General features: G+C 62.9%; 55 protein-coding genes and 1 tRNA gene. 25 read left to right on the forward strand and 31 right to left on the reverse strand.

The features are described 5' to 3' along the window. Positions 1-265 precede the first annotated feature (265 nt). From msrQ to AC2FLM_RS19430, 3 genes are all read right to left on the reverse strand, one after another. Positions 266-862 (reverse strand): protein-methionine-sulfoxide reductase heme-binding subunit MsrQ, encoded by a 597-nt coding sequence (gene msrQ / locus AC2FLM_RS19420; RefSeq protein ID WP_496859557.1) that lies wholly within the window; start codon positions 860-862, stop codon positions 266-268. A gap of 3 nt (positions 863-865) precedes the next feature. Continuing rightward, positions 866-1,765 (reverse strand): protein-methionine-sulfoxide reductase catalytic subunit MsrP, encoded by a 900-nt coding sequence (gene msrP, locus AC2FLM_RS19425; protein ID WP_496859558.1) that lies wholly within the window; start codon positions 1,763-1,765, stop codon positions 866-868. Between the two features lie 106 nt (positions 1,766-1,871). Next, positions 1,872-3,425 (reverse strand): FMN-binding glutamate synthase family protein, encoded by a 1,554-nt coding sequence (locus tag AC2FLM_RS19430; protein ID WP_496859559.1) that lies wholly within the window; start codon positions 3,423-3,425, stop codon positions 1,872-1,874. 110 nt (positions 3,426-3,535) lie between these two features. Here AC2FLM_RS19430 and AC2FLM_RS19435 point away from each other — a divergent pair, with 110 nt between their 5' ends. Together AC2FLM_RS19435 and AC2FLM_RS19440 are read left to right on the forward strand one after the other, a co-directional pair. Further along, on the forward strand, positions 3,536-3,973 hold the full coding sequence (locus AC2FLM_RS19435; RefSeq protein WP_496859560.1) for a DUF302 domain-containing protein: 438 nt from the start codon (positions 3,536-3,538) through the stop codon (positions 3,971-3,973). 98 nt (positions 3,974-4,071) lie between these two features. Beyond that, on the forward strand, positions 4,072-4,467 hold the full coding sequence (locus AC2FLM_RS19440) for a hypothetical protein (RefSeq protein WP_496859561.1): 396 nt from the start codon (positions 4,072-4,074) through the stop codon (positions 4,465-4,467). Between the two features lie 3 nt (positions 4,468-4,470). Here the strand turns inward: AC2FLM_RS19440 and AC2FLM_RS19445 are convergent, their stop codons facing one another. Together AC2FLM_RS19445 and clpB are read right to left on the reverse strand one after the other, a co-directional pair. Next, positions 4,471-5,166, reverse strand: a complete 696-nt coding sequence (locus AC2FLM_RS19445; protein ID WP_496859562.1) for a DUF6629 family protein — start codon at positions 5,164-5,166, stop codon at positions 4,471-4,473. Between the two features lie 180 nt (positions 5,167-5,346). Beyond that, positions 5,347-7,965, reverse strand: coding sequence for an ATP-dependent chaperone ClpB (clpB, locus tag AC2FLM_RS19450; protein WP_496859563.1), 2,619 nt, complete (start codon positions 7,963-7,965; stop codon positions 5,347-5,349). A gap of 216 nt (positions 7,966-8,181) precedes the next feature. On the opposite strand from clpB, the gene AC2FLM_RS19455 reads away from it, so the two are divergent. Both AC2FLM_RS19455 and pyrF read left to right on the forward strand, forming a co-directional pair. Beyond that, on the forward strand, positions 8,182-8,442 hold the full coding sequence (locus tag AC2FLM_RS19455) for a hypothetical protein (RefSeq protein ID WP_234169218.1): 261 nt from the start codon (positions 8,182-8,184) through the stop codon (positions 8,440-8,442). 143 nt (positions 8,443-8,585) lie between these two features. Continuing rightward, the gene (pyrF, locus tag AC2FLM_RS19460; protein WP_496859564.1) at positions 8,586-9,305 is read left to right on the forward strand and encodes an orotidine-5'-phosphate decarboxylase; all 720 of its coding nucleotides are present in this window, start codon (positions 8,586-8,588) and stop codon (positions 9,303-9,305) included. A gap of 260 nt (positions 9,306-9,565) precedes the next feature. Here the strand turns inward: pyrF and AC2FLM_RS19465 are convergent, their stop codons facing one another. Beyond that, positions 9,566-10,039, reverse strand: coding sequence for an NUDIX hydrolase (locus AC2FLM_RS19465; RefSeq protein ID WP_496859565.1), 474 nt, complete (start codon positions 10,037-10,039; stop codon positions 9,566-9,568). Between the two features lie 70 nt (positions 10,040-10,109). Between AC2FLM_RS19465 and AC2FLM_RS19470 the strand changes: the two genes are divergently transcribed. Together AC2FLM_RS19470 and AC2FLM_RS19475 are read left to right on the forward strand one after the other, a co-directional pair. Continuing rightward, positions 10,110-11,372 carry a DNA polymerase IV gene (locus AC2FLM_RS19470; protein ID WP_496859566.1) on the forward strand — a complete coding sequence of 421 codons (1,263 nt, stop codon included), beginning with the start codon at positions 10,110-10,112 and terminating at the stop codon, positions 11,370-11,372. A 51-nt stretch (positions 11,373-11,423) separates the two neighbouring features. Further along, positions 11,424-11,921 carry a DinB family protein gene (locus tag AC2FLM_RS19475; protein ID WP_496859567.1) on the forward strand — a complete coding sequence of 166 codons (498 nt, stop codon included), beginning with the start codon at positions 11,424-11,426 and terminating at the stop codon, positions 11,919-11,921. 7 nt (positions 11,922-11,928) lie between these two features. Here the strand turns inward: AC2FLM_RS19475 and AC2FLM_RS19480 are convergent, their stop codons facing one another. Next, the gene (locus AC2FLM_RS19480) at positions 11,929-12,789 is read right to left on the reverse strand and encodes an N-formylglutamate amidohydrolase (protein ID WP_496859568.1); all 861 of its coding nucleotides are present in this window, start codon (positions 12,787-12,789) and stop codon (positions 11,929-11,931) included. 150 nt (positions 12,790-12,939) lie between these two features. Between AC2FLM_RS19480 and AC2FLM_RS19485 the strand changes: the two genes are divergently transcribed. From AC2FLM_RS19485 to AC2FLM_RS19500, 4 genes are all read left to right on the forward strand, one after another. After that, positions 12,940-13,014, forward strand: a tRNA-Val gene (locus tag AC2FLM_RS19485). A gap of 77 nt (positions 13,015-13,091) precedes the next feature. Then, positions 13,092-13,217 (forward strand): type B 50S ribosomal protein L36, encoded by a 126-nt coding sequence (gene ykgO, locus AC2FLM_RS19490; protein ID WP_011048967.1) that lies wholly within the window; start codon positions 13,092-13,094, stop codon positions 13,215-13,217. A gap of 134 nt (positions 13,218-13,351) precedes the next feature. Continuing rightward, positions 13,352-14,959 (forward strand): arylsulfatase, encoded by a 1,608-nt coding sequence (locus tag AC2FLM_RS19495; RefSeq protein ID WP_496859569.1) that lies wholly within the window; start codon positions 13,352-13,354, stop codon positions 14,957-14,959. A gap of 103 nt (positions 14,960-15,062) precedes the next feature. Beyond that, the gene (locus tag AC2FLM_RS19500; RefSeq protein WP_496859570.1) at positions 15,063-16,070 is read left to right on the forward strand and encodes a Fe(3+) ABC transporter substrate-binding protein; all 1,008 of its coding nucleotides are present in this window, start codon (positions 15,063-15,065) and stop codon (positions 16,068-16,070) included. Positions 16,071-16,143: 73 nt separating this feature from the next. Here the strand turns inward: AC2FLM_RS19500 and AC2FLM_RS19505 are convergent, their stop codons facing one another. The 9 genes from AC2FLM_RS19505 to AC2FLM_RS19545 form a co-directional block, all read right to left on the reverse strand. Then, a complete protein-coding gene (locus tag AC2FLM_RS19505; RefSeq protein ID WP_234144313.1) occupies positions 16,144-17,811 on the reverse strand; it encodes an ABC transporter permease in 1,668 nt (555 codons plus the stop codon). A 174-nt stretch (positions 17,812-17,985) separates the two neighbouring features. Next, a complete protein-coding gene (locus tag AC2FLM_RS19510; RefSeq protein WP_496859572.1) occupies positions 17,986-19,203 on the reverse strand; it encodes a phenylacetate--CoA ligase family protein in 1,218 nt (405 codons plus the stop codon). Between the two features lie 14 nt (positions 19,204-19,217). Beyond that, on the reverse strand, positions 19,218-20,054 hold the full coding sequence (locus AC2FLM_RS19515) for an ABC transporter ATP-binding protein (protein ID WP_234138717.1): 837 nt from the start codon (positions 20,052-20,054) through the stop codon (positions 19,218-19,220). Positions 20,055-20,164: 110 nt separating this feature from the next. Beyond that, the gene (locus tag AC2FLM_RS19520) at positions 20,165-21,448 is read right to left on the reverse strand and encodes an ABC transporter substrate-binding protein (protein WP_496859573.1); all 1,284 of its coding nucleotides are present in this window, start codon (positions 21,446-21,448) and stop codon (positions 20,165-20,167) included. Between the two features lie 82 nt (positions 21,449-21,530). Next, positions 21,531-22,607: a branched-chain amino acid ABC transporter permease gene (locus AC2FLM_RS19525; protein WP_234138715.1), complete on the reverse strand. Its 1,077-nt coding sequence runs from the start codon at positions 22,605-22,607 to the stop codon at positions 21,531-21,533. A 3-nt stretch (positions 22,608-22,610) separates the two neighbouring features. After that, positions 22,611-22,868, reverse strand: a complete 258-nt coding sequence (locus AC2FLM_RS19530; RefSeq protein ID WP_496859575.1) for a hypothetical protein — start codon at positions 22,866-22,868, stop codon at positions 22,611-22,613. A gap of 79 nt (positions 22,869-22,947) precedes the next feature. Beyond that, positions 22,948-23,934: a branched-chain amino acid ABC transporter permease gene (locus AC2FLM_RS19535; RefSeq protein ID WP_496859577.1), complete on the reverse strand. Its 987-nt coding sequence runs from the start codon at positions 23,932-23,934 to the stop codon at positions 22,948-22,950. 41 nt (positions 23,935-23,975) lie between these two features. Further along, positions 23,976-24,794, reverse strand: coding sequence for an ABC transporter ATP-binding protein (locus AC2FLM_RS19540; RefSeq protein WP_234138712.1), 819 nt, complete (start codon positions 24,792-24,794; stop codon positions 23,976-23,978). Positions 24,795-24,887: 93 nt separating this feature from the next. Then, positions 24,888-26,861 (reverse strand): AMP-binding protein, encoded by a 1,974-nt coding sequence (locus AC2FLM_RS19545; protein ID WP_496859578.1) that lies wholly within the window; start codon positions 26,859-26,861, stop codon positions 24,888-24,890. Between the two features lie 316 nt (positions 26,862-27,177). Between AC2FLM_RS19545 and AC2FLM_RS19550 the strand changes: the two genes are divergently transcribed. The 3 genes from AC2FLM_RS19550 (at position 27,178) to AC2FLM_RS19560 (ending at position 30,204) form a co-directional block, all read left to right on the forward strand. Next, complete coding sequence (locus tag AC2FLM_RS19550; protein ID WP_496859579.1) at positions 27,178-29,076, forward strand: PAS-domain containing protein; 1,899 nt, start codon at positions 27,178-27,180, stop codon at positions 29,074-29,076. After that, complete coding sequence (locus tag AC2FLM_RS19555; RefSeq protein ID WP_234138709.1) at positions 29,073-29,780, forward strand: response regulator transcription factor; 708 nt, start codon at positions 29,073-29,075, stop codon at positions 29,778-29,780. Before AC2FLM_RS19550 ends, AC2FLM_RS19555 begins: the two co-directional genes overlap by 4 nt. Positions 29,781-29,907: 127 nt before the next feature. Continuing rightward, positions 29,908-30,204, forward strand: a complete 297-nt coding sequence (locus AC2FLM_RS19560) for a hypothetical protein (protein ID WP_234138708.1) — start codon at positions 29,908-29,910, stop codon at positions 30,202-30,204. Between the two features lie 48 nt (positions 30,205-30,252). On the opposite strand, the gene AC2FLM_RS19565 is transcribed toward AC2FLM_RS19560, so the two are convergent. Then, on the reverse strand, positions 30,253-31,134 hold the full coding sequence (locus tag AC2FLM_RS19565; protein ID WP_496859581.1) for a LysR family transcriptional regulator: 882 nt from the start codon (positions 31,132-31,134) through the stop codon (positions 30,253-30,255). An 89-nt stretch (positions 31,135-31,223) separates the two neighbouring features. Here AC2FLM_RS19565 and AC2FLM_RS19570 point away from each other — a divergent pair, with 89 nt between their 5' ends. Next, on the forward strand, positions 31,224-31,505 hold the full coding sequence (locus tag AC2FLM_RS19570) for a DUF1330 domain-containing protein (protein ID WP_234138706.1): 282 nt from the start codon (positions 31,224-31,226) through the stop codon (positions 31,503-31,505). Here AC2FLM_RS19570 and AC2FLM_RS19575 read toward each other — a convergent pair. After that, positions 31,502-32,197, reverse strand: coding sequence for an SGNH/GDSL hydrolase family protein (locus AC2FLM_RS19575; RefSeq protein WP_234182747.1), 696 nt, complete (start codon positions 32,195-32,197; stop codon positions 31,502-31,504). The genes AC2FLM_RS19570 and AC2FLM_RS19575 overlap by 4 nt on opposite strands. A 99-nt stretch (positions 32,198-32,296) precedes the next feature. Beyond that, entirely contained in the window at positions 32,297-33,481 is a 1,185-nt protein-coding gene (locus AC2FLM_RS19580; protein ID WP_496859584.1) for a Zn-dependent hydrolase, read from the reverse strand. Positions 33,482-33,644: 163 nt separating this feature from the next. On the opposite strand from AC2FLM_RS19580, the gene AC2FLM_RS19585 reads away from it, so the two are divergent. From AC2FLM_RS19585 to AC2FLM_RS19605, 5 genes are read left to right on the forward strand one after another with little or no spacing between them, the layout of a single operon-like run. Further along, complete coding sequence (locus tag AC2FLM_RS19585; protein WP_234220156.1) at positions 33,645-34,295, forward strand: histidine phosphatase family protein; 651 nt, start codon at positions 33,645-33,647, stop codon at positions 34,293-34,295. Between the two features lie 9 nt (positions 34,296-34,304). Next, a complete protein-coding gene (locus tag AC2FLM_RS19590) occupies positions 34,305-34,919 on the forward strand; it encodes a glutathione S-transferase family protein (protein WP_234144324.1) in 615 nt (204 codons plus the stop codon). Between the two features lie 14 nt (positions 34,920-34,933). After that, a complete protein-coding gene (locus AC2FLM_RS19595) occupies positions 34,934-35,986 on the forward strand; it encodes a saccharopine dehydrogenase (protein ID WP_496859585.1) in 1,053 nt (350 codons plus the stop codon). Continuing rightward, entirely contained in the window at positions 35,986-36,234 is a 249-nt protein-coding gene (locus AC2FLM_RS19600; RefSeq protein WP_234144326.1) for a SemiSWEET family sugar transporter, read from the forward strand. The genes AC2FLM_RS19595 and AC2FLM_RS19600 overlap by 1 nt, the downstream gene beginning before the upstream one ends. Before the next feature lie 13 nt (positions 36,235-36,247). Continuing rightward, the gene (locus tag AC2FLM_RS19605) at positions 36,248-37,390 is read left to right on the forward strand and encodes a saccharopine dehydrogenase family protein (protein WP_496859586.1); all 1,143 of its coding nucleotides are present in this window, start codon (positions 36,248-36,250) and stop codon (positions 37,388-37,390) included. A gap of 112 nt (positions 37,391-37,502) precedes the next feature. Here the strand turns inward: AC2FLM_RS19605 and AC2FLM_RS19610 are convergent, their stop codons facing one another. Continuing rightward, complete coding sequence (locus AC2FLM_RS19610) at positions 37,503-37,820, reverse strand: DUF3775 domain-containing protein (RefSeq protein WP_234138692.1); 318 nt, start codon at positions 37,818-37,820, stop codon at positions 37,503-37,505. A gap of 163 nt (positions 37,821-37,983) precedes the next feature. Between AC2FLM_RS19610 and AC2FLM_RS19615 the strand changes: the two genes are divergently transcribed. Both AC2FLM_RS19615 and AC2FLM_RS19620 read left to right on the forward strand, forming a co-directional pair. Continuing rightward, complete coding sequence (locus AC2FLM_RS19615) at positions 37,984-39,057, forward strand: bifunctional transcriptional activator/DNA repair enzyme AdaA (RefSeq protein ID WP_496859588.1); 1,074 nt, start codon at positions 37,984-37,986, stop codon at positions 39,055-39,057. Continuing rightward, on the forward strand, positions 39,054-39,821 hold the full coding sequence (locus AC2FLM_RS19620) for an isocitrate lyase/PEP mutase family protein (protein WP_496859589.1): 768 nt from the start codon (positions 39,054-39,056) through the stop codon (positions 39,819-39,821). Before AC2FLM_RS19615 ends, AC2FLM_RS19620 begins: the two co-directional genes overlap by 4 nt. Positions 39,822-40,099: 278 nt before the next feature. Here AC2FLM_RS19620 and AC2FLM_RS19625 read toward each other — a convergent pair whose 3' ends face one another. Then, on the reverse strand, positions 40,100-40,663 hold the full coding sequence (locus AC2FLM_RS19625; protein ID WP_234138811.1) for a helix-turn-helix domain-containing protein: 564 nt from the start codon (positions 40,661-40,663) through the stop codon (positions 40,100-40,102). Between the two features lie 179 nt (positions 40,664-40,842). On the opposite strand from AC2FLM_RS19625, the gene ilvD reads away from it, so the two are divergent. Beyond that, positions 40,843-42,675 carry a dihydroxy-acid dehydratase gene (gene ilvD / locus AC2FLM_RS19630; protein WP_234216355.1) on the forward strand — a complete coding sequence of 611 codons (1,833 nt, stop codon included), beginning with the start codon at positions 40,843-40,845 and terminating at the stop codon, positions 42,673-42,675. A 149-nt stretch (positions 42,676-42,824) separates the two neighbouring features. On the opposite strand, the gene AC2FLM_RS19635 is transcribed toward ilvD, so the two are convergent. Further along, positions 42,825-43,754, reverse strand: a complete 930-nt coding sequence (locus AC2FLM_RS19635) for a hydrogen peroxide-inducible genes activator (RefSeq protein ID WP_234144332.1) — start codon at positions 43,752-43,754, stop codon at positions 42,825-42,827. A 100-nt stretch (positions 43,755-43,854) separates the two neighbouring features. On the opposite strand from AC2FLM_RS19635, the gene AC2FLM_RS19640 reads away from it, so the two are divergent. Beyond that, the gene (locus tag AC2FLM_RS19640) at positions 43,855-44,823 is read left to right on the forward strand and encodes a sodium-dependent bicarbonate transport family permease (protein WP_496859590.1); all 969 of its coding nucleotides are present in this window, start codon (positions 43,855-43,857) and stop codon (positions 44,821-44,823) included. A gap of 218 nt (positions 44,824-45,041) precedes the next feature. On the opposite strand, the gene AC2FLM_RS19645 is transcribed toward AC2FLM_RS19640, so the two are convergent. Next, on the reverse strand, positions 45,042-45,860 hold the full coding sequence (locus tag AC2FLM_RS19645; protein ID WP_234138681.1) for a sulfotransferase family protein: 819 nt from the start codon (positions 45,858-45,860) through the stop codon (positions 45,042-45,044). Positions 45,861-46,007: 147 nt separating this feature from the next. On the opposite strand from AC2FLM_RS19645, the gene AC2FLM_RS19650 reads away from it, so the two are divergent. Beyond that, positions 46,008-47,585, forward strand: a complete 1,578-nt coding sequence (locus AC2FLM_RS19650) for a DUF5928 domain-containing protein (protein ID WP_496859591.1) — start codon at positions 46,008-46,010, stop codon at positions 47,583-47,585. A 6-nt stretch (positions 47,586-47,591) separates the two neighbouring features. Here AC2FLM_RS19650 and AC2FLM_RS19655 read toward each other — a convergent pair whose 3' ends face one another. The 8 genes from AC2FLM_RS19655 to AC2FLM_RS19690 form a co-directional block, all read right to left on the reverse strand. Next, positions 47,592-47,960 (reverse strand): c-type cytochrome, encoded by a 369-nt coding sequence (locus AC2FLM_RS19655; protein ID WP_234144658.1) that lies wholly within the window; start codon positions 47,958-47,960, stop codon positions 47,592-47,594. Positions 47,961-48,085: 125 nt separating this feature from the next. Then, positions 48,086-48,730 carry a DUF1523 family protein gene (locus tag AC2FLM_RS19660; RefSeq protein ID WP_234138671.1) on the reverse strand — a complete coding sequence of 215 codons (645 nt, stop codon included), beginning with the start codon at positions 48,728-48,730 and terminating at the stop codon, positions 48,086-48,088. A 10-nt stretch (positions 48,731-48,740) separates the two neighbouring features. Beyond that, positions 48,741-49,007: a hypothetical protein gene (locus AC2FLM_RS19665; protein ID WP_234220165.1), complete on the reverse strand. Its 267-nt coding sequence runs from the start codon at positions 49,005-49,007 to the stop codon at positions 48,741-48,743. Between the two features lies 1 nt (position 49,008). After that, positions 49,009-50,358 carry a DUF6638 family protein gene (locus AC2FLM_RS19670; RefSeq protein ID WP_496859592.1) on the reverse strand — a complete coding sequence of 450 codons (1,350 nt, stop codon included), beginning with the start codon at positions 50,356-50,358 and terminating at the stop codon, positions 49,009-49,011. Then, positions 50,355-51,113, reverse strand: a complete 759-nt coding sequence (locus tag AC2FLM_RS19675; protein ID WP_496859593.1) for a hypothetical protein — start codon at positions 51,111-51,113, stop codon at positions 50,355-50,357. Before AC2FLM_RS19675 ends, AC2FLM_RS19670 begins: the two co-directional genes overlap by 4 nt. Next, complete coding sequence (locus AC2FLM_RS19680; protein ID WP_496859594.1) at positions 51,110-53,047, reverse strand: AAA family ATPase; 1,938 nt, start codon at positions 53,045-53,047, stop codon at positions 51,110-51,112. The genes AC2FLM_RS19675 and AC2FLM_RS19680 overlap by 4 nt, the downstream gene beginning before the upstream one ends. Before the next feature lie 67 nt (positions 53,048-53,114). Beyond that, positions 53,115-54,233, reverse strand: a complete 1,119-nt coding sequence (locus AC2FLM_RS19685; protein ID WP_496859595.1) for a hypothetical protein — start codon at positions 54,231-54,233, stop codon at positions 53,115-53,117. A 2-nt stretch (positions 54,234-54,235) separates the two neighbouring features. Beyond that, positions 54,236-55,315, reverse strand: coding sequence for a coiled-coil domain-containing protein (locus tag AC2FLM_RS19690; RefSeq protein ID WP_234138648.1), 1,080 nt, complete (start codon positions 55,313-55,315; stop codon positions 54,236-54,238). Between the two features lie 190 nt (positions 55,316-55,505). On the opposite strand from AC2FLM_RS19690, the gene AC2FLM_RS19695 reads away from it, so the two are divergent. Beyond that, entirely contained in the window at positions 55,506-55,847 is a 342-nt protein-coding gene (locus AC2FLM_RS19695) for a cupin domain-containing protein (protein ID WP_234138645.1), read from the forward strand. Positions 55,848-55,860 lie beyond the last annotated feature (13 nt).

The raw sequence follows: 55,860 nt of genomic DNA on the forward strand, positions 1-55,860 counted from the left end.
GCCGGTGAAGGGGGTTCTAGGCCCAACCAAAAAGAGTCGCAAGCACAAAAATACAAAAATCTCAAAAAATCTCAAAACAAGAGGAAGCTACAATATATTCAAAGCCTTAATGGGCTCTTGTGCGCAAGATGGAGTCAAACCCGACCCTGTCCCCCGGTCGAACGACCGTCAAACGACCGCGATCAGGACAGGAAGCGGGGGCATTGGTGCCGGAACCGATACCCTGGCTTCGGTCATCCCCAGATCCGCGACCAGGTTCTGGGTTTCAATGCGCGATTCTGCGACGTGTCACCGGGAGACGCGCGGCCAACAGGGCAAGGATCAGGCCCAGATAAATCAGCGGCTCGATCTGGAACCCTTTGGTCAGCATCAGGAAATGTATCGCGCCAAGCAGGACCGCCGGGTAAACCAGCCGGTGCAGTCGGCGCCATCCCTGTCCGAAACGCCGCACTGACCAATTGTTCGAGGTCAGAGCCAAGGGTAACAACAGTGCAAAACCCGCCATGCCAATGGTGACGAAGGGACGTTTGACGATATCGGCCCAGATCTGGGCCGGAATCTGGACGTCGAGCACCAACCAGACCAGAAGGTGGCAACTGACATAGTAGAATGACAGCACCCCTATGGCGCGGCGGAACCTCATCAGGTTCAGGCCGGCTATCCGCCGCAAGGGCGTTACGGCCAACCCGAGGATCAGCGCCTGTAACGCGAGTTCTCCAAGCCGGTGCTCAATGACCTTGGTGGGATCGACGCCCAACTGCCCCGTCGCGCCCAACCAGAGCCACACGGGTGCCGGCAACACCCCGATCAGATAGACCAGCCAGATCGGAATCCGGCGCAGCGATGCGTTCACCCGCTCCATGGGTCAGAAGTATTTCGCAAGATCCATGCCCTGGTAAAGGTCCGAGACCTCTTTTTCATAGCCGTTGAACATAAGCGTCGGCTGGCGTTTGGCGAAAAGACCGCCCCCGATGCGTCGCTCGCTGGCCTGGCTCCAGCGCGGGTGGTTCACCTCGGGGTTCACATTGCTGTAGAACCCGTATTCGTTCGGGATCGCCATGTTCCAGCTTGTCGGCGGCTCCTTGTCCGTCAGCGTGATCCGCACGATCGACTTGATCGACTTGAAGCCGTATTTCCATGGCACGACCAAACGCAGCGGTGCGCCGTTCTGATTGGGCAGCGGTTTGCCATAGAGGCCGGTGGCCATGAGTGTCAGCGGGTGCATCGCCTCGTCCAGCCTCAACCCCTCACGATAGGGCCATTCCAGCACCGGATAGCGGGTGCCGGGCATTTCCTCGGGCCGGTAGAGCGTTTCGAAAGCGACATATTTCGCCCCCTCCTGCACACCCGCCATGGCCAGCAGATCGGCCAGTTCGAACCCGTTCCAGGGGATCACCATGGACCAGGCCTCGACACAACGGAACCGATAGATTCGCTCTTCGATTGTCATCTCGGACAGGATGTCCTGATAATCATAGTCGCCGGGCCGGTCGACCATCCCGTCGATCTTGACCGACCACGGCTCGGTCTTGAGCAGATGAGCATAGGCCGCCGGGTCATCCTTGCCGGTGCCAAATTCGTAGAAATTGTTATAACTGGTGATCTCTTCCCAAGTGTTAGGCTCCAGCGTCTCGGCCCGCGCCCCTCCAGCCAGGGCCACCAGCCCCGCGCCAGTCATGCCCGCCATCAGTTGCCTGCGATTCATCCATGCCCCGCGCGGGGTCACGTCGGCGGGGGTCAGGTCGTTACTCCAGCGATGGGCCATCGGGATCTCCGTCTATGCCATTTCCCGGAAATGTATCCCGTCGCAAGGCACCGTCCAACGCAACTCGCATCACAGCTGCGTTGCCGTTCTGAAACAATCGTCTCCGTCAGACCACGCCCAGACGCCGCAAGCCGTCTTCGAACTGCCAGTTGCCACGGGCACGTTCCAGGCCTTCGGCGGCGCTGTTCACAGACGGATAAAGATCGTCCATCTGAACCGAGGTGCCGTCGTCGCAGACAATCCGCACATGCCGCCGCCGCATCAGTCGCGGTTCGGGGACACCAACCGAATGCGCGATGGTCTCCACCTCCTTGATGACCGAACGCGCATAGGCGGCGACGCGCTTTTCCTTTTCATGCACCACCAGCCCCTTTTGCAGCGAGGGGATATGGGTGGTGATGCCGGTGGGACAGGTGTTCTTGTTGCATTTCAGCGCCTGGATGCAGCCCAGAGAAAACATGAAGCCGCGCGCCGAGGTGATGAAATCGGCACCCAGGCAGATTGCCCAGGCCACATCGCCGGGCGCCACCAGCTTGCCACTGGCCACGATCCGGATCCGGTCGTGCAGCCCGGACAGATCGCGCAGGTCGACCATCCGGATCAGCGCCTCGCGCAACGGCAGGCCGACGAGATCAATGAGAGGCATCGGCGCGGCGCCGGTGCCTCCCTCGCCACCATCGACGGTGATGAAGTCGGGCGCGCTGTCATCCGCGCGCTCTCGAATCCGGCGGAAGAAATCGAACCAGGGATCGGCCGAGCCCATGCAGGTCTTGATCCCCACCGGCTTGCCGGTCACCTCGCGCACATGGGCGATGAGATCGAGCAGCCCGTCGAAATCGTCAACCTCGCGGTGACGGTTGGGCGAGATCGCATCCATCCCCATCGGTACACCGCGGATCTGCGAGATCTCGGCGTCGATCTTGGCCGCGGGCAGGATGCCGCCCTTGCCCGGCTTGGCGCCCTGGCTCAGCTTGATCTCGAACATCTTGACCTGTGGATGCGCCGCCACTTCGCGCAGCTTGTCGTCGCTCAGATTGCCCTCGGCATCGCGCACCCCGAACTTGGCGGTGCCGATCTGGAAAACGATGTCGGCGCCCCCCTCCAGATGATAGGGCGACAACCCGCCTTCGCCCGTGTTCATCCAGACGCCCGCCGCCTTGGCCCCCTTGGACAGCGCCAGAACCGCCGGTTTCGAAATCGCACCATAGGACATGCCCGAAATGTTGAAGATCGACGGCGCCGAATAGGGCTGGCGACAGGTCGGGCCAATCACCAGCGGCTCGGTCGCGCCGAACTGGTTGTCCAGCGGCGGAAACGGCGCGTTCATGAAGATGGGCGTGCCCGGAATGTTCAGGTTGCGGGTCGACCCGAAGGCCACCGTGTTCCCCTTGGCCTCGCTGGCATTATAGACCCAGTTCCGCTGCGCCCGGTTGAACGGCATCTCCTCCCGGTCCATGGCAAAGAAATACTGCCGAAAGAACTCTCCCAACTCGGTAAAGATGTTTCGGAACCGTCCGATGACGGGATAGTTCCGCCGGATCGCATCGCCGGTCTGGAACCGGTCGACAAAGAACAGGACAACGGCAGTCAGCATCATCAGGCCGATGACGCTGACAAAGACAAAGGCCATCACCTCGATTGCGTTATAGGCGAAACCCATGCGAAAACTCCTATATCTTGATGTGACGCAAAGCGGCGGAACTCTTTCCGATGCAGATTGGAGGCGAACCGTTCACGGTGCAACCCGCACGGCTACTATGGGAGAGAGCAATGAAACAGATGTTACTGGGCGCGGTGATCGCGCTGACCGCAGGGGCGGCATCCGCTCAGGATGCAGTTACCTATACGACCACTGATACATTCGAGGACGTCACCTTTGGCCTGGAAAGCGCGATTGTCGGGCGCGGACTGGTGATCGACAGCGTCAGCCATGTGGGTGACATGCTGGAACGCACCCGCGCCGATGTCGGCTCGGACGTGGTTCTGTTCGACGATGCAAAGGTGTTCTCGTTCTGCTCGGCCTCGCTGTCGCGCAAGGTGATGGAGGCCGATCCGATGAACATCGTATTCTGCCCCTATGGCATCTTCGTCGCCAAGCAGCCAGGCTCGGACGAGGTCACCATCGGATTCCGACAGTTCCCAGAGGGACCGATGCAGGAGGTTCAGACCCTTCTGGACGAGATCGCGCGCGAGGCGATCGGAGAGTAGACTTCAGCCGGGTTTACCGTCGCCCTCCGAACCAAGCGGTGGTTTCTGATCCAGTCCGGGCGTTCACGCGTATTCTTGTCATCAGACAGGAGTTCGCCATGACCAAACGCCCGGCCTGTATTGTTGCAACCCTCCTCGCCAGTGTGACCGGAGCGGCCGCGCTGGCGGGAAACGAATCCCGTTCAGTCGCCTATCCGCTGCCCGGCGGCTTGATTGAGGTCGTCGCCGATTTCTCGGAGAATTCGATTTATTGGTGCGGGGCCGGGGATCATGCGCTGAACCAGATGAGAAAGCCCGGCAATCAACGGCTCTATGTCTGGAAAGGCCCGTCCCCCAGCACCGCCCAAGCCGGCGCGCTGGCCGTCACATTCGGCTTCACCCCGCCGCCTCAGGGCGCCTCCCCCTCCCTGACCAATGACGTCGGGATCATCGGCAACACATTGTCCGTCAGTCAGGCCAAGAAAACCTGCGACGAACGCACCTCCAGCGGCTGAGCCTCAGGTCAGGTTGCCCCGTGACGGGTCAACCAGCGCATCCTCGCGCCCGATGGCAGTCACCATATAGACGATGTATCCCGAGATGATCGCCGCGAGGAAACACCAGATCGAGGTAAAGGCATAGGCGGCAAAGACAAAGCCCACCACGACCGATGCCAGGATCAGCCCCCCAAAGATGCGTATCTGAGGATGGGATGAACCCATCAACGGCACACAGATGACCAGCGCATAGACCAGCCGTGCCATGATCTTGGCGGTCTCGCCCGGAACCATGCTCGGGTTCTCATACTGGATCGAATGCTGCACAAGATAGATTTCGAGCGTTTCAGGCCGGACCAGCACCGGCAGGAAAAGCGTCGCGCCCAGACAGAAACCAAAGGTCGCCAGTCCCCAGAAGACCCGGCGTCGAAAAGGGTCAGGCTCGACCAAGGCCGAGGACAGCGGCACCCAGAATGGCCAGAACCAGTAGGCAAAGAACAGGAAAACCAGCGCCGCGCCCCCTGAAGGGACCGGGTCAGGGCCACTCATTGTCAGCCACAGCAGGCCTTCGGACAGTTGCTGCACACCAAAAAACAAGGAAAAGACCGCGAAACCCAGAAACCGCGGCCCGAGACTTCCTGTCCTGCGAAGCGCGACCGCGCCACCCGCGATCAGGGCGGCACCGGCAACAAAACTGGCCGTAGCCGAAAAGCACATGGCGACCTCCTTGGCGTAGGGTCCGCACTTGTGACGCAAGCTTAGGAAAGAACCGCGTTCCGGGCAAATGCCCCCGTTCACGAACTTGTCGCTTGCGCCCTGCCGATGCCAAATGGGTTGTTTCAAACAGGAAAAGGCCCGCCATTTCTGGCGGGCCTCTGGTTCAGTTCGCGCGGCGGCTCAATGCACGACGGCATCATCCGGGCGTGGCCGGTTCGAGCTGACCACGCGGTCGCCGATGATCAACCCTTCCTCGCCAGCGGTAATGGGGATGGTTTCGCCATCCTTGACCTCACCAGCCAGCAGCTTTTCGGCCAGCGGGTTCTGCAGATCGCGCTGGATCACCCGTTTCAGCGGGCGGGCACCATAAACCGGGTCATATCCCGCATCTGCCAGCCACTTGCGCGCCGCGTCGTCCAGTTCCAGCACGATCTTGCGCTGCGCCAGACGCTTGGCCAGGCGACCCATCTGGATCGACACGATCCCGTCCATGTCGGCGCGCTTGAGCCGGTCAAAGATGATCGTCTCGTCGAGCCGGTTCAGGAACTCGGGCCGGAAATGCGCCCGCACCGCATCCATCACGTCACGCCGTGCCTGGGCGCTGTCGGCGCCTTCGGGCAGTTGACTCAAGGCCTGGGAGCCGAGGTTCGAGGTCAACACGATCAGCGTCTGCTTGAAGTCGACGGTGCGGCCCTGACCATCGGTCAGCACGCCATCATCCAGTACCTGCAAGAGCACGTTGAACACATCCGGGTGGGCCTTTTCGACCTCGTCGAACAGCACCACCTGATAGGGCCTGCGGCGGACCGCCTCGGTCAGAACCCCGCCCTCGTCATAACCGACATAGCCCGGAGGCGCGCCGATCAGGCGGGCGACCGCGTGTTTCTCCATGAACTCGGACATGTCGATGCGCACCATCGCATTGTCGTCGTCAAACAGATACTCGGCCACCGCCTTGGTCAGCTCGGTCTTGCCCACACCGGTGGGCCCGAGGAACAGGAACGAGCCCAGCGGGCGGTTCTCGTCATTCAGACCCGCGCGCGCCCGGCGCACGGCATTGGCCACCGCCTTGACCGCGGTATCCTGGCCGATGACACGCCGATGCAGCTCGTCTTCCATCCGCAGCAGCTTCTCGCGTTCGCCTTCGAGCATCTTCGAGGTCGGAATGCCGGTCCAGCGTTCGACCACCGCCGCGATCTGTTCGGGGCGCACGGTTTCCTCGGCCATCAGGTCCGATCCTTCGCGGTTCTCGGACTCGGCCAGCTGCTTCTCCAGAGCTGGAATGATGCCATAGCTAAGCTCACCGGCACGGGCCAGGTTTCCTTCGCGCTTGGCGATCTCCAGTTCGGCGCGGGCACGGTCGAGCTGTTCCTTGACGGATTGCGCCGCGTTCATCTTGTCCCGAGATGCCTGCCACTGCGCTGTCATCTCGGCGGATTTCTCCTGCAAATCGGCAAGATCCTTTTGCAACGTGGCAAGCCGATCCTGCGAGGCGTCGTCTTTCTCTTTCTTCAGCGCCTCTTCCTCGATCTGCAATTGCAGGATCTGACGGTCGAGCTGGTCCAGCGCCTCGGGCTTGCTGTCGACCTCCATCCGCAGGCGGCTGGCCGCCTCGTCCATCAGGTCGATCGCCTTGTCGGGCAGGAACCGGTCGGTGATATAGCGATGGCTGAGCGTCGCCGCCGAGACCAGCGCCGAGTCGGAGATGCTCACACCGTGGTGCAGCTCGTATTTCTCCTTGATGCCGCGCAGGATGCTGATCGTGTCCTCGACGGTCGGCTCTTCGACCATCACCGGCTGGAACCGGCGGGCCAGGGCCGCGTCCTTTTCCACATATTTACGGTATTCATCCAGCGTGGTGGCGCCGATGCAGTGCAATTCGCCGCGCGCCAGCGCCGGTTTGATCAGGTTGGCCGCGTCCATGGCACCATCGGATTTACCGGCGCCGACCAGCGTGTGCATCTCGTCGATGAACAGGATGATTTCACCCGCAGCCTCGGTGACCTCGGTCAGAACCGCCTTCAGCCGTTCCTCGAACTCGCCACGGTATTTCGCGCCTGCGATCAGCGCGCCCATGTCGAGCGCCAAGAGCTTCTTGTCGCGCAGGCTCTCGGGCACATCGCCGTTGACGATGCGCAGCGCGAGGCCCTCGGCGATGGCGGTCTTGCCGACGCCCGGCTCGCCGATCAGGACGGGATTATTCTTTGTCCGTCGGCTGAGCACCTGCATCGAGCGGCGGATTTCCTCGTCGCGCCCGATGATCGGGTCGATCTTGCCCTCGGCTGCGGCCTCGGTCAGGTCGCGCGCGTATTTCTTGAGCGCGTCATAGCCCTCTTCCGCGCTGGCCGTGTCGGCAGTACGCCCCTTGCGGATATCGTTGATCGCCTCGTTGAGCTTCTGCGCGGTCACGGAACCGGCATCCAGCGCCTCCTTGGCCTTGGATTTGACCATGCAAAGCGCCATCAGCACCCGCTCGACCGGCACGAAACTGTCGCCTGCCTTCTTGGCGATCTTCTCGGCCTCGTCCAGCACCTTGGCGGTCTGACCGTCGAGATAGACCTGGGCCGCGTCGCCGCTGACCTTGGGGATCTTGGACAGCGCCACATCCAGCGCCTCGACCACGCGCGACGGCGCGCCGCCGGCGCGGGTGATCAGGTTGCTCGCCAGCCCCTGATCGTCATCCATCAATGCCTTGAGAAGGTGTTCGGGCGTCAAACGCTGGTGCCCTTCGCGCAGGGCAATCGTCTGCGCCGCCTGCACGAATCCACGTGCCCGCTCGGTGAACTTCGACAAGTCCATCTTTCTCTCCTTTTTCAAGCGCCCAAGGGTGTCTGCGCCCGCCAGGCGGCGCGCATCGGTCTGGGCCTCGCATTCAATCTGGGGAATGCCACGATATCTTCAAGGGGGTCGCAAAGGGTTTACCGAAATTGATCCAATTGGCTACAATTTCCCCTGTTTCCGCCCTGATTTGGTAATATTTCTGAGGTCTCCTGACAGGGAGCTACGGAGGCCCCAATGCAGATTACCAATGTCGAAATCTCTCAGTATCATGTTTGCCCCGACACTGCTCGCCATTCGGCCAGCGTCTGCATGACGCTCGCGGATCGGGTCGTGACCCTGTTCTGCTCGCTTGAGTTGCCCGAAGGGATCAGCCCTCTTGCCCGCGCGCAGGCCTTTGTCGGCGATGCGATGCGCCAACTGCGCCGGATGCCCGAGTTCCGGTCGGGCAAGCAGCAGCTGCACCTGCAGGACCACGCCCTGCCCGCGGTGGCCTGAGCCGCCAGGCATCCGCGCTATCAGAGCAACGCGGCAGGCGTATGCGGGCCTCGCCTCTGCGGGCGGGCGCGGGTACCTCACCCCGCTTGCCTCGACGGGATCGTCCCAGTATGAACGGGCAACCCGAGCCGGAGGACCCCCACATGACAGACAAGATGCTTGCCGACGATCGCCTGATCGTCGCCCTTGACGTGCCCAACGCCGTGGCTGGACTGGCTCTGGCCGAGCGGTTGGGCGACGCAGTTTCCTTCTACAAGATCGGGCTGGGGATGCTCACCGGCGGCGGCCTGGCGCTGGCCAACGAACTGAAGCAGGAACATGGCAAGCGCATCTTCCTGGACATGAAACTGTTCGATATCGGCAATACGGTCGAGGCGGCGGTGCGGGGGCTCGCACAGTTCGACCTGGATTTCCTGACCGTGCATGGCGACCCGCATGTGGTGCGCGCCGCCAAGGAAGGCGCCGCGGGCAAGGATCTCAAGATCCTGGCCGTTACGGTGCTTACTTCCTTGAACCGCGACGATCTGGATGCGGCGCTGATCAAACCCGGCGAGGTGCAGGATCTGGTTCTGGAACGGGCCTCTCGCGCTTTCGAGGCCGGGGCCGACGGCGTCATCGCCAGCCCGCACGAGGCCGCCGCGCTGCGGGCATTGCCCGAAGCTGCCGGACGGCTGATCGTGACACCAGGCGTCCGTCCGACCGGGGCCGCACTGGGCGATCAGAAACGCGTGGCGACCCCCGCTGACGCGCTTGCCCAAGGGGCCGATCATATCGTCGTCGGGCGCCCTGTGGTGCAAGCGGCGGACCCGCGTGCAAGCGCTCTGGCCATTCTGGACAGCATAAAAAATTTGTCACACGCATGATCGTTGCGGCAATGATGTTGACCTAAGGTCAGCTGTACCCGTCATAACGACCTGAAAACAGGCGCGTTCTGCCCGAAACGCGCCATTTTGCCGCTGTGCCGGAAAAAACACATCGAAAAGGCGAGTTTCCGGGGTCTGGATATCCAGCCTACCGCCGAGGGCTTTTTTGAGCGATTCTAAACCCGAGACACTCCCCAACGAACCATCTCTTCCTGAGGTTCGTTACCTCCCCCCGCCTTTGGCGCGGGGGGTCTTTCTTGTCAGGTCGACTCACACCCCCGGCTTTGTAAGGACGCATCGAGACCAAAGCGTCGATAACTTGAACTTTCGAGATACTGTGCGATCCGATCGGCGAAATGCGGGATCGCTCGGGGATGCCGGATATAATCAGCCGGTGCCATCAAGCGCCAACCCTGCCCCTCGTCCCCAAATTGAATCCTGTCGACATACCCCTCAGCCAAGTGGGCTGTGAAAAACCACATACGGCCTGTCGGGCGCATATAGCTTACACCCCAGCCGACCCGTTCGCCCGGCACAACAAGCCCAACCTCCTCGCGGGTTTCACGCAAGGCACAGTCGAGCGGAGATTCCTCTCCTTCACGCCCTCCTCCTGGCAGATCCCAATGGTCGGGAAAGGGGATGTCGGGGCGGTCGTCGCGACGGATCACCAAAAGCTGTGACCCCAGAAACAGGGCCAGTTTTGCGCCGGCAAACCGTGTCGTTGCCTCAGTCACCTTTTCACTCCGCATCGAGTCGGGCTAAATAGGACCAGCCACGTGCCTGACTTGCAACCGGATACACCCGATGAACACCGCATCCGGTCTTTGCCGCGATTGCCTGACCCGCACCGGAACATCCCGGCGCTGCCCGGCCTGTAACAGCCCGCGCGTGCTGCGCCATCCGGAACTGGATAGCCTGACCATCGCCCATATGGATTGCGACGCCTTTTACGCCAGCGTCGAAAAGCGGGACAATCCGGACCTGGCCGACAAGCCGGTGATCATCGGGGGCGGCAAGCGCGGTGTGGTTTCGACGGCTTGTTACGTCGCCCGCATTCGCGGCGTCCGCTCGGCGATGCCGATGTTTCAGGCGTTAAAGCTGTGCCCCGACGCCGTGGTGATCAAACCGCGCATGTCGGTCTATGCCGAGGTGTCGAAACAGATCCGCGCCCTGATGGACGAGCTGACACCGGTGGTCGAACCGCTCTCATTGGACGAGGCCTTCATGGATCTGACCGGCACCCAGCGTCTGCATGGGCATCCTCCGGCGGTGATGCTGGCGCGGCTGGTCAAGCGGATGAAGGATGAGTTGGGCGTGACCGGCTCGATCGGGCTGAGCCATAACAAGTTTCTGGCCAAGGTGGCCTCGGATCTCGAAAAGCCGCGGGGATTCTCGGTGATCGGACGGGCCGAGACGGCGGATTTCCTGCGTGACAAGCCGGTGCGCCTGATATGGGGGATCGGCCCGGCGGCGCAGGAGCAGCTGGAACGTGCCGGGATCCGCACCTTCACCGACCTGCTTCGATGGGAGCAGGAGGCGCTGATCGCCCGCTTCGGTTCCATGGGACAGCGGTTGTGGCATCTGGCACGCGGCGAGGATCGCCGTCGCGTGTCTGCACATGACCCGATCAAGTCGATCAGCAACGAGACCACATTCTTCGAGGACACCGCCGATCTGGACGTGCTGGACGGCCATATCTGGCGAATGGCAGAGAAGGTAGCCGACCGGGCCAAGGCCCGCGGGCTGGCAGGCCGCGTGGTGACATTGAAGCTGAAGCGTGCCAATCATCGGATCCTGTCAAGGCAGCACTCGCTGCGCGACCCGACCCAGATGGCCGACCGGATCTATCGCACTGCACGCGCGCTTTTCGACCAGTTGGGCGATCAAGGCCCTTACCGGCTCCTTGGCTGCGGGTTGTCGCATCTTTGCCCCGAGACCGAGTCGGATGTCTCGGGCGACCTCCTCGACCCGCAGGCGGCCCAGCGCGCCCGCGCCGAACGCGCGACAGACGCCATCCGCAAACGCTTTGGCGCGGATGCGATCATCAAGGGCCGCGGGATGCGCTGAGCGCGCCCTGTCCCGGCACCCGCCCCCAACAGAAACATCACAGCGAGAGAGATGATTACATCCGATTTCTGCCGTGTCATGGCCAGCTACAACAGCTGGCAGAATCAGTCCCTGATCAGTGCTGCCGACGATCTGTCGCATGCCGCGCGCTGGTTGGATCGGGGGGCCTTTTTCGGGTCGATCGGCGCAACGCTCAATCACCTTTATTGGGCGGACGCACTGATCCTTGCCCGCCTCAATGGCAACGAACGCCCGCAAGACACGATCCGGCATTCACTGACCGATCCCTCTGACTGGTCTGACTACAAGACACGGCGCAAGGCGCGCGACCGGGAGATCGAGGATTGGGCCGAAACGCTGAGCGATGACGATCTTACCGGCACCGTCACCTGGTATCAGGCGGATGGAACAACCCGCATCGTTATGTCCAAATCCCTCTGCGCCGCGCAGCTGTTCAATCACCAGACCCATCATCGCGGGCAGGTCCATGCCATGTTGACAGCAGCCGGGGCCACACCCGAGGCCACGGATCTGACCGCATTTGTCTGACCTGTCGCTACTCCGCCGCCAACGGCAGGCGCTGTTGCCCGATAGACGCGATCTCGGACACCACCTTACGCAGCAGATCCCGCATCGCATCGAAATTCGCATTGGGGCGAATTGTTGCTTCGTGCATGTAGAGCCCGCGGTCGATCTCGATCTGGATCGCATGCTGGCGGCGCGACGGGCGGCCATAGGCCTGGGTCACATAGGCACCCGCAAATGGCGTGTTGCGCACCACATGCAGTCCGGCCCCGGCAAAGGCGGCTTCGACCCTCTCCACGATCTCCGGCGCGGCGGAGGCACCGAACCGGTCGCCCAAAACCACATCAGGCCTGCGCGCGGCGGCACGTGCGCTGCTTTCCACCGCCTCTCGCGGCATCGAGTGGCAATCGATCAGAATCGCCTGACCGAAAGCGGCATGCGCCTCGTTCAATAGATGCTGAAGCCGCGTGTGATAGGGATGCCAGACCGCGTGCAGGCGATGGTCCGCCTCGGCCCGGCTGAGCTTGCCCCGATAGATGGCCCGCCCACCCGCCACCACGCGGGGAATCACCCCCAGCCCCGAGGCGACGCGTGGATTGTGCCCGACCTTGCGCACCCCTTCGATCAGGGCCGGGTCCAGCTCGTCCGCACTGCGGTTGAGGTCGAGATAGGCGCGCGGCGCCGCGGCACAAAGAAGCGGCGCACCGAAACTTGGGGCGCAATCGAACAGCAGATCGACAAAAGCATCCTCGGAGGATCGAATCGCATGGTCATCCAGAGCCGTCTGCGCCAGAAACCGCGCATCGTAGTGCGCACCGCTATGAGGCGAGGCAAAAACCACGCTGGAGGTACGTGCGGCGGGCAGGGTCAGATGATAAGCGGTATTGGTCATGCGGCCTCCGGGATCAACAAAATCATAGACCGGAAAATAGTTCGATCAAAAGCCCTTGATCCCCCCGCCGACTCCTTTTATAGACCCCGCTTACCGGCGCGGGCTACCGCGCCCCATTACGTTCTGGGGCAGGCACGCGACGGCAATCATGGGCGGTTAGCTCAGTGGTAGAGCACTACGTTGACATCGTAGGGGTCACAAGTTCGAACCTTGTACCGCCCACCATGATTTCACGCCTCTGTTCACACAGGGGACCCGCGTAACCCAGGCGCTGGCCCGCGCCGCAGGAATTGGAGACGACCATGAAGGTCAGGAACTCGCTCCGCTCGCTCAAGTCCCGCCACCGGGACTGCCGCGTCGTGCGTCGCAAAGGCCGCGTCTATGTGATCAACAAGACGCAGCGCAAGTTCAAAGCCCGCCAGGGCTGAACTGTCGCAAGACATTCGAGCTTCAATCAAAACCGCGCCCATGGGCGCGGTTTTGTTGTTGCGGGGTGGCGATTTCCAGGTTCCCGCACCGGGCCTGGACGCGTTAGGCTTCTCTTGCGCAGGGAGAGGCCGCCATGTCCGACAAGCCAAACATCATTCTCATTCTCGCCGACGACCTGGGATTTGCCGATCTGGGATGTACCGGGTCCGAGATCCGAACCCCCAATATCGATGGGCTGGCGCGCGGCGGCGCCCTGCTGACGGCGATGTACAATTGCGCGCGGTGCTGTCCGACGCGGGCCTCGCTGTTGACCGGGCTTTACCCGCATAATGCCGGGATCGGCCATATGGGGGCCGATCTGGGCACGCCCGCCTATCGCGGCTTTCTGCGCAACGACTGCGCCACCATTGCCGAGCACCTGCGGGCGGCGGGCTATCGCACCTGCATGTCGGGCAAGTGGCATGTGGGCGGGGATTTCATGGCGCGCGAGGTAGACAGCTGGCGGGTGGGCGATATCGACCACCCCACCCCGCGCCAGCGCGGGTTCGACCGGTTCTATGGCATCGTCGACGGTGTCACGCATTTCTTCTCGCCGCATTATATGCTCGAGGACGATACGCGCGTCGAAACCTATCCGGACGACTTCTATTTCACCGATGCGATCACCGACAAGGCCATCGGCATGGTCGAGGAGGCGGTCGAGATGGAGCAGCCCTTCTTCCTCTACCTCGCCCATACCGCGCCGCATTGGCCGCTGCATGCGCATCCCGAGGATATCGCGCGTTATGACGGGGTCTATGGGCGCGGCTGGGACGCGCTGCGCAACAGCCGCCACGAGACGATGAACGCGATGGGCCTGTTTCAGACCAACTGGCAGATCAGCCCGCGCGACGAGGACGTCTGCCCCTGGGAGACCGCACCACACAAGGATTGGGAAGCGCGCAAGATGGCCACCTATGCCGCCATGGTGGACCGGATGGACCAGTCCATCGGCACGCTGCTGGCGGCATTGAAACGGATGGGCCAGTTCGACAACACCCTGATCCTGTTTCTCAGCGACAATGGCGGCTGTGCCGAATTCATGGCCGAGGATGGCTGGGCCAAGTTCTTTCCCGATACCACTCATGACGGGCGGCATATCGAGATGGGCAACCGACCCGAGATCATGCCCGGCAGCGCGCTGACCTATCAGAGCTATGACAAGCCCTGGGCCAATGTGTCGAACGCGCCGTTCCGCAAGTTCAAGCATTACGTGCACGAGGGCGGCATCTCGACCCCGCTGATCGCCCACTGGCCCGGCAGGATCGCGGCTGCCGCGCCGCTGCATGCGCCCTGTCACGTGGTCGACATCCTGCCGACGATCCTGGAGGTCGCGGGCGCACAGCCGATTGCGGAACTGGGCGGGCATGGAATGCAGCCCCTGCAAGGCGAGAGCCTGCTGGGCCTGCTGCGCGGCAAGGAATGGGAACGCGAACAGCCGATCTTTTTCGAGCACGAGGGCAACAGCGCCATTCGTCTGGGTCAGTTCAAGCTGGTGCGGCTGCACGGGCAGGACTGGGAGTTTTACGACATCGAGGCCGACAGGACCGAGCTGCATGACCTGATCCGGGGCGAGCCCGGCCGGGCAAAGGCGATGGTGGCCGAGTACCAGGACTGGGCCGACAAGACCGGCGTGCTGGACTGGGCCATCGCCCTGCCCCGGCTGCTGGCGGCCTGGCAGATGGACAATGCCGAGGGGTGACTGCGACGGAATTACCCGACTGAAATAATCGGTTTTACTTGCATCCGACCCGAAATCGGGTAATTGACTATTTCAGTCAGATTAACTGAATCGCGAGAGACCCATGTTCAAGACCACCACCGCCATCGCGCTTGCCCTGTTCGCCACTTCGGCCATCGCCGAGGGCGAACTGAACCTTTATTCGTCGCGCCACTATGACACAGACGAGCGGCTCTATTCCGATTTCGAAGACGCCACCGGCATCCGCATCAACCGGATCGAGGGCAAGGCCGATGAGCTGATCGCCCGCATGCAGGCCGAGGGCGCAAATTCGCCCGCCGATATTCTGCTGACCGTCGACACCTCGCGCCTGGCGCGTGCCAAGGAGGCCGGTCTGCTGCAAGCCATCGACAGCGCGGTGCTCGAAGACCGCATTCCCGCCAACCTGCAGGACAACGACAACCAGTGGTTCGGTTTCTCGCAGCGCGCGCGGCTCTACTTCTACGACAAGGCCAGCGTGAGCACCCCGCCTGCCACCTATCTCGATCTGGCCGATCCCGCCTACAAGGGGCAGGTCTGCATCCGCTCTTCCACCAACACCTATAACCAGACCCTGCTGGCCTCGATCATCACCCATCACGGCGAAGATATCGCGCGCGACTGGGCCGAGGGCGTGGTCGCCAACATGGCACGCGAACCGCAGGGCGGCGATACCGACCAGTTGCGTGGCATTGTATCGGGCGAATGCGGCATCGCGGTTTCCAACTCCTACTACTTCGCCCGCGCCCTGCGCAGCGACGTCAAGGGGCTGAGCGCCGAGATCGACAAGATCGGCATCGCCTTCCCCTCGCAGGACGCCGAAGGCGCGCATATGAACCTGTCGGGCGGCGGCGTGGCCGCCCACGCACCAAACCGCGACAATGCAGTCAAGTTCCTAGAATACCTCGCGAGCGATCAGGCACAGGTCTATTTCTCGAACGGCAACGATGAATACCCCGCCGTCGCCGGAGTGGACCTGGCCGAGAACGTGGCCGCACTGGGCGAGTTCAAGGCCGACGCGGTGAACCTGTCCGAGGTGGCCGCCAACATTCCGATGGCGCAGAAGATCTTCAACGAGGTCGGCTGGAAATAAGCCAACCCGCCCGGAAGACAAAGGCGCGGGACCCTCGCCCGCGCCATTTTTCATGCCTGTTGGTCAGGACCACTTACTTGCCGCGCCCGACCTGACGGCAGATCAGGATCACCGGCAACAGCCCCATCGCCAGGATCACCAGCGACGGCACCGCCGCCCCCTCCAGCCGTTCGTCGCTGGCCAGGCGATAGGCCTGCACCGCCAAAGTGTCAAAGTTGAAGGGGCGCATGATCAATGTCGCGGGCAGCTCCTTCATCACATCGACGAAAACGATCAGCAGCGCCGTCAACAACGAGGGGGTCAGGATCGGCAGGTGGATACGGCGGAGCGTGCCCAGCGGCCCCTGCCCCAGCGACCGGGCGGCGGCATCCATATTGGCATGCACCATGCTCTGCCCGCCCTCATAGGCGCCAAGCGCCGCTGCCAAGAACCGCACCATATAGGCCGCGATCAACAGCCAGATAGATCCGGTGATCAACAGCCCGGTGGACAGGCCGAACTGGGCTCGCATCCATGCATCCAGCGCGTTGTCAAAGGCGGCAAAGGGCACGATCAGCCCGACCGCGATTACCCCCCCCGGCACCGCATATCCCAGCCGCGCCAGATAGGCGGCCCCGTCCGAGCGCCGCCCCGGCCTGAGCCGCTGGAAGAAGCCGACGCAGATCGCTGCTGTCACCGTCACCACAGCCGCCGTACCCGCCAGCGTCAGCGAGTTGCGAATAAACCCGACATAGCGGCGCGACAGCAGGTCCTGTTCGGATTCCAGCCCCATTTGCACCAGGATCACCACCGGCAGGACAAAGCCCAGAACCACCGGGACCGCGCATAAGGTAAAGGCACCCAGCGCGCGCCATCCCGTCAGCTCGCCCGCCGGCAGCCCCGCATGCCGGCGCCCGGACTGGTAATAGCGCGCCTTGCCACGCTGGGTGCGCTCGGCCACTGCCAGCAGCAGGGCAAATCCCAGCAGACACAGCGCCAGCTGCGCCGCCGCCGCCCGGTCGGCCATCGAGAACCAGCTGGTATAGATGCCGGTGGCAAAGGTCTGTACCCCGAAATAGGCCACCGTGCCGAAATCGGCGATGGTCTCCATCACCGCCAGCAGCACCCCGCCCGCGATCGCGGGCCGCGCCATCGGCAGCGACACCCGCCAGAAGGCCGCCCATGGCCCGGTTCCCAGCGCCCGCGCCGCCAGAAAGGCACTTGCGCTTTGTTGCAGGAAGGCCGCCCGCGCCAGCAGGTAGACATAAGGGTAAAGCACCAGGATCAGCATCACCGCCGCGCCTTCGGTCGAGCGGATCTCGGGGAACCAGTAGTCGCGCGGTCCCCAGCCCGTCACCTGACGCAGGGTCGTCTGCACCACGCCCGGATGGTCCAGCACAAAGGTATACGCATAGGCCAGCACATAGGCGGGAAAGGCCAGCGGCAGCACCAGCGCGATTTCCAGCAAACGCACGCCGGGAAACCGTGTCATCGTCACCAGCCAGGCCGCCCCCACGCCCACGGCAAAGGTCCCGGCGGCCACCAGCGCGACCAGCAGCAAGGTTGTCGCCGCATAACCCGGCAACACGGTCTCGAGCAGATGGCTCAGCGTTTCGGTGCCGCCGGTCAACGCCGCCAGCGCCACCGCCACCATGGGCAACAGGCAAGCCGTGGCAATGGCATAGGCCAGTCCGCCCAGCAGGCGGGTGCCCGAAGACAGACGGCGGCGGGAGCCATGGGCGGCATATCGGGTTTCGGCCATCGCGGGTCCTGGCGGGTATTGCGGTTCTACCGCTCCTTAATCGACCAGATTAGTCGGAAATACCAGTGCCTGAGGGGATATTCCCTCTCTCCTCGCCCCTGCGGGCAGGGCGCAAAACGACGCGGCCCCGCGCGGATTCCTCTGCGCGGGGCCATCTGTATCTGTCAGGCGGGATCAGTCGTAGCGACGCTGATCCTCGATCACCAGACCGTCCTTGGGCAGGCTGCCCGGAGCCACGACCTCGATCACGCCCTTGAGCTTGAGCACTTCGGCAACCGATCGGGCATAGGCCGCATCATCGCCGCCGCTGCTTTCGATCTGCACCGTCATGGCATCCATCTCGCCCACGCGGGTGGCGATCACCCGCGCCTTGACGATCTCGGCGTGTTTGTCGACCAGAGCCGCCACCTGTTCAGGACGCACGAACATGCCCTTGATCTTGGTGGTCTGGTCGGCACGTCCCATCCAGCCCTTGATCCGCATATTGGTGCGTCCGCAGGGCGAATGACCCGACAGGACGGCGGACATGTCACCGGTGGCAAAGCGGATGAGCGGATAGTCGGGGTTGAGGGAGGTCACCACGACCTCGCCCACCTCGCCCGGCGCCACCGGCGTTCCTGTGCCGGGGGTGACGATTTCGACGATCACGTGTTCGTCGACGATCATCCCCTCCATCGCCGCGCTTTCATAGGCGATATTACCCAGGTCGGCGGTGGCATAACATTGCAGGCACGAAATGCCACGATCGGCATATTCCTTGCGCAGCGAAGGGAACAGCGCCCCGCCCCCTACTGCCGCCCTGGTAAAGCTGAGCGTAACGCCCATCTCCTCGGCCTTGTCGAGAATGACCTTGAGGTAATCGGGCGTACCGGCATAGGCGGTGCAGCCGATATCGCGCGCGGCGGTCACCTGCAATTCGGTCTGGCCGGTACCGGCGGGAAGCACGGCCGCACCGACCGCCCGAGCGCCGTTTTCAAAGATCATGCCAGCGGGTGTCAGGTGATAGCCAAAGCAGTTCTGCACGATATCGCCCTGCCCGATACCCGCGGCATGCAGGAAACGGCCCATCCGCCACCAGTCATGATCGGTGCCGCCCGGTTCATAGATCGGTCCGGGTGACTGGAACACATGGGCAAACCCGTGCGCCGGCTTGACGGTGAAACCGCCAAATGGGGGGTGCTCGCTCTGCGCCCGGCTCAACTCCGACTTGCGCAGCACCGGCAACGCCGCCAGAGCCTGCAAATCCGTGATTGCGGCCGGGTCGACATCGGCCAGCAGCCGCGCAAATCCATGAGCGGATTTGGCGCGTGCGATCTGCTCGGGCAGGTCGCGCGCCAGATCAGCGGTGCGTTGGTCGTCCGAGCGTGTTTCAAGCGTGTCAAAATGGGTCATGGCATGATCCTTCATCAGCTCAGCCACCGCTTGCGACGACGGTACGAGCGCACGTCGCGGAAGCTCTTGCGGCCCTCATCGGACATGCCGAGATAGAATTCCTTGACGTCCGGGTTCTCGCGCAGATCCTTGGCAGGGCCATCCATCACCACACGGCCCGATTCCAGGATATAGCCGTAATGGGCATAGCGCAGCGCCACGTTGGTGTTTTGCTCGGCCAACAGGAAAGACACGCCTTCCTTTTCGTTCAGGTCGCGCACGATCTCAAAGATCTCTTCGACCAACTGCGGCGCCAGACCCATCGAGGGTTCGTCCAGCAGAATGGTCTCGGGCCGCGACATCAGCGCCCGCCCCATCGCCACCATCTGCTGCTCACCGCCCGAGGTATAGCCTGCCTGACTGCGGCGGCGCTCCTTGAGGCGGGGGAAATAGTTGTAGACCAGTTCGAGATCACGCTGAATGTTGGCGCCGCCATCCTTGCGGGTATAGGCGCCGGTCAGGAGGTTTTCCTCGACGGTCAGGTGTTCGAAACAATGACGGCCTTCCATCACCTGGATCACGCCCTTGGTTACCAGGGCGGCCGGGTCCTGTTCGTGAATGGTCTCGCCGCGGTACTTGATCGACCCTTTGGTCACCTCACCGCGTTCGGAATGCAGCAGGTTCGACACTGCCTTGAGCGTTGTCGTCTTGCCGGCGCCGTTACCACCCAGCAGCGCGGTTATCCCGCCCTTGGGCACGGTGAGGCTGACACCCTTGAGCACGAGGATCACGTGATTGTAGATCACCTCGATATTGTTGACCTCCAGCAGGGTTTCCACCTGCGTATCCGTGGTTGTTGCCGCATCCAGCATCCGCGCTTGTCCTCATTGGCCCCGGTTCGCCGGGGATGATCGGGGTGGGACGGCGGCGGACCGCCGTCCCGGGTTCGATGCGAGCCCGATTGCCGGGCCCGGTCACACGCTTAGTTGCAGCGCGGCGAGATGTTGTTCTCGGTCGCGTAGGCGTTCGAGTCTTCCTCGATCAGCGCACCGATGACTTCGCTGTCGGTCGGTTTGAAGTTCGAGATCAGCGACCAGGTCTTGGATGCCGCATCCCACTGGGTCACGCCGACCAGGGCGTCACCGCCGTGGTTGCTGCACGACACCGAGAAGGCCGGGCCAAAGTTCGGCAGGCCCAGTTCGGCCATCTTCGCTTCGGTCATTTCCAGTGCTTCCATACCGTCGCGCATGTCGGCGGCGGTGATGTCGGCCTTGCCCGAAATCTCCTGTGCCTTCTTGGCGGCTTCGGCGGCCAGCATGGCGGCATAGAGACCACGGTTGTAGAGAACGGTACCAACCTGGTCACCGGCGCCGGCGGCCTTACCTGCGTCGATCACGTATTTCTGCAGATCGTCGAACAGCGGGAAATCGGTGCCGACGTTGTGGAAGGTCAGCGCCTTGTAGCCATTGGCGGCGTCACCGGCGGGCAGCACGTCGTTTTCCGAACCCGACCACCAGATGCCGATGAAGTTTTCCATCGGGAAGCGGATGTTGGCGGCTTCCTGCACCGCGACCTGGTTCATCACGCCCCAGCCCCACATCAGCACAAAGTCAGGCTTGTCGCGACGGATTTGCAGCCACTGCGATTTCTGCTCCTGACCCGGATGGTCGACCGGCAGGGTGCTCAGCTCGAAACCGTGCTTCTTGCTCAGCTCTTCCAGGGTACGGATCGGTTCCTTGCCATAGGCAGAGTTGTGATAGACCAGGGCGATCTTCTTGCCCTTGATGTCGCCACCGTTGCTCTCCAACAGATAGTTCACCGCACCCGAGGCACCATCCCAGTAGTTGGCGGGATAGTTGAAGACATGGCTGAACACGTTGCCGTTCTTGGCCGAGGTACGGCCATAACCCATCGAGTGGATCGCGATGCCGTCAGCGGTGGCTTTGGGGATCAGCTGATAGGTAATGCCGGTCGACAGCGGCTGATACACCAGGGCGCCCTGGCCCTTGGTGGATTCATAGCATTCGACACCCTTTTCGGTATTATAGCCGGTTTCGCATTCCAGCACGTTGGCCTTGACGCCGCCGATGCCGCCATCACGCTCGTTGAGCAGGGTGAAATAGTCGGCATAGCCGTCGGCAAACGGGATACCGCCCGCGGCATAGGGGCCAGTGCGATAGCTGAGCGACGGGAAAGTCAGGTCAGCCAGAGCCGGACCTGCGGCCATCAAGGCGCCCAGCGCCACGGTTGCCAGTTTCATTTTCATCGGGTTTTTCCTCCCTTGGTTTTGACCGATGGTGGTGTACGGGGCGATCCTACCGCCCCGTATCGGGATGCGCCTGCCCGCCTCAGTGCGGGAAGGGCCAGAGCCGCAGTTTCTCCTTGGCGACGCGCCACAGCTGCGCGAGGCCATGCGGCTCCATGATCAGGAATGCGACGATCAGCGCGCCGACGATCACCAGCTGAAGATGCGCCACGATATCGGTGGGCCAGCCCAGCATGTCTGCGCCGACGACCTTCAGGACCACCGGCAGCAGCACCAGGAAGGCTGCCCCCGCGAACGAACCAAAGATCGAACCGAGACCGCCGATGATCACCATGAACAGTACCAGGAACGATTTCTGGATGCCAAAGGCCTCGCCCACCTCGACCGCGCCCAGATAGAGCGCAAAGAACAGCGCCCCCGAGATGCCGATGAAGAAGGAACTGACGGCAAAGGCGGTCATCTTCGCCTTGAGCGGGTTCACCCCGATGATCTCGGCGGCGATGTCCATGTCACGGATCGCCATCCAGGTCCGGCCCATTGTGCCACGGGTCAGGTTGCGGGCGATCAGCGCGCAGGCGGTCAGAAAGATCAGGCAGAACAGATAGGTGGCCCAGGCCGGTGCGTTGGGACCGGTGATGATGATACCGAACGTATCCCGCTCGGGCGCGTTGATCTGGCCCGAGGCCGAGTAGTTGTAGAACCACGGCACCCGGTTGAACAGCCACACCAGAAAGAACTGCGCCGCCAGTGTTGCCACCGCCAGATAGAACCCCTTGATCCGAAGACTGGGCAGCCCGAACAGCACCCCTACTGCCGCGGTGATGCCGCCCGCCAGGATCACATGAATGAACATGCTCACTTCGGGAAATGCGGTCATCAGCTTGTAGCAGGCATAGGCGCCCACCGCCATGAATCCGCCGGTGCCCAGGCTGACCTGGCCGCAGTAGCCGACCAGGATGTTCAGCCCGATCGCGGCGATTGCATAGATCAGAAACGGCAGCAACAGCGCGTTTGCCCAGTAGTCGTTGATCACGAACGGGATGATCCCGAAGGCGATCGCCAGCACGACATAATACCGATAGCGGTCGAACTTGATCGGAAAGGTCTGGCTGTCGGCCTGGTAGGAGGTTTTGAAATCTCCGGCTTCACGGTAGAACATCGCTTACATGCCCCCTTCGGACTGCGCGCGGTTGCGGGCCGCGGCATCGAGTTGATTTGTCTTTTTTGCATAGCCGCTCGCTTCGGCGGCCCGGACCAGCCGCAGATACGCGACGATCCCCATGATGAACCCGGCAAAGGCCAGGAGGCTGGCGATGATCAGCTGGCGGTCGTTCAGGTCTTGCGCGGTCAGGGCAATATACCCAAAGGCCCAGAAGCCCGACCAGGCGACGACATTCACGATGGCGATCAGCTTGTTCATCTTTCCTCCCCTTTGCGAAGGTTCCGGGCGGGCGGGTCTCGTTGCGGCCCTGGCCGCAACGGGGTCGCCCACCGGAGCCTCAGACCCTTTCGATGATCTTCTCGCCGAACAGGCCCTGCGGCCGGAACACGAGGAAGATCAGTGCCAGAACATAGGCGAACCAGTTCTCGGTCGCACCGCCCACCATCGGGCCGATCGCGAATTCGAACAGCTTCTCGCCCACCCCGATGATCAGCCCGCCGACAATGGCGCCGGGGATCGAGGTGAATCCGCCCAGCATCAGCACCGGCAGCGCCTTGAGCGCGATCAGCGACAGCGAGAACTGCACACCCGATTTGGTGCCCCACATGATGCCCGCGACCAGCGCCACGAAACCGGCAACCGACCAGACCAGCACCCAGATGAAGTTCAGCGAGATGCCGACGCTCAGCGCCGCCTGGTGGTCGTCGGCCACCGCGCGCATCGCCCGGCCCTGCTTGGTATACTGGCTGAAGGCCACCAGCGCCGCCACCAGCAGTGCTGCGATCACCGTTGCCACGATGTCGAGATTGTCGATGAAGAAACCGTAGCCGAAGATGCCATAGGTGGTGTCGTCGATCCACACGTTCAGGCCCTGCGGCAGACCCACATCCAGCGTCTTGATCTCGGAGCCCCACATCAGGTCGGCCACGCCTTCGAGGAAATAGGCAAGCCCGATGGTGGCCATGAACAGGATAATCGGCTCTTGACCGACCAGGTGGCGCATCACGAACTGCTGCACCGCCCAGGCCAGCAGGACCATCACGCCCATCGTCAGGATGATCGCCAGCAACGCTGGAATATTCCATCCGAAATGGGTGATATGCCCGCCAAATATGGCGTTGATCAGATGCGAGAACGGTACCTGCCCGTTCATGATCCCCACCAGGGTCATGGCCGCGAACAGCGCCATCACACCCTGGGCATAATTGAAGATGCCCGAGGCCTTGTAGATCAGCACGAAACCCAGCGCGACCAGCGCATAGAGCACGCCCGCCATCAGGCCGTTCAGGATCACCTCGATCGCGAAAATCAGTTGGTCAGACATGTCCCGTGCCCCCGGTTTCCATCGTGTCGTTCAAGCGAAGATCAGTCATGGGCCACCCCCAGATAGGCGTCGATGACCTCCTGGTTGTTGCGCACCTCGTCGGGCGTGCCGTCGCCGATCTTCTTGCCGTAATCCATCACCACCACCCGGTCGCTCAGGTCCATGACCACGCCCATGTCGTGTTCGATCAGGGCGATGGTGGTGCCGAACTCGTCATTCACGTCGAGGATGAAGCGGCTCATATCCTCCTTCTCTTCGACGTTCATGCCTGCCATCGGTTCATCCAGCAGCAACAGCTTGGGCTCGGCGGCCAGGGCACGGGCCAGTTCGACCCGCTTTTTCAGGCCGTAGGGCAGGCGTGCCACCGGTGTCTTGCGGATATGCTGAATCTCGAGGAAGTCGATGATCTTTTCCACCGCCTCGCGGTTCTCGGTCTCCTCGCGCTCGGCCTTGCCGCGCCAGAGCGCCTGGCTCAGCAGACCCGCTTTCATATAGTTCAGCCGCCCGGTCATGACGTTATCCAGAACGCTCATGCCCTCGAAGAGTGCGATGTTCTGAAAGGTGCGCGCGATGCCCTGGCGGGCGACCTCATAGGGGCGCATCGCCGGACGGCGCGATCCGTGAAACCAGACCTCGCCCTCCTGCGGCACATAAAAGCCTGATATCACGTTCAGCATCGAGGACTTTCCGGCGCCGTTCGGGCCGATGATCGCACGGATCTCGCCCTCGCGGATGTCGAAACTGATATCCTTGATCGCCACCACACCGCCGAACCGCAGGGTGATGTTCTTCATCTCCATCACCACGCCGCCAATCTTGCGGCCGTCCGCGGTGGTGTATCCTTCAGATGCGTCAAGCATCGGTGTCTCCCTTGTCTTTCGGCAGTGCCCCGGCTGACGGGACGGTGGGCGGGGCGATGCGCCCAACGGGCGCGAGCGGCGTCCCGCCGGACCTCATTCCGCTGCCACCTGCTGCGCGGTGGTCGCCACGACCTTGGCATCGCAAACCGTCAGCGTCGCCTTGATCGCGCCCTTTCGGCCGTCCTCATAGGTCACCTCGGTCACGGTCGAGACCTTTTCGGACCCGTCATAGAGCGCGGCGATGATGTCGGCGAACTTCTCTTCGACGATGCGGCGGCGCACCTTGCGGGTGCGGGTCATCTCGCCGTCATCGGCATCCAGTTCCTTGTGCAGCACGACAAAGCGATGCACCTGGCAGCCCGACAGCATCGGGTCCTCGGCCACCGAGGCGTTCACCGTCTCCACATGCGAGCGGATGGTTTCCAGCACCTTGGGGTGACCCGCCAGTTCCTGATAGCTGGCATAGGCGATGTTGTTGCGTTCCGCCCAGTTGCCCACCGCCGTCAGGTCGATGTTGATGAAGGCGACGCAGCGGTCCTTGCCATTGCCGAACAGCACCGCCTCGAGAATGTCGGGATAGAACTTCAGCTTGTTCTCGACATATTTGGGCGCGAACATGCTGCCATCGGCCATCTTGCCCACATCCTTGGCGCGGTCGATGATGCGCAGGTGGCCCGATCCTTCCTCGAAGAACCCGGCATCACCAGTGGCGACCCAGCCCTCGGCATCCTTGGTCGAGGCCGTGCTTTCGGGGTTCTTGTAATACTCCACAAAGGTGCCCGGCGAACGATAGAAGATCTCGCCATTCTCGGCGATCTTGATCTCCACATCGGGGGCGGGCACGCCTACGGTATCGGCGCGCACCTGGCCATCGGGCTGCACGGTGATGAACACGGTCGCCTCGGTCTGGCCATAGAGCTGTTTCAGATTGATGCCCAGCGAACGGTAGAAGTCAAAGATTTCAGGGCCGATCGCCTCACCCGCGGTATAGCCTACGCGCACATTGCCTAAACCGAGCGTATCCTTGAGCGGGCCATAGACCAGCGCATTACCGATCGCGTATTTCAGGCGGTCACCGGCGCTGACCGGTTCACCATCCAGGATCTTGCCGCCCACCTTCTTGGCATGCGCCATATAGCGATGGAACATGTTCCGCTTGAGCGGGCTTGCATCCTCCATCCGGATCATCACGTTGGTCAGCTGGGTTTCGAACACGCGCGGCGGGGCAAAGAAATACGTCGGCCCGATCTCGCGCAGGTCGGTCATCATGGTGTCGGCGCTTTCGGGGCAGTTCACGCAGAAGCCACACCAATAGGCCTGGCCGATCGAGAAGATGAAATCGCCCACCCAGGCCATCGGCAGATAGGAGAGGATGTTCTCGTCCTTGGTCAGATTATCGAACTTGGCCGAGTTCTTGGCGCTTTCGATCACGTTGCGGTTCGACAGAACCACGCCCTTGGGCTTGCCCGTGGTGCCCGAGGTATAGAGCATCACGCAGGTGTCGTCATAGGTGATCTCGGCAATCCGCCGGTCAAGCTCGGCATCGAACCGGTAGTGCCCGGCACGCCCCTCGGCCATCAGGTCTTCGAGCGCGTTCATCTGGCTGTGGTCGTATTTCCGCATCCCGCGCTTGTCGGTGTAGAGGATGTGCTGGACCTGGTGCACGGTCTCCTGGATCTCGATGACCTTGTCGACCTGCTCCTGGTCTCCGCAGACGACGTATTTCGCACCACAATGCTCCATCACATAGGCCATCTCTTCGGCCACTGCGTCCTGATAGAGCGGCACCGGAACGGCGCCCACCATCTGGGCGGCTACCATCGACCAGTAATGCGCGGGACGGTTGCGACCGATCACGGCGACATGATCGCCCTTTGCCACACCCAGCTCCAGAAATCCCAGCGCCAGCGCGCGGATCTCTGCGGCGGTTTCGGCCCAGGTCCAGCATTGCCAGATGCCGAATTCCTTTTCCCGATAGGCGGGCCGGTCCCCGTATTGGGTTGCGTTGCGGTTAAGCAGCGCCGGAAGGGACTGAAGCCCCTCTGCGCCAGACTGCGTCTGAGCCAATCTCTTTCTCCCTCCCGTTGCCGGCCCGCTCCTTCGGGCCGGACATCATCGCCTGCGGATACCGACCAGACGATTCTGCCCCATCAGGGACAGGCGTATTGATCGGGGCCAATATTTTCGTGATGTTTTCGCAATTCTTACGAATTGTAACAGGCCTCTCCCTGCGTCATTTCACCCGACCCCGCACAGGCACGAAACCCTCAACCCTCTTGCGCCGGAACGTCAGGCTGGCGTTTTGCCGCTGCCACGAGACGGACAAGAACCTTTTCCCCCTGTCACGCCGGTGCTAGCCATGGCGCCAAGGGGGATATCAGCCATGGACAGGAACGATCAGTGGATCAAGGCCATGACCAGTGCCGGTCTGAACCTGATCGCTCAGGGCCTGTCGATCTATGACAACAACCTGCGCCTTGCCGTCAGCAATCGGCGCTTTCAGGAAATGTTTCACCTGCCCGACCAGCTGATCCGACCCGGCGCCAGGTTCGACGACACCATCCGCTATATCGCCGAGCGGGGCGATTACGGTCCGGTCGACGATATCGACGCACTGGTCCGCAGCCGGGTCGAACAGGCGCTGGCCTTTGTCCCGCACTATTTTGAACGGGTCCGTGCGAATGGTCAGGTTATCTCGATCGAGGGGGCACCGCTGCCGCAGGGGGGGTGGGTCACCGTCTATACCGACATCACCCGTACCAAGCGGATCGAGGAATTGCTGCGCGCCCGCTCCGAGGAACTCTCGGGCCAGCTGCTGGCCCATGCCGAGGAGCTGGGCGCCACCAACCGCAAGCTCGCCGCCACCATCAGCGCGCTGGAAGAGGCGCAGCGCCAGCTGACCGAGATCGAGGCGCGCACCCGCCTGACCACCGAGATGATGCCGGCCCATATCGCCCATGTGGACCGCGACGGCCATTACACCTATTCCAATCGTCGACTGAGCGCGGTGATGCCCGGGCGGCCCTCGGACATTCTGGGCCTGCATATCTCGGATGCGCTGGGCCCGGATGCCTTTGGCAAGATCGGTCCGCATCTGGAGGCCGCTTATGGCGGCGACAGCCCGGTCTTCGAATTCAACGAGGCGCATGATTCCCGCCGCATCCGGGTTGCCTTTACCCCCGACGGGGCGGGCGGGGTCTATATCCTGTCGATGGACGTGACCTCGGAAACCCAGGCGCGTGTCGCCCTGCAGCAGTCGCGCCGCCGCGCCATGGCGGCGCAGATGACCAGCGGGCTGGCGCATGATTTCTCGAACCTTCTGACCATCATCCTGGGCATGATGTCGAAGATGGAGAAGATGGACCTGCCCGAAGAGGCGGCCGAACTGGTCTCGGCCACACAGGCCACGGCACAGCGAGGCGGGCGCCTGCTCAATCGGATCGCCGACATGACCGGCAACCGCACCCTGCGCCCGCGCGCCACCGACATGCACGGGCTGCTCGAGGATCTCAAGCTGCTGGCCACCCCCAGCCTGCCGCGCGGCATCGGGCTGAGCGTTCTGGACCACACGCCCGACGAGGCGCTGATGCTGGATGCCGGCATGTTGCAGGATGCGCTGCTGAACCTTGTGCTGAACGCGCGCGATGCCTGTGGCGCCAATGGCCAGATCACCATCAGCGCCCATGCCATCTCGCGCATCTGGATCGAGATCGCGGTGACCGACACCGGGCCGGGGTTCTCCAAGGAGGCGCTGGAAAAGGCGCTGAACCCGTTCTTTACCACCAAGGGGAGCGAGGGGTCGGGACTGGGCCTGCCCATGGTCTATGATATGGTCAAACTGGCGGGAGGCGACATGCGCATCGCCAACACCCCTACCGGCGCCGCGATAACCCTGCGCCTGCCCTATCGTGCGGCGCCGCAGGTACAGGGCGGTCTGGCGCTGCTGGTCGAGGATAACGAGGACCTGCGCGCCACCTTTCGCGACATGCTGGTCGAACTGGGGTATTCGGTGATCGAGGCCACCTCGGCCGACGAGGCAAGCGCGCTGGCCGCCGATATCGAGGATATCGCGCTGGTGCTGTCCGACATCAAGCTGGAAGGCGACGCCACCGGCATCGACCTGCTGAAACGATTGCCCAAGTCGCTGCCCTGCATCCTGATGACCTCGCTGCCGCTGTCCGACCCGCTGCACCGCGAGGCATTGACGCGCGGCCCGGTGCTGCGCAAGCCCTTTACCCGCGCGCAACTGGCCGCGCTGCTGCGACCCGAGGAGGGATCATGACCGCCCCGCTCGTCACCATCCTGGACGATGAACCCGAGATCCGCCTGATCCTGACCGAGGCGCTGGCCGAGGCCGGGTTCCGCACCCAGAGCTTTTCGCGCGCCCGCGAATTCGAGGCCTCGCTGAAGCGCGTGACGCCGGATGTCTGCCTGGTGGACCTGTCGCTGCCCGATACCGACGGGCTGGCATTGGTGCACCGGCTGGCGCTGGAACAGGGGGCGACGGTGATCATCATCTCGGGCCGGGCACAGGTGCAGGACCGGGTCACCGGGCTGGAGCTGGGCGCCGACGACTATATCACCAAACCGTTTGACCCCGCAGAGGTGGTGGCCCGCATCCGCGCCCGCCTGCGCGACGGCCAGCGCGGGCCGGTTTCGGGGGGTGGTGACACCGCCGAGTTCAACGGCTGGACCGCCCATTTCGACCGCTACGCGCTGGAAGACGACACCGGCGCCGAAACTCCGTTTTCCCATGCCGAAGGCGAGGTTCTGCGTCTGTTTTTGGAAAGCCCGAAGCGTCTGATCAGCCGGGCCCAGATGCAAGAGGCATTGGGCGGCGGTGCCGGCGACAGCTTTGACCGGGCCATGGATGTGCGCATCTCGCGCCTGCGTACCAAGCTGCGCGAAGACCCCAAGAACCCACGCCTGATCAAGACGATCTATGGGGCAGGTTACATTTTTCTGGGCGATGTCAGCTGGCGCTAGGATCGGGGCCCTGGGCCACAGAGTTGACCTGAACGGCCCGCCAGCGATAGACTCCTCGACGGAAGCGCGGACTCATAGAGCGGCGGCAGCAATGCCCGTCGCATTCTTGGCGCAACGGGAGGCTGCCATGCATTCCTATCTCGAAATCCGCAAGCGCATGCTGTTCAAGGCAGTACGCCGCTATACCCTTGCCGACATGGCCTGGCGGCAAAGTCTGGAACAGGCCGCGACCCTGGTGCCAGGCGCCATGGGACGGAGCTATTTGATGATCGGAAATCCGGGCTCTCGCGTGCGGCGTCTTTTTGACGAGCGGGACCGGGCGATACAGCGCCTGACAGCGGCGCAGGCCAAGCTGCACGAGGCACGCGCCCGTATCGGCGGTCAGCAAGCCGAAGCGCATATCCTGTTGATCGCCCGCCACTGAGGCCGACGCGCGGTTTCGGAGCGGCGCCATCGCCCGCAGCCGCGCGGGTCAGGCCACGAAAAGCGGCCTGTTCGCCTTGAACCAGGGTACCAATACCTCGCGAAAGGCGCGTGGTTTCGCCGCCCGCCAGACATCGCGATGCGCAACCACCCAGATATCGGCGTAGGGCTGCGGCGGCAGTAGCGGCACCTGCACCAATCCCGGCGTGGCCCGGCCCAGAAACATCGGCATCCGCACCGCGCCCAGCCCCGCCTGCGCGGCACCGACCATGGCCGCCATATCATCAAATACCAGACGCAGCCGGGTGTTCGGATACTGCTCCAGCACCACTTGAGGCACACGTGGGTTCTGTTCATAGGCGATCCAGTCCACCGCCGTTGCCGGATCGGCGGCCAGCCGTTCGGCCAGGCCCGGCGTGGCAAAACTGGCCGACTGCTGCGAACACAGCCTGAGCCCGGTCAGTGTATCGCCCGGGCTGCGGCTGATACGGATGGCCAGATCGGCCTCGCGCCGGGTCAGGTCCAACAGGTCGTTGGTGGCCCTGAGCCGGATCTGGACCTGCGGATGCGCTTCGGCAAAACGCGCCATGACCGGTGCGACATGCGGCCCGACAAGGAGTTGCGGCGCAGTGATCACCAATTCGCCGTTCAGGCTCTGGTCGCGGCCTTGCAGGCGGCGCAACAGATCGTCCTGCCGCGCCTCCATCCCGGCGGCGTGTTCAGCGACCAGTCGACCGGCATCGGTGGCGCGGTACCCGTCGGCCAAACGCTCGAACAAGACCTCGCCCAGCGCCGCCTCGGCCCGCAGGATCCGCCGCGACACGGTGGTATAGTTGAGGTCGAGTTCCGCCGCAGCCGCAGCAAGCGTGCCACCGCGCACCACAGCCAGTACCGTTTTCAGATCGTCCCAGTCGATTTGCATGACGTGCATTTATGCATGTTACCCATGCATTACCACGCGTTTTTGCCACACATCCGCGTGATTATGCTCTTTCCATCGCAACCGAGAAGGAGACCCAGATGATATACGCTGTTTTCAAGGCCACCATAACCAACCCCGACGCCCTGGCCAGTTATCGCGAAAGGGCCGGCGCCGCGCTGGCCCGTCACGGCGGCAAGGTCGAGACCGCAACACCCGCCCCAACTGCGCTGGACGGAACGCCCGACATCCCAGACGTGGCCGCACTTCTCAGCTTCCCGGACGCCGCAGCCGCGCGCGCCTGGATCGACGACCCGGACCTGGCCGAGCTTCACGGCCTGCGCCGCAGCGCAGGCAGCTCCGAAATCCTGCTTTTGGGTTAGGGCCGCGCGTTCAGCTGACGGATCGCCGAGGCCAGCCGCTCTGCCACCTTGCGGCTGGTCTTGCGCGACGGGTGGATCAGGTCGGGCGCGAAATAGGTCAGACCACCGGGGGGCACGATGTCCTGCATCGAAATGTAGAACACGCCCTCGTCAGTGTCGGCAAAGCGTGCAATCCGCGCTTCCAGCTCGTCACCGTCGTTCTTGCAGTGCTCGATCGGGGTCAGCAGATTGGGGCTGCGCAGGTAGCCCGGATAGATCACCCGCGCCCCTTGGGCCCTTATGTGCCGGATCAGGTCGGGGATCTGGCCGCTCTCGCCATCTTCCGATATCAGCCGGTTCATCACCGTGCCGCACCGGCCACATCCGCAGCCAAACAACAAATCGTTGCCGCCACCATTGACCACCACCCAGTCCCAGTTTCCGGGCTCGTATTGATAGGGCACGTTAAGCCCGCGCCCCTCGTCGCCCTCGTCCCGGGTCAGCATCCAGGCACCGCTGAAGGACCGGTCCACTACCGGCTGCCCCAGCTCTTTTGCCATCACGTCCGGTATCGAGCTGCCCAATGCCGAGTTCCACGACAACAGCGAATCGCCGATCGCCAGGATGCGCGCATCCTGATTGCGGCTCACCGAGTCCTGGCAGGCCGCCAGAACCCCGGCAAATGTGACAAGGAACAAAAGCGTGCGTAACATCCCGTCTCAACCCTCAGAACAATTCGAGTCAAATTTTCCCTCCATAAAGTGACGGAAGAACCGGGCAGAAACATGGCACGAGGTGGATTTTCTGAAGGGTCAGCCCAATGCGCGCACCGCATGGTCCAGAACCCGTAATCCGGCAACCAGGTCCCGCTCGTCGGTATCTTCGGCAAAGTCATGGCTGATCCCGCCAATGGACGGCACGAACAGCATCGCCACCGGCATCAGGCGCGACACGTTGGTGGCATCGTGCAATGCACCCGAGGGCATGGAGCGCCACCGCCCCGGCGCCACCGCTTCGGCGCCCTGTTCCAGCGCGACGTGCAATTGTGGATCCATCGCCACCGGCTCCAACCCCAGAAGCGGACCAAAGCTCAGCGTCATGCCGCGCGCCTCCGCCACCTCCTGCGCCGTGGCGCGAATGATCTCCTCCATCCGCGCCAGCCGGTCCGTGTCGCCATCGCGCCACTGCATCGAAAACCGCGCCCGCCCCGGTACGATGGACGAGGCATTGGGATGCAGGCTGACATGGCCGATGGTCCAGACCGTGCGCGGGGTGACCACGTTGCGGAACCGGTCATTAAGGCGCGCATTGAACTCACCCAGCGCCTGGAACGCATCGCGGCGCAGATGCATCGGCGTGGTGCCGGCATGGTTCTGCTGACCCTCGAATGTCACCTTCATGTCCCGAATCCCGACGATATCGCTGACCACTCCGATCTGCTCGCCCTCGGTATCCAGCGTCGGACCCTGTTCGATATGCATCTCGACAAAACCGGTAAACTGCGACGGGTCGACAAAATCCCCCGCCAGATCCGCCATTGCCGCCCGCGCGCTTGCAAAAGTCTCGCCCGCGTGATCGGTCAATCCATCCGCCTCGGACAGCGGCAGGTGCCTCGACCAGATCGCCGATCCGGTGGTGACCCCGAACCGCCCTTCCTCGTCCTGGAAACTGACCACAGAAACCGGGCGCTCGCTGCTCCGCGCAACCTCCAGCGCCGCGATCACTCCCAATGCGCCGTCCAGCCAGCCGCCCTCGGGCTGGCTGTCGGAATGCGACCCCATCAGCAGCGACGGCCCCTCGGCCAGACCAAAGAGATTGCCGACCGGGTCGAACCGCACGTGCAACCCCGCCTCCTCCATCCGGCCCGCCAGCCAGCGGCGTGCGGCGATATCCGCCTCGGAATAGGCCGGCCGCACCACGCCCTTGCCGACCCCCGCCGCACCAAAGCTGCGCAGCCTGTGCAGATCCTCCAGAAACCGCTCCGCGTTCACCGTCATCGCCTGTCCTCCCATCCCTTCATTCCGCTGAAAATACTCCCGCCGGAGGCATCCGCAACCAACCACACGCGCCGCCACCCGCGAAATTCGCACCCTCGGCGCCAAACCCCTCTGGCCCCCGCCCCGATCCTTGCCTAAGAGTCTGCCCGAACCGGAGGATGACATGTCTCACATCACGCTGATCCGCCACGGACAGGCCAATACCACAGCCCGCGATGAGGCGAGTTATGACCGGTTGAGCGAACTGGGTCACCAGCAGGCGCGCTGGCTGGGGTCGCATCTGGCCGACACCCGCGCCCATCATCCCCGCGTCTATTGCGGCACCCTGACCCGCCATGTGGAGACCGCCGCCAGCATGGGATTGGCCGATGTGGTGCAGGACCCGCGCCTGAACGAGATCGAGTACTTCACCCTCGCCCAACTTTTCGAGGCACAGCATGGTGTCACCATCCCCGAGGATCGCGAAGGCTTTGTCGAGCACCTGCCGATGACCTTCACCGCCTGGGCCGAGGGCCGCATCCAGGACGCGCCCGAAAGCTTCGAGCAGTTCGAAACCCGTGTTCAGACCGCGCTCTCCGAAATCGCGCAAGGGTCGGGCCCGGCCATCGTGGTCACCTCGGGCGGGCTCATCTCGATGGTGATGCGTCAGGCGATGGGGCTGGACATACCCGCCATGGCGCGGGTGGCTCTTGCCATCATGAACACGTCAATGCATCGTCTCTACCCGATCGGCACGCATCTCAGCCCGGTGCTGTTCAACGCCGTCCCGCATCTGGAGGCCCCAGAGCGGCAGTTTGCCCAGACGCATCTCTAGGGAGATCCGATGCAGCTTTATTGTGCACCCGGCACCATTTCCGTGGCCGTCGCCATCGCGCTTCACGAGGCGGGAATCGAGCATGAGAAAGTACAGCTCGACTTTCGCGCTGCCGAACAGACCAGACCCGCCTACCACCAGATCAACCCCAAGGGCCGGGTACCGGCGCTGGCGGTGCCGGGCGGCATCCTGACCGAAACCGGTGCGCTGCTGGAGTTCATCGCCGACAGCGCGCCCGACAAGGGGCTGGTCCCCGCCGACCAGCTGCTGCGTGCCCGCATGCGCGAGGTGATGTATTACCTTGCCTCCACCATGCATGTGAACCACGCCCACAAGCTGCGCGGCGCGCGATGGGCCGACCGCGCCGACAGCTGGGCCGACATGACCGCCAAGGTGCCCGAGACGATGACCGCCTCGGCCACCTATGTCGAGACGAACGGGCTGCGCGGACCCTTCGTGCTGGGCGAGGCGGTCAGCATCGCCGATTGCTATCTCTACGTGGTCACCGGCTGGCTCGAGGGCGACGGGGTCGATCTGGAGCCCTTCCCGAAAATCCGCGCCTTCCGCGCCGCGATGGAGGCGCGCGCCTCGGTCCAGGCCGTCAAGGCCGCCGGTCTGCTTTGAACAAAGGACAAGACATGACGCATCTCTGGGTCCGGGCCGAACAGCGCCCCAACGAGGAACGGGTCGGGCTGACCCCCGAGGGCGCCGCCGCCCTGATCGCCGCCGGTATCCGGGTCACGGTCGAGGAAAGCTCGGTCCGGGCCATTAGGCTGGACGGATACCGCGACGCTGGCTGCGAGATCGCGCCCGAGAACAGCTGGCCGGATGCCCCGCGCGACGCCATCATCTTTGGGCTCAAGGAATTGCCCGAGGACGGCACGCCCCTGCCGCATCGCCACATCATGTTCGGCCATGCCTTCAAGGGACAGTATTCGGGCCGCCGGTTGCTGGAGCGGTTCAAGGCCGGGGGCGGCACGCTTTATGACCTGGAATATCTGGTGGACGAGACCGGCCGCCGGGTCGCGGCATTCGGCTATTGGGCGGGTTATGCAGGGGCTGCCGTGACACTCAAGGCCTGGGCCGCGCAGCAACAGGGTGGCATCTGCGGCCCGGTGGGCGTCTATGCCAGCAAGGACATGCTGAACGCAGCACTTGCCGCGGAGCTCGACGCCACCGGCGCCCCGCGTCCCCGTGCCATCGTGATCGGCGCGCTTGGTCGGGTCGGCACCGGTGCGGCTGATCTCTGCACCGCGATGGGTGTCGAGGTCACCAAATGGGACATGGCCGAAACCGCCAGCGGCGGGCCGTTCCCCGAGCTCCTCGCTCATGACATCTTTCTCAACTGCATTTTCGCCCGCCCCGGCACGCCGGTCTTTGTGCCGCGCGAGGCGCTGAGCGCCCCCCGCGCCCTGACCTCCATCGGCGACGTGGCCTGCGACCCCGACAGCGATTACAACCCGGTGCCGGTCTATGATCGCGCCACCAGCTGGGACGCGCCGGTGCTGCGCGTGGCCGAGGACCCGGTGCTTGACGTGATGGCGATCGACAACCTGCCCTCGATGCTGCCAGTCGAAAGCAGCCAGGACTATGCCGCGCAACTCCTGCCCTCGCTACTGACCCTGACTGACCTGGATGCAGGGGTCTGGGGCCGGGCACGGGCCACATTCCTTGACCATCTGGAGGGGTGATGGAAATCTATCTCGGTTTTCTTGCCGGCACGCTGGGCACGATCTGCTGGATCCCGCAGGCCTGGAAAGCCTGGTCCAGCCGCAACACCGCCGGTCTGTCGCTGCCATCGAACCTGCTGTTTCTGATGACAGTGTCGCTTTGGTTGCTCTATGGGCTGATGGTCGGTGACTTGCCGTTGATCGTCGCCAATGCCTGCGCCGCGGTGATCGTTCTGTCGATCATCACCGCCAAGTTGAAATTCGGATAAGGGAGATACCCTCATGACCATCCATTGGTGTGGCACCGGCCTGTCGGCCATTCCCGGCCTGCGCCGCCTGATCGAGGCGGGCCATCCCGTCACCGTCTGGAACCGGACCGTCGAAAAAGCCCGTGCCGAGCTGGGCGACTTGACCGACGACATCCGCGCCTTCGACATCGACGCATTGGGCGCGGTGCTGGCCAAGGGCGATGTTGTGGTCTCGATGCTGCCGGGCGACTGGCACGTGCCACTGGCCGAACTTGCGATCGCCAAGGGTGCGCATTTCGTCTCGTCGTCGTACATCGCGCCCGAGATGCGCGCGCTGGACGACCGCGCCCGCGCCGCCGGCGTGAGCCTGGTGAACGAGATCGGCCTTGATCCCGGCATCGACCACCTGATGGCGCATGAGCTGGTGGCCGATTACCGCGCCTCTGACGCGTTCGACGCCCAGAACGATCTCAGCTTCATCTCCTATTGCGGTGGTATCCCGAAACACCCCAACCCCTTCCGCTACAAGTTCAGCTGGTCGCCGCTGGGCGTGCTGAAGGCGCTGCGCTCGCCGTCGCGCTCGATCCGCGACTATGCCCCGCTGGATGTGGCGCGGCCCTGGGATGCGATCAGCAGCTACACCGCGCCGCTGCCCACGCCCGAAAGCTTCGAGGTCTATCCCAACCGCGACTCGCTGCCCTTCATGGCACAGTACCATTTCGAGGAGCATTGGCCGGTCAAGGAATTCGTGCGCGGCACCCTGCGGCTGAATGGTTGGGCCGACGCCTGGGGCGATGTGTTTCGTGAAATCGAGACGCTGAAAGGCCCCGAGGGCGACGCGCGGCTCAAGGAAATGTCCGACCAGTTCTGGGCCGAGAACGCCTATGACGAAGGCGAACCCGACCGGGTCGTTCTCTGCGTCGGCCTGAAGGCCGAGAAGGGTGGGCGCGAGGTCTGGCACAAATCCTATGTGATGGATGCCTGGGGCGACGCGCGCGGCACTGCCATGGCGCGGCTGGTCTCGATCCCGGTCTCTCTGGCGGTCGAGGCGGTTCTGAACCGGGAAATCCCCGCTGGCGTCCAGGCCGCCTCCAGCGATCCAAAACTGCTGGCGCGCTGGATGGGCGAAGTGGGAAAACTGGCCCAGCACCTGCAAATCGTGGATCATACCAACTGACAAGGGCACTGAACCGGCCCCTTCATTCCGCTGCAAATACTCCGGGGGAGCCTACAAAATTCGACGAATTTTGTAGGCCGGGGGCAGAGCCCCCGCCCCCCTCGGCCAAATCCTACATCAGATCGTTTTCCACATCCTCTGCCGAGATGCCCAGTGCATCCAGCCCGTTTTCCAGATGATCCGACAGATGCGGCGAACCCAACAGATAGTCGGCGCAGGGGGTGGTTGCCTCGGCCTTGGCGGTCTCGATCGCCTCCCCCAGTTCCTCGGCCTCGAAACTGCCGCGTCCGATCCACATGATCGCGACCAACTCGGCCTGTTCGTCCTCGCTCATCCGGTCGATAAAGGCGCGCAATTCGCCCTCGGCCCGATCCAGCTCGCGCGCCATCATCGCCACCTGCGCCACCTTGCGTGCGGAAATCTCCAACATTCTGCCAACTCCTGTTCGCGTGTCCTGTTTCCATCAAACAGGCAACGGCCATCGCGTCTTTGATCTTACGCAAACTCGGCCGCGCGCCAGATGGCACGAGAGAATTGTAATAGGCGCCCGATTTCCGGCGACCCCGGCGCAGCTCTTGCGTTAGGTTCGGAACATGACCGATCTGCTCCTGCCCGACGACGACACGCTTTACTCCGTGCTCACGGCGCGCAATCCCGCCTGGGACGGTCGCGCCTATGTGGGCGTTACCTCTACCGGCATCTTCTGTCGGCTGACCTGCCCTGCGCGCAAACCAAAGCGTGAGAATTGTCGCTTCCTGCCCACGGTGGCGGCCTGTCTCGCCGCCGGATACCGCCCTTGCCTGCGGTGCCGCCCGCTGCGACCCGAGGGTGCGGGCGACCCTTTGGTAGCCCGCCTGCTCACCGCGCTCGAGACCGACCCGGCGCGACGCTGGACCGAGGGGGATCTGACCGAGATGGGCCTCGACCCCTCGACCGTGCGACGCAGTTTCAAGCGGCAGTTCGGCCAGACGTTCCTCGACATGGCGCGGCAGGCGCGGTTGCAGGCAGGGCTGACCACGCTGGCAGATGGAGGGCGTGTGATCGATGCGCAAATCGAGGCCGGATACGAGTCGCCCGCCGCCTTTCGCGCGGCCTTTGCACGGCATCTTGGCCTGCCACCGGGCAGCTTTCGCGCCAATGCAATGCTCCGGGCCGACTGGTTCGACACCCCCCTGGGCGTGATGATCGCGGTCAGCGACCGTACCCGGTTGCACCTGCTGGAATTCGCCGATCGCAAGGCCCTGCCAACCGAACTGAAGCGCCTGCACGCCAGTTGCAGGGGCGATCTGGGCTTTGGTCGATTGCCACCCATTGACCTGGCCCAGGCGCAACTGACCGAGTTCCTCGCAGGGCAACGCACCCGGTTCACCCTTGACCTGGCCTTGCACGGCACGCCCTTTACTCGCCGGGTCTGGCAGGCTTTGCAGTCGCTGCCCGCCGGCAGCACGATCTCCTATGCCGAACTGGCCCGCCGGTTGGGCCGACCCGAGGCGGTCCGAGCAGTCGCGCGTGCCAACGGCGCCAATCAGATCGCGATCGTGATCCCCTGTCATCGGGTCCTGGGCGCGGACGGGGCGCTCACCGGATATGGTGGTGGCCTGTGGCGCAAACAGCGCCTGATCGAGCTTGAACGGGCCTATGCCCAGACCGAAAGGACATGCGCATGAACCAGATCGCCCTTGCCCAATCCTTTGCCGCGATGCACCGGCCCGGGCAACCGCTCATCCTCTACAACGCCTGGGATGCAGGCAGCGCGCGGGCCATTGCCAAGGCGGGTGCGCGCGCCATTGCCACCGGCAGTTGGTCACTGGCGGCCGCTCAGGGCTATGCCGACGGACAGCAGATGCCGCTGGAATTCGCGCTGCAAATCCTGGCGCGGATGACACGAAGCGTCGAATTGCCGGTCAGTTTCGATTTCGAGGCGGGTTTTGCCAGTCGCCCCGGTGATCTGGCCACCAATACGGAACGGGTGATCGCCGCCGGCGCGGTCGGGGTGAATTTCGAGGATCGCGTCATTGGTGAACAGGGCCTGCTGCCCTTGCCCGAGCAGGTCGCGCGCCTGACAACCCTGCGCAAGGCCGCCGAGGCGACCGGGGTTCCGCTCTTCATCAATGCCCGTTCGGATGTGTTCTTTCAGGGCAGCGCGCCCGAGGATCATCCAGCCCTCGTGCAAGAGGCGTTGACCCGCGCGCGCGCTTATAGCGACGCAGGCGCGAACGGGCTGTTCCTGCCCGGACTGGTCACGCCAGACCTGATCGGAGAGATCTGCGCCGCTACCTCGCTGCCCGTCAACATCATGCAGACCGGAAAGGCCCCCGAGCACGCCCGCCTGGCGGGCTTGGGCGTGGCCCGCATCAGCCACGGCCCCGCCCCATGGATCATGGCCATGGCAGAACTGACCCGCGCGGCAGAGGCCGCCTTGACGCTCTAGGCTCAGGACCCATTAATCCTGCGCCACTGGCGCCAAATCCGCGAAATATCAGGGGTTTGGCGCGCCAGGCATAGTGGCGCTATTCCCAAGCGCGCCAAGCCGCTGAGATGAAGTGGATTTGGCGTCCTTCGGATTTGACGGATTTGCCGCCTGACGTCCTTTCAGTGCCTTGAAATAGAACCACTATTCCTGCGACATTGTACGTCGTCAGACAGCAAATCTGTCAAACCAGTGGTGCAGGATTAATGGGTCCTGAGCCTAGCTTGGCCGAACCGGGCTCAGCCCGAAGCCGGGACCGGTCTTTCGCGCGGATAGTGGTGCATGTTCAGAAAGGCCGCGCCCTCGGACCCGGCCCGATAGCCATGCGGCAGGTCGGCGGCAAAGCGCAGGCCTTGCCCCGCCCCCAGCGGCACCCAATCCCCTTCGCGCAGAACCTCCAGCGTGCCCTGCAATATGAACACCTCTTCGGTGACACCGGCAGCATGGGCGGCGCTTTGGTGGCATTGATCGGGTTTCAGGGCGACATGAAAGGTCTCGGCCCCCAAGAGCGGGTCAAAGGGAAACACGATCTTGACCTCGATACTGCCGGGAAAGGTCACGGTGCGAAAGAGCCGCGCATCGTTCGGATCGCGCAGCGCGGCAGGGCCGATGAGCGCGCTCAGCGGCATCTGGAACCCTTTGGCGATCTTCCACAGCGTGGCGATGGTCGGGCTTGATTCGCCACGCTCGATCTGTCCCAGCATCGCCTTGCTGACGCCGGTCAGCTCGGCCACCTTGGCAAGGCTCAGTCCCGCCGCGGCCCGCACCTCGCGCAGTTTCAGGGTAATTTCATCCGGCTGCATGCCTTTTGCCCCGCGAATTCTCTTGTGCGTTATAACGTCCATGCTGTAGCGTACGCTATAACGTCCGCCCCTGGCAAACAAGGGCCTGGCTGGGGCCGGACAAGGCGAAAACCAACCGGCGCCTCCAACCGCGCCCTCAGAGATCAACCGCCCGCTGCGGGCAATAGGGAAACAGCAAGATGCCAATGTACCGATCCAGAACCTCGACCCATGGACGCAACATGGCGGGCGCGCGCGGGCTCTGGCGCGCGACCGGCATGACCGACAGCGATTTCGGCAAGCCGATCATCGCCATCGTCAATTCCTTCACCCAGTTCGTGCCGGGACATGTGCACCTGAAGGACCTGGGCCAGATGGTCGCCCGCGAGGTCGAGGCCGCAGGCGGTGTCGCCAAGGAATTCAACACCATCGCGGTGGATGATGGCATCGCCATGGGTCATGACGGCATGCTCTATTCGCTGCCTTCGCGCGAGGTCATCGCCGACAGCGTCGAATACATGGTCAACGCCCATTGCGCCGACGCGATGGTCTGTATCTCGAACTGCGACAAGATCACGCCTGGCATGCTGATGGCGGCGATGCGGCTCAATATCCCCTGCATCTTTGTCTCGGGCGGGCCGATGGAGGCGGGCAAGATCGACATCGCCGATCTGGAAATGACCAAGATCGACCTGGTCGACGCCATGGTCGCCGCCGCCAATGACAAGTTCACCGACGAACAGGTGCAGCATATCGAGGAAAACGCCTGCCCCACCTGCGGATCCTGTTCGGGCATGTTCACTGCCAACTCGATGAACTGCCTGGCCGAGGCGCTGGGGCTGGCGCTGCCGGGCAATGGCTCGACGCTCGCCACCCATTCGGACCGCAAGGCGCTGTTCCTCGAAGCCGGTCGCCGCATCGTAGAGATCACCAAACGCCATTACGAGGGCGAGGAGAAGGGCCTGCTGCCGCGCGAAATCGCGACGTTCGAGGCGTTTGAAAACGCGATGAGCCTGGATATCGCCATGGGCGGCTCGACCAATACCGTGCTGCACCTTCTGGCCATTGCCCATGAAGGCGAGGTGGATTTCACCATGTCCGACATGGACCGGCTCAGCCGCAAGGTGCCCTGCCTGTGCAAGGTCGCGCCCAATACCGCAAACGTCCATATGGAGGATGTGCACCGCGCGGGCGGCATCTTCTCGATCCTGGGAGAGCTGAGCCGCGCCGGGCTGCTGCATGACGGCTGCGGCACGGTACATTCGGCCTCGATGGGCGAGGCAATTGCGAAATGGGATATCAAGGTCGCCAACAACCCCGAGGCCGAGAGCCTGTTCAAAGCCGCGCCCGGCGGCGTGCGTACCACCCAGGCCTTTAGCCAGTCGAACCGTTACAAGGAGCTGGATACCGATCGCGAAGGCGGCGTGATCCGCTCCAAAGAGCATGCCTTCAGTCAGGATGGCGGGCTTGCGGTCCTCTTTGGCAACATCGCCGAGGACGGCTGTATCGTGAAAACCGCCGGTGTGGACGCCTCGATCCTGCAATTCACCGGCACCGCCCATGTCTGCGAGAGCCAGGATGATGCGGTCAACAACATCCTGACCGGCAAGGTCAAGGAAGGCGACGTTGTGGTGATCCGTTATGAGGGGCCGCGCGGCGGGCCGGGCATGCAAGAGATGCTCTATCCGACCTCCTATCTTAAGTCGAAGGGGCTCGGCAAAGCCTGCGCGCTGCTGACCGACGGACGCTTCTCGGGCGGTACCTCGGGGCTGTCGATCGGTCACGTCTCGCCCGAGGCGGCCGAGGGAGGCACCATCGGTCTGGTCGAAGACGGCGACCGTATCGAGATCGACATTCCCAACCGCCGCATTCATCTGGCGGTCTCGGACGAGGTTCTGGCCGCGCGCCGCGCCGCGCAAGAGGCCAAGGGCTGGCACCCGGCCAAACCGCGCAAACGCAAGGTGTCGACCGCGCTCAAGGCCTATGCCAAGCTGACCACCAGCGCCGCCAAGGGCGCGGTGCGTCAGGTCTGATCTGGCTCAAGGGGCGGCTCGGTCCGCCCTGACGGGCATCCTCGCCCGCAAACTGGCGATCCGGGCGCCGCGCCACTGGCGCGGCGCCCGGCCCAACGGGAGGAGATGTTTCGCCAGAAACATCGACGACGGGCGGGAGGGCCCCGTTTTCAGGTTTCGTCCCCTGCCCGAACCCCCGCGATCCCCAAGGCCTCTGCACCCTGCCGCAAGGCGCCTGCGATCAGGCCGGTGCCGGCCATTTCCTCGCCGCCACCCAGTTGCAGCAGCGCAATGTCCCGGCTTGCCTGCGCCGCCACCAGGGGGCGCAACACCGTTTCATGCCCGGCCTCTCCCTGCCGGCGCACATAGACCTCGGGCAGGATCGCCACTCCCGCGCCCGAGGCCGCCATCAGCCGGATACCGTCCAGGCTGGTGCCCTCGTATTCCTCGGACACCACACCGCCGCACTCCGAGGCCAGCGCATAGACGATGCGCGACAGGCGGTGACCCCGATCAAGCGTCAGGAACATCCGCCCGCGCAGATCATTCGCGCGCACAGGACCCACACCGCGTGCCAGCGCATCATCGCGGGCCACAGCGATCCAGAGGCGCTCGGAAAACAGCCGTGTCTGCACCGTGCCGGGATGATCCTCGGGCGTCGAGATGATCAGATCGAACCGCCCGGCCTTCAGCCCCTGCTCCAGCCATTGGGTGCTTTCCTCACGCACCAGGATACGCAATTCGGGGTGGTTGCGATGCAGGGCGCTGACCACGCCGGGCAACAGATAGGGGCCGATCGAGGGCAGCACGCCCAGCCGCAACCGCCCGCCAAAGGGCACCCCACCCGACGCAGCGGCGCGCAGGTCCTCCATCTCGCGCAGGATACGTCGGGCGCGGCGGATCAGCTCGGCCCCCTGCGCCGTCGCAACTACGCCTGTACGGCTGCGATGGAACAGCCGGAGGCCAAGCTCGGCCTCGACCTCGGCGATCTGGGCCGAAAGGCTCGGCTGACTGACATTCAGCGCCGACGCAGCAAGGCCGAACCGGCCCAGCCGGTCAACGGCGACGATGTATTCGAGCTGACGCAGAGAGGGGCGCATGACAGATAGCCTGAAACTATGAATACCACTGACATCATGTATTAGCCTTATCCGTGAAGGCAAGCGATGAGACGCGAACGCACGAAACCAAGGACTTCTCATGCCTCTGATCCTCGATAGCCTGACCGTCAATCTCATGACCCCCACCATCCTGTTTTTTGCCCTCGGCCTGATCGCCGCCTTCGCCCGAAGCGACCTGTCGATCCCCGAAGGCGCGGCCAAGCTGATGTCGATCTATCTGTTGATGGCCATCGGCTTCAAAGGCGGTGCCAGCTTGGCGGAGCATGGCATTCACGCCGACCTCTTCGCGGCCATCGGTGCCGGTGTCGCATTGTCCTTTGCGCTGCCCTTTGCCGCCTATCTACTGTTGCGGGCGATGACCCGGCTCGACCCGATGAACGCCGCCGCCGTGGCGGGGCATTACGGGTCGATCTCTATCGTCACCTTTGTTACCGCCACCAGCCTGCTGGAACTGGGCGGCTACAACTACGAGGGCTACATGATTGCGGTGGCCGCCGCGATGGAAGTGCCCGCGATCCTGTCGGCGCTGTGGCTGGCGCATCGGGGCGGCGCCCGGACCGAAGGCACCGATCACCTGTGGCGCGACCTGCTGGCCAATGGGTCCATCGTTCTACTGCTGGGCGCCTTTGTCATCGGCGCGGCCACCGGCGGCGACGGGATGGAGACCATCGCGCCCTTCATCGTCACCCCGTTCACCGGTGTGCTGTGCCTTTTCCTGCTGGACATGGGCCTGTCCGCCGGACGCAGCCTGCTGCGCAACCGGGCGCTGCTGACGCCGGGTCTGTTTGCCTTCGGTCTGCTGATGCCGGTCCTGTCCAGTCTTCTGGCGCTTGGTCTGGGTCAGTTGATCCCGCTCTCGCCGGGCGGCCTGTTCCTGCTGATGGTGCTGGCGGCCTCGGCCTCGTATATCGCGGTGCCCGCCGCGATGCGGATCGCCCTGCCCCGCGCCGAAAGCGGTGTCTATCTGACCCTGTCTCTGGGGGTGACCTTTCCCTTTAACGTCACGCTGGGCCTGCCGCTTTACCTGTGGCTGGCCGGGGTCAACTGACCCATATCGGGCGCCGCTGTTCCGACTTTGGCTGAACAGCGGTGTCCGCCCCGTCAAGGCGGTCGCGACCCGCTCGCTGTTCGCATTGACTATCTCGCAGGACAGCTCTTCGAGGCCATTGTCACAGGACAGCAGACCGCGAACGCAATAGATCGCGCGCCAGCAACCTGCACCGCGGATAGAACCCTGCGCAACTGGGCGGGGTCGTGGTCGACGCCCTATTCGCCCAGCTTGGCGTGCACCTCGTCCAGGTCGATCTCGTCGATTGGCATCTTGTTGGCCGGGTTCTCGAAATCGTATTTGAACAGGTCGAAATCGCGTTTGTAGATTTCATAGACCAAGTGTTTCGACAGATCGTCGAAGTAATCCTCGACCGGATGCAGCCGTTTCGGTCCGTGCCCCTCGCTCTCGTTGAAGCGGGGGATCTTGTCGAGCCTGACCTTGTGCGGCGTCTCGATATTATCGAGCACCTCCTGCATGCCGTCGTTGAACGCCTCGGTCCAGAAGATCTTGTCGTAGCGCCCACCGTTGCAGATGAAGGTCGAGATATGGCCCGACATGGCCGACCAGTGAATGTCCGGGTCCATCGGCCGCCGCCAGCGGATGGTGTCGCGTGCGAACAGCAGGAACCGGCGGAAACTGGCGATCTGGTCAAACTCCTGTTTGCCGTCCTCGCCACCGACCTCGACACCGTATTTATAGACCAGCATCGGCACCAGATTGCCACGATAGCGCTTGCCGTTGCGCTGGATGCCGCAGATCTTGTCGAAAAACGAACTGAGGATACGGGTATAGGGATTGCGCACGCAGGTGAAGGAATAGGACCTATGCGCCTTCACATTGCGGGTGATCGGCCCCTGGCTGGCCTCGAGCGCCCATTTGTGCAACCCGGACTGCGCATCGTGGATGTCGCCATCGAAGAACGCGCCATGATCCGAGTAGTACATGATCTGTCCGATGGTCGAGCAGGCGCATTTCGGCACCACCCGATAGACCACGCTTTCACTTTCCGTCATCCAAGTGCCGGGAAAACCCATCTGCCTTGCCTCCTTTGCCTGTTCCGCCTTAGTCTGGCTTCAGGCGTCTTTGCTAACCAAAAAAACAAATAAACTCTGTTTATTCAATCGGCCTTCACCTTTATCAGGGTAGACAAAGAGCAGAAACAGGGACCGATCGTTTCCGATATGGCAAAAATCGCCTATATTCTCCTGTGCCACAAGGATCCGGATGCGATCATCATGCAGGCAGAGCGGCTGACCGCCGCAGGCGACTACATGTCGATCCATTTCGACGCCAGCGCACGCAAGGCAGATTATGCCCGTATCCGCAACGCGCTGTCCGACAACCCCAACGTCACCTTTGCCCGGCGCCGCATCAAATGCGGCTGGGGGGAATGGTCGCTGGTGCAGGCCACGCTGAACGCCATCGAGGCGGCGGTCGAGGAATTTCCTCGCGCCACCCATTTCTACATGCTGTCGGGCGACTGCATGGCGATCAAGACCGCCGAATACGCCCACAGCTTTCTGGATGCTGAGGACAAGGATTACATCGAAAGTTTCGACTATTTCGAAAGCGACTGGATCAAGACCGGCTGGAAAGAAGAGCGACTGATCTATCGCCACTGGTTCAACGAGCGCACCCAGAAACGCCTGTTCTACACCATGTTCGAGGCACAGAAACGGTTCGGCCTGACCCGCGAAATTCCGGGCGACATCCAGGTGATGATCGGCAGCCAATGGTGGTGCCTGCGCCGCCGGACCATCGAATGGATCCTCGAATTCACCCGCAAGCGCCGCGACGTGATGCGATTCTTTGCCACCACATGGATCCCGGACGAAACCTTTTTCCAGACTCTGGTCCGGCACCTGATCCCCGAACACGAGATCGACCCGCGCACGCTGACCTTTCTGATGTTCTCGGATTACGGCATGCCGGTCAGTTTCTACAACGACCATTACGACCTGCTGCTTAGCCAGGATTTTCTGTTCGCCCGCAAGATCAGCCCCGAGGCGAAGGAGCTGAAGGCGCGTCTGGGCCGGCTCTATGCCGCGCATGGGGTGCAGTTCCAGATCTCGAACGAGGGGCGCAACCTCTACAAGTTCCTGACTGGACGCGGCCGGATCGGGCGCCGCTTTGCCATGCGGTTCTGGGAGACCGAAAGCACGCTGGGGCGCGAACGCGAGTTGATGATCGTGGTGTGCAAGAAATGGCACGTGGCCAAGCGGTTGCTGGAACAGATCCGGCAAGTTACCAACGTGCCCACCATCGAATACCTGTTCAACGAGGAAAGCACACCGCTCCCTGACCTGGGCGGCATTCAGGCAACTCTGGAGAAACGCACCCGCCACCGCCGCGCCCTGATGCGAATGCTGTTCGAGTATTTCGAGACCGATCGACTGGTGATCTGCCTCGATCCTTCAAACCTCGATCTGATGCACGATTTCTTTTCCGACCGCTCGATGACCCGGATGCTCGAAGTCGAATGCCAGTTCACCGACGACTACCTGATCGGCCATTCCTATCGGGTGGGGCTGGCCGGCGAGCGCACGCCCAAGGCGACGCTGGAACGATTGCTGCCCACCATTCGCAACGAAATGACCTATGAGGCGGACCGCATCCGCGATGCCGGCTTTGCCCGATATGGCCGGGTTCACCAGACCTCTACCCCGGAAGAGAACGCCGACAAGGTGGCCGAGTTCCTGTCGATCCCCTGGGATCAGGCGTTGCGGATCACCCAGACCGACCATCTTTTTGCCGATTGAACCATCTCAGCGGATGCCATTGGCAATCTGAAGCTCTCGGACATAGCTGATGATCATTGCAACATCGGCCCGGCTAAGGCCCTGAACCGGAGGCATATCCCCAAACCGCCAGTGATGCGCGCGCACACCTTGAGAAACCGCACGCTGAAACGCCTCGTCTCCATGATGGGACGGCTCGTAAATCTTGTGTACCAAGGGCGGTGCGACCCCATCCTGCCCCTCTGCGTTGGGACCGTGGCAGACAAGACATTTTGCCTCGTACACCCGGGCACCGATCTGCGCATTCTCTGACAGGCTCTGAGGCAGGGTCACAGACACCAACGCCACCCCTGTATTCGAGGCGACCGGTTCGACCGCCTTTGATCGCGGATACAGGACATATGCCGCCACGGCGACGGCCACGGCCAGACTGATGATGACAGCGCGATTCACTTCATGCTCCCCAAGAACTTTCACCCGCTTCTGAAGGTTCCAGCCGGTGAAAGGTCAAGCATGAAGTTCTATTTCGATTTCCAGCTGTCCAACCAGCGCCGGAACCGCCCCCGACGCTCTTCGATCGCCTCGCCGGCCGCATAGAGGCTGTCTTCGACATCCTCGATCACCGGATCGATGCGCCGCTGCCGGAACCGCCGCCAGCGTACCCAGATCGCCCAGACCAGCGCGGCCAGCAGGATCAGGATGATGATGTTCAGCCAGGGGATCAGGCGGACATCCGGCCCCGCAACCGGCTTGATTGCGACCGCGTTGGGAAAGATCGACAGGAATTCATTACGCCAGCCGTAATGGGTGACCGCTACCCATTCAGGTTTGTCCTTTGACGAAATCGCGTCATTCGCCTCGGTATAGAGATTGGCGGTGTCGAACTTGAAATAGGGCGGCCAGCTCCAGCTGGTATCCTCGTTGCGATAGACACGCGGTCGGCCTTCGGGTGTCACCCCCTGGATGAACTGGACATCGCGGTTGATGATCGCCACCGACTGGTCGTCGGGTCGCGACCAGAAGATGCGGGTCCAGTCGTTCAGCTCTTGCCGTTCCTCATAAGTGTTGACGATGCGCACGATGTCGCGCTGCGGCAACGTATAGTGCAGGAAGGCGGCGACGCTGAGCCAGAACAGCCCGATGATCACCCATTTGACATAGCGCATGGCCAGGTCCTCACTTGAAATTCACGATATAGATCAGCACTGCGATCAGCACCCAGGGCACGAAGTAGACCCCCAGGATCAGCTTGCGCCGAAACGATTTGTCATAGGCCCTGAGACCGCGCGCGACAAAGGCTTCCTTGTCGCCGGTCTTGCCCTTTTCCTCCCACCAGCGCGCCAGCTTGCCACGCCGCACCGCCCGGGAATAGAGCGACAGGCCGATATAGGCCACGGTCTGCACCACCAGCAGGACAACGACAAGCCTGAGAAGTCCGATCACCCTATCTCCTCCGTATCGCGCCCCAGGGGCCGACCCGCGCAATCAGACGCTCGTCCAGCCCGGACGGGCTGTCCTCGCTCTCCATGTCCGGCTCGTGCCCGAACAGCGCCGCGCGGGCGCCCGCCTTGTCCACCTGATACTCTCGTGCGAGGAAATCGGCAACGAAGCTCTTCTTGGCCTCGCTCCAGGTGGCATAGAGCCCATAAAACAGCTCCTTGTGACAGATGAACAGCTGGCGCGCATCCAGCGGCGTCAGCTCCGCCAGCAGCATGTTGACCAGGTCGCGGTCGGGCGTATCGGCGGCGCGCAGGCCATAGAAATAGGCCGGATGATCGGCCGAGATACGGGGCCAGTCGCCGCCATTCTCGGCCCAGCGCGCCAGTTGCGCCAGCCCGTGATACTCCTCGGGCAGCCGGTCGGCATGCATCCGCGCCAGCCGCCGGATGTCGCCCCGGTCAAGCCCCGCCGGGTTCAGCCCGGTACCGGCCGCAGTGTCGATGACGATGAAATCCATCTTTTGCCGCAGCACCGCCGCCGCATCCATGCCGCGCGCCCGCACGATGGGTTCGGCCAGCTTGTTGTAATCAAGGAACTTGGCAATCCGGTTGCGCTCGCTCAGGTCGAACACGTATTTCACCGGCATCTCTTCGCGCGGCTTTTCCCCCGCGCAGATCATCGCCGGGTGCTGCACATCGGGGAACAGGTAGAGCCCGCCGAAATGCGCTGTCCAGAAATTGCGCTGCTCATGGGCCTTGTGGCTCAGATGCACGGGATTGCGGCTGATATCGCCGGTCTGTTTCGAAATCCCGATCATCTCGGCAATCAGCACATCGTCGAACCAGGCATCATCTTGCGTCTTGAACCGCTCGATCATCGCTGCCAGCTTGTCGGCGTTTTTCAGCGTGCCGCCGACGGTGTCGGCCTCGATCTCGATTTTGCGCAGGGTGAAAAGATCGGACGGGGAGCGCAGCTTAAAGACCGAGTTCACCAGTTCCCCCGCCACCGCGTCGGTGGCGGTCAGCGCAAACAGCTGCGCCTCGTTCGCCTCGATGAAGTCGCGCAGGATCGGGCGCGAGGTCGAGAATTTGACATTGAGCAGCGGCGCGCGCTTCTGCTCGGGCGTCAGCAGGATGAACTGCCGGTTGACCCCGTTGGGGTTGAGGTAGAGCGGATCGCCCAGCTCGTCCCCGATCTCGGGCGAATAGCCGGAGATGTCGATATGGAAATCGGTAAGCGCCGTGGTTTTGCCCGCCAGATGCTGGAGCGCGCGATTATACCGCTCGATCAGCGCCGGGCTGGAGATATGCACGAGATTGCCGAACATCAGGCCGGATTGGATGAGGCGGATCATGGGTCTATCCACCAGCTACCGTTGTTAAGCTCATCAATCGTATCACCTATCGAGATGACCATGTTGCTGCGTAGCTCTTGAAGCTTTGCTTTTGAAGCATTGCGAGCCGCCGCACGGATTTTCAGGTACTCAAGCGAGGACTTCTGGAAACGATAGTGAAGCCCAGATGGAGCAGATGTTAACTTGCATTCTTCTGACAGCACTTCCAACGTGTGTCGCAGATTGGCAATTTTTTCGCCTGCGACTTCTAGGAAATCTGAAGAGGCGGGATTGGATTCTAAGGAAGGCAACTGAATTTTGCGTTCGCCTTGCGCTCCGAATTTTCCTTCTGACAATGGCTCAAAAATCCAGACAACGTCACTCGCATTCGAATAGTCCTCATCTACCGCTACCCTCAAGGCCAAAACCAGTGCGTCAATGTGTCGGTCTGCTTCACGTTGAGTTTCAATTTTCGTCGCAGCTTTCAATTCTTTGACGGTGGACGACAACTCCAGTCGTTGGATCACAACCGAGGCGACAACCCAGATCAATGCCAAGCCACCCGCAAACCCTGCTAAGGCATCTCCAACTTCATTGGGCGGAGCTGAAAGGAATACATTCCATCGGGTGTCACAAACACGCAAAAGAAATAGCTCATTTTCACATGTTTCCCCTGCCATAAGCCAGGCTACAAATAGCAAGAAAGCTAACGTGAAAACCGCTGCGACAAAAAAAACAAGTTTCGCCCCATCGGATTTTTTGGAGCTATTGCTCACCCCTTCCCCTCCAGATACCGTTTCTTCGCCTCTTCCATCCGGCCCATCTCGCGCACCATGCCGTCGATGGCCACCTCATCCGACTTGTCGGCATAGCGGAACTCGCTGTCCGCATAGCGGTTGATCTCTTGCACCACCATGTCCACCGTGATGGGCTGGCGCAGCTCCTCGATCATCGCCAGCTTTGCGTCATAGTCGCGGAACAGGAACAGGTCGGGGTTCTCCATCCATTCATCGGGCAGTTCGAAATCCATCGCGCGGACCTTGACCGCGTCGGTGATGTTCTTGATCGCGCGGCCGGTGAAGCGTTCATCGGCCTCCTGTATCCCTTTCAGGTACGTCCCCAGCTTGGCGATGGTATCGAGCGGGCCGACCTGCGCCCCCACCCTCTCCCATACCTGCGCCAGCCCGGCCTCTTGCGGGCGGCCATGGGCGGCAAAACTGGCGGCCACCGCGCGCTTGATCTCTTGCGCGGCATAGAGGTCATGCGCGCCCAGCGGGATGTCGTGGCGCTTGCCCAGCAGCAGGGCCAGGATGTCGATGTAATCCTCGCGCGTCTGCGGCCCGTCGACCAGGAACCGCGCGCCCGCCCGCTGGCGCAGGGCGTCGTCGACATTCTCGGGGTAGTTCGAGAACATGCCGAAGGTGCAATTGCCCCGCACCACGGTATTGGCACCGGCGAATGCCTCCATGAACACCGCCGTCACCTCCTGCTGGCCCGCGCTCGACTGGCGGTCGCCGCGCTTGCCCGCGATCTGGTCGATATCGTCGATGGTGCCAAAACCGATCACGCCGGGGTCGAGCACATTCTGGACAAACGCCTTGGCATTCTGGCCCGACTTGCCCTGATAGCTGTCGATATTGTCGATGCCGAAGTTCTGATAGCGGAACGGATAGCCCGCATTGCGGCAATACTCGTCGATCAGCCCCGCCATCATCTGGATCAGCGTCGTCTTGCCGGTGCCCGGCTTGCCATCGCCCATGAAGGTGAAGATGAAGCCGCCCAGTTCCGCGAACGGGTTCAGGCGGCGCTCGAAATCATAGGCCATCAGCATCTTGGCCAGCTTCATGGCCTGGTATTTGGCGATATGGTTGCCGACCACCTCGTTCGGTTTCTTGAACGTCATGGTCAGTTTGGTCGAGCGCGCCTTGGCCGCGGGCGTAAAGCCGCGCAGGGTGAGATCATCGGCCTCGACATGCCAGGCGGCCCCGGTGAAGGGCCCCAGATGCCCGGCGCCTTGAGCGCGCGCGGCGGCCTTGGCCATCAGCTGTTCGGCAAAACCGGCGGTGGCGGCGATCAGTTGCGCGTCGTCACCCGCGAACTGCTCCAGCTTCTGGTCCAGATCCCACAGCGCCCCGTGCAGCGCCACTTGCGCATTGTCGGTCAGAAACTCCTCGACCTCGCCCACCTCGACCGAGGTGGCGCCCAGATGCGGCGACAACAGATAGGCCAGGGCATTGCCGAACACATGGGAGACTACCAGCGCCTCGGCGGTCAGCAATTCGGTGAACTCGCCCTTGCGCGCCGCCGACAGGTCGCCCGCCAGATTGGCGCGCTTCAGATCGCCCAGCGGCGTGCGCGCGCCATAGCCCTCGCCCATGGCCAATGCGATCGCCAGCGCCCGGCGGATCGCCTGCGCCACCGTGGCCTGAACCGGCGAGATCAACGTGTCGCCATCATCCGCCGCCTCGATCCGCTCGCGCAGATGCACCCCGTCGGGCCGGGCGGTGCGCCGCGTCACCAGGCCGGGGGTGGTCGAGCGGAACCGCCGCGCCGTGGGGATACCGGGCGAGCGCTCCTCCGCCCTGGCGGGTGTCCTCGCCTGCGCCACCCGCGGCGCATGGTCAAACCCGTCCAGCAATGCGGTCGCCGCCGGGTAATGCGCGCGGATCGCCTCTTCGCGCAGTTCCATCTGGTCGGATGTCAGGCTCATGTCGCAGTGCCCCTGTCTTCACTTTGCTCAAAATACTCCCGCCGGAGGCTTGGCCCGGCAGGGCCAATCAATATCGCAGCACCTGCCCGCCCTCGCTCACCACGAATTTGCGCACATCGGCAAACCCCGGCGGATTGCGTTCGGCCAGCACCTGAAACGGGCGCTGCGGCAGGATGATCGAGCGGCTGGTGCGCGTGGCCCCGGTATCGGCCCCCTGCCCGCCAAACGGGTCGAGGGCAAAGACCTCGCGCTCGACCGTGCCGAACCAGCCCGCGCGTTCCTCACGTACGTCCTCGCTTTCCAGCTCCTCGCTGGTCCAAGCCAGCGCCCAGTCTTGCCCGGCAGGGGCCTGCGCGTCCTCCAGCACCGCACGCAGCGGGCCGGTTTGTTCGGTATAGGCCGAGGAATACATCGGCCCCACGTGGATGCGGCGCAGATGTTTCGGATGCAGATCGTCGAAATCCTCGTCAAACCCCTTGGCGATGGTCAACAGCTTCAGCCCGGCCAGCGACTGCGCCATCAGATGCGCCTGTACCTCGGGCCAGCGGCGGCTGTCCTTGGGCAGCGCCTGTTTGCCGGTATCCTCCAGCCGCATCAGGTAGATCACCGGCAGGTTGATCTGGCTGTCGTAGACCGCCCAATGCAGCAGGAACCGGCGCCGCTCGCCCTCGGTCGCGATCCAGTGACATTCGGGGTCGTTGCGCACCCAGAACAGCTGCCCCCTGGCCAGTTCCTCGTAATAGAGCCGTTGTGACAGGGCGAATTGCAGCTTGGTCGGTATCTCGCGACTGCCGAGGATGGTCTGGACCATCTCGTCCTTCAGCGCCGCCTCGGAGGGCATGTTGGCCAGATGGCTGGGCGCCTGCTGGGCATCGTTGGCCATGGTCATCAACTCGGCCGCCACCGGAAAGCCGCTGTCGCGCTTGTCCATGTTGAGCGAGCCAAAAAACCGACCCGTATCGCGCCCGACCAGCAGGTATTTCATGCTGAGTGCGCGAAAGCTGAAGAGCAGCCCCGAGATATAGCGCGAGACGATCCGCACCTCATCCCGGCTGATCACGCCCTCGGCCTCCATGTTGGCGGCCACCCGCAGCAGATGGGTGGTGATCACCTCGAACTTGCGGAAATACCGGCGCGAGGCGAAGGTGTCGGTCAGGCCGACGTGATCGTGGGCGGGGTCGGCCAAGATCAGCCCCCGTAGAGGTTCTTGTCGTGCTTCTCGACGATCGCGGCGAACCGGCGGGCAAAGCGCTCATCGGCCTTGGCCTTTTTCTCCAGCACGTCGCGGGCAAAGACCATGTGATCCTCGTGCGCCTCAAGCATGTCGGCCATTTTCTGGTTGGTCGCGGTGCCGATGGCGGCCATGGCGGTCTGCGCCTCCTGGTCGGTCTGCACGCCGATTTCGTTGATACGGTGGGCCACATCCTGCTGCTGCGCGGTCTTCAGCGATTTGGTCAGCGCGTCATAGAGCACCACGCGCTGTTGCGTGTCCGTTTGCAGCTTGTTGATCAGCACCATCTGGGTTGCGGCCTGATTTTGCAGACTGTCCACCCAGGTCTTGCCCTTTTCGATGTAGCGCTCCAGCGTCTGGCTCTTGGCCAGTTTCACCTGCTCGTCGCGTACCTTGGCGTTATAGGCCTTGTTCAGCTCGGCCAGTTCGGTTTCCAGCTTGGTGCGCGCGGCAGCGTCCTGTTCGACGCTGATCTTGTTTTCCAGCGCGATGATCTGCGGATCCATGGCAAGGATTTCGGCCCGCACCGCTTCCAGTTCCTGCACGGTGAATTCGCGGTCGTCCAATGTGCCGGTCAGGTTGGTTTCGACCTTGGTGCGCTGCTCTTCGAGCACCGCCAACTGCCCTTCGAGCAGTTTGACGATCACATCGGATTTGGCGATCAGATCCTGCAACTTGTCGTCGATATTGGCGGTGCGCATCCGCTCTTGCCGCATCGATTCCGATTTGCCGCTGGAGAAGATGCCGACAAAGCTCTCCCACCCGGTTTTCGAGCGCATCTCGTCGAAATCCTTGGAAAAGGCCGATGTCACATCATCGAGCCCCATGATCAGCTCGGCGATATTGGCATTCATCACCTCGGTATGGGCGTGCACATCCTCAAGCGTGGCGTTCTCGATGTCGATATCGGCCTCGGCGGTGCCGATCTTGGCGCGCGCCGCCTCGATCCGGCTGGTGACACCTTCGATCTGGGCCTGACTCTCGCGCACCTTGCGCTGCGTTTCCAGGATCATTGCCTCGAATGCGGTATCGGACATGGCTTTATCCTTTTAGGTCAAATACATCTGATAGATAGGCTATGTAATGAGGATTTACATCCCCCTATAGGCCGGGATTGGAAAAACTGTGGCAAACTCGGACGCAAAAGGAAAGCCGGTTGAATCTGCCTTGTCGACTGCCGCACCTCGGGCGATGCTCCGCTGCGAACCATTCATAGGAAGGCAGGCAATGAGCAGCTATTACCAACCGGTGACCCCCGAGGGTGCGGGCGAGACTGAGCGCCCGGCACCCGAAAAGGTGCTGTCGGGCGATCCGGTGTTCACCACGTGGAATCTCGAAGAGCGTGACGGGCTCTATTGCGGCATCTGGCGCGCGACGCCGGGCAAATGGCGCATCTCTTACGATGAATGGGAGTATTGCCGCATCCTGTCAGGCCATTCGATACTGACCGATGCCGAGGGCACCGAGATCACGCTGCGCGCCGGGGACAGTTTCATTCTGCGCCCCGGGTTCTCCGGTACGTGGGAGGTGATCGAGACCACCACCAAGGATTACGTGATCCGGTTGTGACACGCGATGCTCC

Source organism: Ruegeria sp. SAZD011, from assembly GCF_059612545.1.

Coding starts and splice junctions, on each gene's coding strand:
- msrQ (WP_496859557.1), bottom strand. CDS start 862: ATGGAGCGGGTGAACGCATCGCTGCGCCGGATTCCGATCTGGCTGGTC.
- msrP (WP_496859558.1), bottom strand. CDS start 1,765: ATGGCCCATCGCTGGAGTAACGACCTGACCCCCGCCGACGTGACCCCG.
- AC2FLM_RS19430 (WP_496859559.1), bottom strand. CDS start 3,425: ATGGGTTTCGCCTATAACGCAATCGAGGTGATGGCCTTTGTCTTTGTC.
- AC2FLM_RS19435 (WP_496859560.1), top strand. CDS start 3,536: ATGAAACAGATGTTACTGGGCGCGGTGATCGCGCTGACCGCAGGGGCG.
- AC2FLM_RS19440 (WP_496859561.1), top strand. CDS start 4,072: ATGACCAAACGCCCGGCCTGTATTGTTGCAACCCTCCTCGCCAGTGTG.
- AC2FLM_RS19445 (WP_496859562.1), bottom strand. CDS start 5,166: ATGTGCTTTTCGGCTACGGCCAGTTTTGTTGCCGGTGCCGCCCTGATC.
- clpB (WP_496859563.1), bottom strand. CDS start 7,965: ATGGACTTGTCGAAGTTCACCGAGCGGGCACGTGGATTCGTGCAGGCG.
- AC2FLM_RS19455 (WP_234169218.1), top strand. CDS start 8,182: ATGCAGATTACCAATGTCGAAATCTCTCAGTATCATGTTTGCCCCGAC.
- pyrF (WP_496859564.1), top strand. CDS start 8,586: ATGACAGACAAGATGCTTGCCGACGATCGCCTGATCGTCGCCCTTGAC.
- AC2FLM_RS19470 (WP_496859566.1), top strand. CDS start 10,110: ATGAACACCGCATCCGGTCTTTGCCGCGATTGCCTGACCCGCACCGGA.
- AC2FLM_RS19475 (WP_496859567.1), top strand. CDS start 11,424: ATGATTACATCCGATTTCTGCCGTGTCATGGCCAGCTACAACAGCTGG.
- AC2FLM_RS19480 (WP_496859568.1), bottom strand. CDS start 12,789: ATGACCAATACCGCTTATCATCTGACCCTGCCCGCCGCACGTACCTCC.
- ykgO (WP_011048967.1), top strand. CDS start 13,092: ATGAAGGTCAGGAACTCGCTCCGCTCGCTCAAGTCCCGCCACCGGGAC.
- AC2FLM_RS19495 (WP_496859569.1), top strand. CDS start 13,352: ATGTCCGACAAGCCAAACATCATTCTCATTCTCGCCGACGACCTGGGA.
- AC2FLM_RS19500 (WP_496859570.1), top strand. CDS start 15,063: ATGTTCAAGACCACCACCGCCATCGCGCTTGCCCTGTTCGCCACTTCG.
- AC2FLM_RS19505 (WP_234144313.1), bottom strand. CDS start 17,811: ATGGCCGAAACCCGATATGCCGCCCATGGCTCCCGCCGCCGTCTGTCT.
- AC2FLM_RS19510 (WP_496859572.1), bottom strand. CDS start 19,203: ATGACCCATTTTGACACGCTTGAAACACGCTCGGACGACCAACGCACC.
- AC2FLM_RS19515 (WP_234138717.1), bottom strand. CDS start 20,054: ATGCTGGATGCGGCAACAACCACGGATACGCAGGTGGAAACCCTGCTG.
- AC2FLM_RS19520 (WP_496859573.1), bottom strand. CDS start 21,448: ATGAAAATGAAACTGGCAACCGTGGCGCTGGGCGCCTTGATGGCCGCA.
- AC2FLM_RS19525 (WP_234138715.1), bottom strand. CDS start 22,607: ATGTTCTACCGTGAAGCCGGAGATTTCAAAACCTCCTACCAGGCCGAC.
- AC2FLM_RS19530 (WP_496859575.1), bottom strand. CDS start 22,868: ATGAACAAGCTGATCGCCATCGTGAATGTCGTCGCCTGGTCGGGCTTC.
- AC2FLM_RS19535 (WP_496859577.1), bottom strand. CDS start 23,934: ATGTCTGACCAACTGATTTTCGCGATCGAGGTGATCCTGAACGGCCTG.
- AC2FLM_RS19540 (WP_234138712.1), bottom strand. CDS start 24,794: ATGCTTGACGCATCTGAAGGATACACCACCGCGGACGGCCGCAAGATT.
- AC2FLM_RS19550 (WP_496859579.1), top strand. CDS start 27,178: ATGGACAGGAACGATCAGTGGATCAAGGCCATGACCAGTGCCGGTCTG.
- AC2FLM_RS19555 (WP_234138709.1), top strand. CDS start 29,073: ATGACCGCCCCGCTCGTCACCATCCTGGACGATGAACCCGAGATCCGC.
- AC2FLM_RS19560 (WP_234138708.1), top strand. CDS start 29,908: ATGCATTCCTATCTCGAAATCCGCAAGCGCATGCTGTTCAAGGCAGTA.
- AC2FLM_RS19565 (WP_496859581.1), bottom strand. CDS start 31,134: ATGCACGTCATGCAAATCGACTGGGACGATCTGAAAACGGTACTGGCT.
- AC2FLM_RS19570 (WP_234138706.1), top strand. CDS start 31,224: ATGATATACGCTGTTTTCAAGGCCACCATAACCAACCCCGACGCCCTG.
- AC2FLM_RS19575 (WP_234182747.1), bottom strand. CDS start 32,197: ATGTTACGCACGCTTTTGTTCCTTGTCACATTTGCCGGGGTTCTGGCG.
- AC2FLM_RS19580 (WP_496859584.1), bottom strand. CDS start 33,481: ATGACGGTGAACGCGGAGCGGTTTCTGGAGGATCTGCACAGGCTGCGC.
- AC2FLM_RS19585 (WP_234220156.1), top strand. CDS start 33,645: ATGTCTCACATCACGCTGATCCGCCACGGACAGGCCAATACCACAGCC.
- AC2FLM_RS19590 (WP_234144324.1), top strand. CDS start 34,305: ATGCAGCTTTATTGTGCACCCGGCACCATTTCCGTGGCCGTCGCCATC.
- AC2FLM_RS19595 (WP_496859585.1), top strand. CDS start 34,934: ATGACGCATCTCTGGGTCCGGGCCGAACAGCGCCCCAACGAGGAACGG.
- AC2FLM_RS19600 (WP_234144326.1), top strand. CDS start 35,986: ATGGAAATCTATCTCGGTTTTCTTGCCGGCACGCTGGGCACGATCTGC.
- AC2FLM_RS19605 (WP_496859586.1), top strand. CDS start 36,248: ATGACCATCCATTGGTGTGGCACCGGCCTGTCGGCCATTCCCGGCCTG.
- AC2FLM_RS19610 (WP_234138692.1), bottom strand. CDS start 37,820: ATGTTGGAGATTTCCGCACGCAAGGTGGCGCAGGTGGCGATGATGGCG.
- AC2FLM_RS19615 (WP_496859588.1), top strand. CDS start 37,984: ATGACCGATCTGCTCCTGCCCGACGACGACACGCTTTACTCCGTGCTC.
- AC2FLM_RS19620 (WP_496859589.1), top strand. CDS start 39,054: ATGAACCAGATCGCCCTTGCCCAATCCTTTGCCGCGATGCACCGGCCC.
- AC2FLM_RS19625 (WP_234138811.1), bottom strand. CDS start 40,663: ATGCAGCCGGATGAAATTACCCTGAAACTGCGCGAGGTGCGGGCCGCG.
- ilvD (WP_234216355.1), top strand. CDS start 40,843: ATGCCAATGTACCGATCCAGAACCTCGACCCATGGACGCAACATGGCG.
- AC2FLM_RS19635 (WP_234144332.1), bottom strand. CDS start 43,754: ATGCGCCCCTCTCTGCGTCAGCTCGAATACATCGTCGCCGTTGACCGG.
- AC2FLM_RS19640 (WP_496859590.1), top strand. CDS start 43,855: ATGCCTCTGATCCTCGATAGCCTGACCGTCAATCTCATGACCCCCACC.
- AC2FLM_RS19645 (WP_234138681.1), bottom strand. CDS start 45,860: ATGGGTTTTCCCGGCACTTGGATGACGGAAAGTGAAAGCGTGGTCTAT.
- AC2FLM_RS19650 (WP_496859591.1), top strand. CDS start 46,008: ATGGCAAAAATCGCCTATATTCTCCTGTGCCACAAGGATCCGGATGCG.
- AC2FLM_RS19660 (WP_234138671.1), bottom strand. CDS start 48,730: ATGCGCTATGTCAAATGGGTGATCATCGGGCTGTTCTGGCTCAGCGTC.
- AC2FLM_RS19670 (WP_496859592.1), bottom strand. CDS start 50,358: ATGATCCGCCTCATCCAATCCGGCCTGATGTTCGGCAATCTCGTGCAT.
- AC2FLM_RS19680 (WP_496859594.1), bottom strand. CDS start 53,047: ATGAGCCTGACATCCGACCAGATGGAACTGCGCGAAGAGGCGATCCGC.
- AC2FLM_RS19690 (WP_234138648.1), bottom strand. CDS start 55,315: ATGTCCGATACCGCATTCGAGGCAATGATCCTGGAAACGCAGCGCAAG.
- AC2FLM_RS19695 (WP_234138645.1), top strand. CDS start 55,506: ATGAGCAGCTATTACCAACCGGTGACCCCCGAGGGTGCGGGCGAGACT.